The organism is Desulfuromonas thiophila (assembly GCF_900101955.1).
GTDB lineage: Bacteria > Desulfobacterota > Desulfuromonadia > Desulfuromonadales > Desulfuromonadaceae > Pseudodesulfuromonas > Pseudodesulfuromonas thiophila.
This window is the reverse complement of sequence record NZ_FNAQ01000001.1, coordinates 228,509-284,950: the sequence shown is the minus strand read 5'-3', so window position 1 is coordinate 284,950 and position 56,442 is coordinate 228,509. Positions and strand designations below refer to the sequence as shown.

Below are 56,442 nucleotides of genomic sequence, written 5' to 3'. Positions count from 1 at the left end.
TGAGTTCTTCGTTACGCTCCTTCGGCACCCGCTGGAAGGTCGGGTTCTCGGCCAGAAAACGCTGCTGCGCCCGTGCTAGTTCAGCCCGCACCAGCGCCGCGGGCAGACGGCGCTGATCGCGCCGCAGGGAAAAACAGACGTATTCGTCGCGCCACCAGTCGGTATTGCCGGCAAACTCGCTGCACTGGAAGTCATCCAGGGTCACCCAGCCCAGCGCCTGCTCTTCACCGCTGTGTTCGATGGAACGAAAAGCGAATTGCTGCAATTGCTCACCGATCCAGGCGGCCCGTTCGGTCGGACTGGTGGCTGCTGCCGGGAAATCGCCGACAACATCGAAGGGACAAAGACTCACGGTATTGGAAAGCAGACCCATGGCTGCCAACCTCCTGTCGCAATGAGTAATCAGACACAAAAAAAACCGGGACAGGCCGGAAACAGATCGACCGTCAGACCGTTGGGAAACCGCCTGCAGAGCCCAAGGATGGGCGACCAAAATCAACTACTCACATGTAACAGCTTGATTTTGTTAGAAAAACAGAAATCGCAGTTTCGATTTGCATCGTTGGAAAGTAAAAAAAGCGCGTGAAAGCGCGCCCTGTCAGGCAGCCGGCCAGCCGCCTGGGGAGCCCCCAGCGCTGCACCATAGCAGGGGGCACAGTATGTTCTTCGTTCGCCGGTCAGTCGTCGCTGAAACCGATAGCCGAGACCGGGCAGGCCGGGATGCAGAGACCGTCGAAATCACAGCGTTCGGCCAGCAATACGGCGCGGCCGTTACGCAATTCGATGGCATCTGCGGGGCAAACCGCAACACAGTTGCCACAGCCGGTACAGCGCTCGGCGTCAATCACAATGGTCATGGCAGCCTCCTGACATAGACAGCGGGATGGCGCAAGACGGGGCGTCGCGAGGCGCGGCACCGTCCAAGGGCCGGTAAGCATACACCGGAGCGGGGGCGGGCCGTCAAGGCCTGATACGTGCCACCGGTTGGCGGCGGTGCTGTTCCTCGCGGCCATGTTGCAACGCCAGCCAGAAAAACCCGGTCGGGAAGAACAGCAACAGAAACAAACCCGGCGCACTGAGCTGGCGCCAGGCCAGCAACAGGGGCACCAGGCTGTAAAGTCCCAGTCCCAATGGCAGCCAGGCCCGCCCCGGCCCGGCCGGCAGCAACCGTTGCCAGTCGGCCGCGCTGCCCTGCTTGGGCGTGCGGACAAACTCGCCGCCACGGCGCACCAGCCCGGTGAGCGCCGCCCAGGCCAACCGCGGTGCCAGCCCAAGGGTCAGCAGCGGAATCAACGGCACGAAAGGCAGCAGCGACCACTGCCGCCGCTGCCAGGCGTGGCAGAAGAAATAGGTCAGAATAGCGCCGGTGGCCAGTAAAAACAGTGTCAGATCAAGCGGCCAGAAGCGGTAGCCATCGGCCTGCAACCGCCACAGCACCGCCGGCAGCACCGTCAGGGCGACCAGCGTGCCGCACAACCAGCCAAGATTGGCCAGCAGATGAGCGGTGGCCTCGATCTTCACCGGGCGGGGCAGCGTTGCCCGCCAGATCCGCGGCAGGATTTTACGCGCCGTCTGCAACGAGCCCTTGGCCCAGCGCTGCTGCTGGCTGCAGAAGGCCGCCAGACTGTCCGGCAGTTCCGACGGCACCGCCAGCGCATCGACATAGACGAAACGCCAGCCGCGCAACTGAGCGCGATAGCTCAGATCAAGATCCTCCGTCACCGTGTCGGCCTGCCAGCCACCGGCATCCTCAATGGCCTGCCGCCGCCAGATACCGGCCGTGCCATTGAAGTTGAAGAAAAGACCGCGGCGATAGCGCACCTGGTGCTCAATGCCAAAATGCGGCCCCAGCAGCAGGGCCTGCAAACGGGTCAGCCAACTGGCTTCACTGTTGAGGAACGCCCAGCGGGCCTGCACCAGCGCCACGGCCGGATCGGCGAACCAGGGCAGCAGCCGGCGTAAAAAATCCGCCGGTGGCACAAAATCGGCGTCGAACAGGGCAATCAGCTCACCCTGGGCCGAGGTCAGACCGGCCGCCAGGGCGCCGGCCTTGTAGCCCTGTCGCCGCGTGCGCCGCAGGATCTCGAACGGCAGGCCCCGCTCACGCCAGAAAGCGACCCGGGCCGCCACCAGCGCGGTGGTCTCGTCCGTTGAATCGTCCAGCACCTGAATCTGCAGCCGCTCCGGTGGCCAGTCGAGGGCCGCCACGGCATCGAGCAGACGCTCGACCACACAGGGCTCGTTATACAGCGGCAACTGCACCGTCACCAGCGGCAAGGATCCATGCCACTGGGGCACTACCTGCGGATGACGCAGCAGCTGGCGCCAGCGCCACAGCAGCCAGAGACGATGCAGACCATAAAGGGTCAAGGCCAGCAGGGCAGCAAGATGCAGCCCGGCACCAATCAAAATCACAGAGTTCATCATGGCCGCCTGCTATAGCACGGCGCCGCGGCGAAATCCAGATGGAATGAAAACTATCAGGATGGCCGATCAAAAACCAAAGACGGTATCGGAATAAGCGATTGGCAAAATCACCATCCCACATGCTATGTTCCCGTCGTTTACGCACCCGGCCAGCACCCGCCTTCTGCCACAGAATTCATGCTGCGGACCTCCGCTCCGCTGCCGGGAGCCTTTCAATCCACGGGAAGAACTGAAGGAGAGACCCCATGAAGCAATCACCCCATCGAATGGCCCGCCTGCTGTCGCTGACGCTTCTGTTGCTGCTGTGCGCCAGCAGCAGCCTCTGGGCCGGCGCCTGGACTCAGCCCAAGGGCAAGCTCTACACCCGCCTGGCCTACAGTGAATACGAAGCCAACCGTTATTTTTATCAGGACGGCACCACCAAAGCCTTTGCCCCGAATGATGTTTTCAAAAACCAGCGGCGCGACTTCGATTATGATGAACAGACCTGGTCGTTCTACAGCGAATACGGCCTGCTGGAGGATCTGACCCTGATCGGCTCCTTCGATTACAAGGAAACCGAATGGACCTATCAGGAACGCGGCCGCAAACTGGTGAACGGTGTCATGACCACCTTCAGCAACGGTGTCGACAAAACCGCCAAAACCAGCGGCCTGGCCGATATCAATGTCGGCCTGCGTTATCGCCTGCTGGCCTTGGACGCTGGTGCCCTGTCACTGCAGGCCCTGTATAAAAGCGGTGAGGCCTACGATGAAAAAGATCAGGATCTGGCAACGGATATCCAACTCGGCGACGGGCAGGACGACATTGACGTGCGGCTGCAGTTCGGCCATTCCCTCTATCCGCTGCTGCCGGGCTACTTCAATGTCGAGGCCGGCTACCGCTGGCGCACCCAGCAATACGCCGATGAATTCGTCTATCTGCTGGAGGCCGGCTTTGACCTGAGCCGCGCTCTTTATGTCCGCACCAAGCTTGATGGCAATGCCCATGTCGGCAACGGTGACTCCGGTCCCACCGGCAAATTCACCGAGGTCGATTCCAACCCCTACGAAACCGATCTGGGCAAGCTGGAAATCACCCTGGGCTACAAACTGCTGCCACAGCTGATGCTCGAAGCCAGCTACTTCAACGAACTCTACGGCGCCAGCACCACCAAGGGTGAAACCTGGTCGCTGGCCCTGGCCGCCAGCCTGTTCTGAGCCCGGCCCGGCCACAACAGGCCCCGAAAGACCGCAACAGGCGCACCGTTTTTGCCGGTGCGCCTGTTTGCTCTTCCACAGGACAATGACCCTTCCCATGCCAACAACCGCCCCGCGCATCGCACTGATCATTCCGGCCCACAACGAGGCCGAATCCCTGCCAACCGTTCTGCGCCGCGTTCCGTCCTGCATCAGCCAGGTTTTGGTAGTCGATAACGGCTCGACCGATGACACTGGCGTCCTGGCCCGTGCTGGCGGTGCCAGGGTGGTGCGCGAGGAACGGCTCGGCTATGGCTCGGCCTGTCTGGCCGGCATCGCCGCCCTGCAGGGCGAGCCGCCAGAGCTTGTCGCCTTCGCCGATGCCGATGGCAGCGACAACCACCCCCAGCTGCAGCTGCTGGCACAGACCCTGGCCGAAGAGAATCTCGATCTGGTGCTGGCCCAGCGGGTGCCAAAGAACCGCGCCGCCCTGAGTCTGCAGCAACGCTTCGGCAATGGCCTGGCCACCTGGCTTATCAGCCTGCTGTGGGGTGGCAACTACCAGGATCTCGGCCCCATGCGTCTGATCCGCTGGTCGGCCCTGCAAGACCTGCAGATGCGCGATGCCGGTTACGGCTGGACCATCGAGATGCAGATCAAGGCCTTGCAACAGGGTCTGCGCATACGTGAAATCCCCCTGCTGTATCTACCGCGCCTGGCCGGTCAGTCCAAAATCAGCCGCACCCTGCGCGGCGTGGTGCGCGCCGGCAGCACGATCCTGTGGATCGTCGCGCGCGAGGCCTGGCACGACCGGCGTCAGATCGGCTGGCGCCTGTACCGCCGCAGCAGGGCCGCCATCAGCGCCAGCATCAACGCCATGGCCGGCGCGCTGAAGATGTAAGCCGCCAGCCGCGTGCTTTCCTGCCACTGGCCGTGAAGGGCATAGCCGGTCACCACCTGGTAACCCAGCAGGCCCGACCAGCCCAGCACGAAGGAAGCCAGCCGTACCGGCGGCGGGGCCAGCGGCGCCAGCACCAGCGGATAGAGCAGGTACCAGGGATGCAGGGTGGGCGTCAGCAGGGCGAAGGCCAGCAGCAGAACCGCCGCGGCCTGCCCCAGCGCGACGGCCGGCTGGCCGGCAGCCTGTCGCAGCCACAACAGCAGCCCCGCCAGGATCAGCAGCAGCAGGGTCGCCAGCAGCAGCCGGGCCGTCAGCCCATCAGCCAGCAGCGCGCGCAACAGACGAAAAGGCAGAGCGGCAAATTCCCAGTGGCGGGCATACTGGCCAAGGGTCTGCAGGCCATTGCCCAGTTCCGGCCAGAACAGGCCAGCCGGCAGCAGTACAGCGCCAGCGGCCACCAGCCCAAACAGCCAGCGCCGGCCCGGCGCCAGCGCTACCAGCAGCAGAGGCGCCAGCAGCAGAGGCACCAGCTTGATTCCCCCCGCCAGGGCCAGGGCCAGACCGCTACCCGCCACGGCGCCCGGCGCCGCCCGGCCCGGGGCGGGCAGCAACAACCACAGGGCCAGCAGCAGCAGCGGCAATGCGGCCAGGTCCAGGTGGGCCGAAGCCGCTCCTTCAATCACCGCCAGCGGATGCCAGCCATACAGGGCCGCCAGCGCCGCCGGCTGGCCGACACGGCGCAGCAGCGCCATCAGCAGCCCCAGGGTTGCGATGTCGCAAGCCAACAGCAACAGCTTCCAGCCCAGCAGGGAACCGCCGGCCAGCGCGAACAACAACTGGGCCACGGGCGGATAAAGGGTCACCAGCTGGGGATGATTGATCAGCGGCTGCCACTGGGCGGCCAGCGGCGAGGACGGCACGGCCAGCGCCGGCGGCAGGGCATAGGGGTTGACACCTGCAACCAGTTGCAGGCCATCCCACAGATAGCGGTACAAATCATCGGACAGCTGGGGCGGGCGCGGCACGAACAGCAGCCGCAGCAACACCGCCGTCAGCAGAATCACTAACGGCCAGCAGCGCCAGCGGGCGCGCGGCAAGGCGGCCAGAAAACCGGCCAATGCCAGCACGGCCACTGCGCTGGCAGCGGTCATTTCCACCAGCGCCAGGCGCAGATCGTTCTGGCGCGCCAGCATCAGAAAGGAAACCATGATGACCAGCATCAGCAACAGCAATGCCATATCGGTCCCCAGTCCAGCAGCATTCCCGGCCTGGCCGGGGCGAAGTTTCTGTTGTCGTGTTCTGTCCATGCTGTCCCTGTTGCTTCTGCCTCTGACGGCTGGCGCCGCCGAGGGGACGAGCTTCCAACTGCAGCGCCTTGATGTCAGCACCGCTCTCGAACGTGCCGACCTGATCCGGCTCGATGCCCGCCCCCGCAGCCACTGGCAGCAGGGCCATCTGCCCAATGCCTTGTCCTTCAGTTGGGAGGACTATAGCAGAACCGACCCAGACGGCGTCAAATACCGCGTCTGGCCACCAGCCGAGCTGGCGGCGGCATTGGGTGCCTGCGGCATCGACGAGCACAGCGCCCTGCTGCTCTACGGCGATGGCGACAGCAGCTGGGGCGGCGAAGGCTGGCTGGCCTGGCTGCTGGCCTGGCTCGGCCACCAGGGGCCGGTCTATCTGCTTGATGGCGGCATCCAGGCCTGGCAAGCCGCCGGCGCGCCGCTGAGCCAGGAGATTGCGCAACCCGCCGCGACAAAAACCTATCAGGTCACGCTCAACCGCGCCCTGAACTGCAGCGCCAGCGATATTAAGCAGCGCGGGACCACCTGGCAGTTGGTGGACACCCGCAGCTATTTCACCGAATGGCTGCCCGGCCACCTGCCCGGCGCCGTTCATCTGCACTGGGAAAAGTTCTTCCAGGGCGCCGACCGCCGACCGCTTGACGCTTCTCAGCTGCGCCAGCTGCTGCGCGCCCAGGGTATTGATCCGCACCAGCCGGTTGTGTACTACTGCACCGGCGGCATCCGCTCGGGTTATGCCTGGATGGTGCACCAGCTCGCCGGCTTGCCCGCCGCCATCAACTTCGAAGGAGGAACCGAGGAATGGGCTGCCCGCAATCACTGACCTGGAGCGATCCAACGCAAACGCGCCAAGACCTTGATCACCTGCTGGACCATGTCACCAGCGGCTGCAGCGAATGCGGTGCCTGCGTGCGCAACTGCGCCTTTCTACAGCACTATGGCAATCCGGCCCAGCTGGCCCGTCAGCTGCAGCAGGACGAAGAACCGGCGTTGGCAGCGACCCTGGCCTTTTCCTGCAGCCTGTGCGGCCTGTGCGACACCCTGTGCCCCGAACGCCTGAGCCTCAGCGCCCTGTTTCTGCAACTGCGCCGAGTGGTCGTGATCGACCAGCCGCAGATTCTACGGCGCTTTCGGGGCCTGCGCAGTTATGAAAACCTCGGCACCTCGAAACGGTTCACCTGGCATGCCCTGCCCGATGGCTGTCAGACGGTTTTCTTCCCCGGTTGCGCCCTGGCCGGCAACCGGCCGGCTACCGTCTGGCAGTTGTATCAGCAGCTGCGCCGCCAGCAGCCGACCCTCGGCCTGGTCCTCGACTGCTGCACCAAGCCCTCCCACGACCTGGGCGATCAGCAACGCTTTCATCAGCGGTTCGGACAGCTGCGTGATCTGCTGCTGGCCGGTGGCGTCACAACGGTTCTGACCGCCTGCCCCAACTGCTACGAGGTGTTCCGCCGCTATGGCAACAGGCTGCAATGCCATTCGGTCTACGAGGAATTGGCCCGTCAGCCGGCCTTACTGCCCGGCCCACCAGCCACAGCGACACCCGCACGGACGGTGACCATCCATGATCCCTGCGTCAACCGCCAGGCCCTGCCGGTACAGCAGGCGGTACGCCAGCTGCTGCAGCAGCGCGGGCTGAAAATCGAGGAAATGCGCAACAGCGGCCGCACCACCCTCTGCTGCGGCGAGGGCGGTTGTGTGATGGCCAGCGCACCACAGCTGGCCCTGAAGTGGCGCGACCGTCGCGCCGAACAGGCCCAGGGCCGACCCCTGGTAACCTACTGCGCCGGCTGCATGGAGTTTCTGCGACCCGTCAGCAACTGCTGCCATGTGCTCGATGTGCTACTGCAACCAGCGGCAGCCCTCGACGGCAACCTTAAACCCGTACCTTCCCTGTTGCGCTACAAAAACCGGCTGAGCCTGAAGCGCCGCGCCAGGCAACAGATTCAGGCCCCCCATGCCCAGGAGCGTCCCATGTCTGACCCTGCCGCCCGCCCCGCCGCCACCGGCCGGCAAAAACTCGTCCGTCTGGCCGTGCTGGCCCTGTTGATCGGCACCATCGTGGCCCTGCGCGCCAGCGGTCTGCTCGACCAGTTCGATCCCCAACAGCTGCGGCACAGCATCGCCGGTTATGGCCTGTGGGCTCCGCTGATCTTCATGCTGCTCTACAGCCTGGCACCGGTGTTCTTTTTGCCGGGCCTGCCCCTGACCCTGCTGGGCGGCATCCTGTTCGGACCGATCTGGGGCGTCGTCTACACCCTGAGCGGCGCCACCGCCGGCGCCAGTCTGGCCTTTCTGGTGGCGCGCTACCTCGGGCGCGACTGGATCGCCACCAAGCTGACCGGCGAACGCTGGCAGAAACTGGATGCCGATGTCGCCCGCCAGGGCTGGAAGATGGTCGCCTTTACCCGGTTGATTCCGCTGTTCCCCTTCAACCTGCTCAACTACGCCTTTGGTCTGACCAATATCCGTTTCAGCCATTATGTGCTGACCTCGGCGATCTGCATGGCCCCCGCCACGGTGGCCTATATCGCCCTGTCAAGCTCGCTCACCGATCTGCTGCGCGGCACCCTGACCACCGAACTGCTGGTCGGGCTGGTGTTGCTGGTGTTGCTGGCCCTGTTGCCCCTGGGCTGGAAGAAATGGCAGGCGCGGCGCCAGTCCAGGCCATGATCGCGCTGGACCGGGCGACACGGCTGGTCGGGCTGCTGCTTGGTGCCGGACTGTTCTTCAGCCCAGCCCTGGCCGCGACCAGCGCACCGCTCCAGCTGCAACTGCACAGCAAAAACCCGACCACCTGGCAATCACAGCCCCAGGGCGGCCAGGCCGACCTGTGGCTTGATCTGGCCAAAGGCGACTTCCGCCTCAGCGCCACCAGCCTGCAACCCCACCAGCATTATGGCCTGATCTGCCACAACAACCAGGGCCGCGCCAGCCGCGGCTACTGGTTGGCCAGCGGCCGCAGCGATGCTGCGGGCAACCTGCAGCTCAACGGCCGCTGGCACCTGTGGCAGGCCAAGGTCTGGCTGGTGCTGGCCGACGACTTGACCGGCCAGCCCGGTGATCAGCAGCCTGACGGACTGCGGCGCTGGCGACCGCAGGACTACCTGTTTGAAAGCCGTCAGCTACCGCTGGCGGCTCTGCCAGTGCCGCGCTGAGCCGCTGGCCGATTCTTGCTTTGACCCGGCTGCGGCGGGCGGCCTATACTGCCGCTTCCACCGCCTAACCGGGAGCCGCACGTGACCCTATCAAGCCCGCCCGACCTCAAGGATCTGCTGGAAAAAATCAACAGTTACGGCAAGGAAAGCATCGAGGACATCCTCCATGTGCTGGCGCAATCGGTCAGCCTGCTGACCGGCCTGAGCCGTTGCCGCATCTATCTGGAAGACCTGACCAAGGGCCGGCTGGTCTGCGCCCAGGCCAGTGGCCGTCACAGTCAGGAACTGCTGGCCATGAGCTTCCCCATCAGCACCGGCGGATTCCTGATCTCGCATGTCTACAGCAGTCAGGAGGAGATCCTGCAGGAGGACATGGGCGCGCTGGAAGCGGTCGAGTCGCGGGACATCGCCCGCCGTTTTCATATCCGCGCCAGCTGGCTGCTGCCGCTGGTACATGCCGGCCGCTCCATCGGCGTGCTCTGCGTCGACAGTGGCCGCGTCGGCCAGCTACCGCCGCAAGACCGCCAGCAGCAGCTTAAAACCCTGCTGCAACAGGTTATCCCGACCCTCGACATCGCCCGTAAATACCACCAGCAATTGCTGCTGGCGCGCCGCATCGATGAAGGCAAGAACCGCGAGGCGGCCCTGTACATGATGAAATCAGCTGTCCATCTGGTGGAGAACCTGACCCTGGCGTCGGTGCTGGTGCCCTCACCGCTGTCCGCCGGCAACCGGGCCCAGGGGCTGCAGATTCTGGCGTCCTATTCCGAGCAACCCAAGGCCAAGAAGGTTTACGAAGACGAGCAGCTCATCAGCCTGAGCCAGGGGGAATCGCTGCTGTCGCGCTACATCGCCGACGACGGCACCATCATCGACGAACGCTTTCTCGAACCGCTGTACTTTTCCAATCTGGCCGCCGAACCGCTGCAGAAACGTTACCTGACCGAGGAACTGGGGCTCAAATCGCTCTATGCCGTACCGCGCTATGCCCCCCACAGCCGCCGTATTCACTGCGTGGTCAATTACTACAGCGACAAGGATCACAATTTCACCGAGTTCGAGCGCGGTCTGCTTGACGCCCACGCCGAAATGGCCGAGCGGGTCATCCGCGAGATCGGCGGCGAGCACATGGAGATTCAGGTGCTGGCCGAGATCAACGATCTGCTGCAGGAACGCTTCGACGGCCTGCAACCCTTCCTTAATCGCGTGCTGTCGAAGGCCACTGAACTGATCGGGGCCGATACCGGCAGTATCGCGCTGGTGCGTGAACAGGAGGACGGCATCTGGCTGATGGTGGAAGACAGCGACGGCACCATCATCGGCGCCAAGAGCAAGGAATGGCTGAAGAAAAACATTCCACCGATCCGCGTCGGTGGCCATGAACTGCCACCGGAACAGCGCAGCCTGACCGGTCTGGCAGCCTTCAGCGGGCAGGCCAAGCTGGTGGCCAACACCGACGAGGTGGGGCCGCAGGATTTCTATCGGCCGATCACCAGCCATGTAAAAAGTGAACTGGCCGTCCCCATCCTCAGCGACGACAAGGTGGTCGCTGTCATCTGTCTGGACAGCTTCCGGCCCCATTACTTCACCGACGAGCATCGCCGCATCCTGCGCATCATCGAACGGATGATCGCCCGCTACTTGGTCGACCTGCAGCAGATCGCCGCCCTCACCGACGAGGTCCGCCAGCTGCGCCGCGACGTAACCTACAAAGACCCGAAGATTTCCTCCTACAAACTCGGCAACATCATTGGCAATTCGCGCAAGGCCGGCGAGGTGGTCAGCTTTATCCAGACGGTCACACCGCTGGTATTCAACCGGCTGCTGTCCTGGCTGCGCAACAGTGCCGAAGACAATGCCCTGGGACTACCCTCCATCTTCATCACCGGCGAAACCGGCAGCGGCAAGGAATTTGTTTTCAACAACATCTATTCGCGCCTTAACGAGATGTACCAGACCCAGCTGCGCAACGGCCGCGAGCTGCCGGTCAAAAAAACCAATATCGCCGCCTACAGCGGTGATCTGACCTATTCGGAGCTGTTCGGCCATAAACGTGGCGCCTTTACCGGGGCCCATACCGACCGCAAGGGCATTCTCGAAGAAGCCCACGGCGGCGTGGTCTTCCTTGACGAGATCGGTGACGCCGATCCCAAAACCCAGGTCCAGCTGCTGCGTTTTCTCGACAACGGCAGCTTCGTCCGCCTGGGGGAAAACCAGACCCGCTTCGCCCGTGTGCTGCTCATCGCCGCCACCAACAAGGATCTGCCACAGCTCATCGCCCGCGGTCTGTTCCGCGAGGATCTCTATCACCGGCTGTCGGAACTGACCCTGGAGATTCCGTCCCTCAATGAACGGCGCGAGGACATTCCCGACCTGAGTACCCACTTTCTCGGCAAACTCTACCGCGCCTACAAGCATCCGGACGACCGCGAGGACGAACCGCCCCAGCTCAGCAGCAGCGCCCAGCAGCTACTGAAGGAACATCATTACAGCGGCAATATGCGCGAACTGCGTTCGATCCTGCTGCGCGCCCTGTTCTTCAGTCGCGGCAAGATGATCGGCGCCGACAATATCCGTCGCGCCCTGGCCACCCGCCCCGATCCTGTCGACACCAGCGAACCACACGGCGCCCTTAACCGCCAGCTGGCCCAACAGCTGTTCGACCGCATCGTCAACGGCGAGGAAAACTTCTGGACCGCCGCCTACGAACCCTACAGCCGCAATCGGCTGGCCCGTGACACCATCACCGACATCATCGACTTGGCGCGCCAGCGCGGCGCCCGCACCATGCCCCGCATCGCCGCCCTGCTGAAGGCCTGCGACCCGGCCAGCGAAGACGCCGAACAGCGCAAGCTGTTCTACCGCTTCAAGAATTTCCTCTACAAAACCATCCGCATCTGAGCCGCCGATGACCGCCCTTGATCCTACCCGTTTGGTGCTGGTGCTGGTCGAACCCCAGCAGCCCGGCAATATCGGCGCCGCCTGCCGCGCCATGGCCAATTTCGGCGTCCAGCAGCTGCGGCTGGTCAACCCGTGCAACCACCTTGCGCCCGAGGCCGTCAAGTTCGCCGTCAGCGCCAGCCCCCTGCTCGGCCAGGCCGAGCGGTTCAGCGACCTACCTGCCGCCCTGGCCGATCTGCATTTCAGTGTGGCCCTGACCCGCCGCCTTGGGCGGTTGCGCGGTCAGCCCGAAGAGCTGCCGCGCCTGCCCGGCAAGCTGGCCAGGCTGCCCAGCGCCAGCCGCATTGCCCTGGTCTTCGGCCGCGAAGACATGGGCCTGACCACCGCCGAGCTCATGGCCTGCAGCTCTGCCGCCACCATTGCCACGCCGGGCGACAAGGGTTCTCTCAATCTGGCCCAGGCCGTGGTCGTCACCCTGTACGAACTGACCCGCTCTGGCCCTGCCGTGGTCGATACGCCAGCCGCGGCGCTGGCGCTGCCCAATCATCAGCAGATCGAAAGCCTCATGCGACCCGTGGAAGAATTGATCGACCGCATCGGTTACAGCAATCCCAGCCGGCCCGAGGTGATCCCGGCCGCACTGCGCCGCCTGCTGGCGCGGGCACTGCCCGACCCGGCAGAGATCAACCTGCTGCGCGGGCTGGTGGAGCAGCTGTCACAGAGCGTGCAGGACTGGCCGGGCAAACGGCGCGGCTGATTGCTGCTGGCCATCACTCCACCCCAAAGCTCTGCCGGAGCAGCCTGGGAAGTAGCAACCATGCCAACGAGTTGGTGCCTCTGTTTGTCCGTGGCTTTGGTGCGAGCACTTTGCCGAACTGCTCAGTGGCACCGATAACAACTTTGCTGCCTATTCTCCTGATGGGATCACCAGTGGCTTCGATAGCCGCTATGTGACTATACGGATCTCTTCAAGGTGTACAAACAGGTCACCGCACCGCCCTCTGACCCGCTGGGCCATAAAAAAAGACAGGCTTCTGTGGGGAAGCCCGTCTTTTTTTATGGCTGAACCGGTTGGCAGCAGCACCACTGCCGGGGTGTTGTTACACCCCCATCACAGATAGGTGCGGGCGCCAACGTAACGTTTGCGGTAATAGCTGTCATCCAGGCGGGAAACCGCCACCGGTTTGCCGCGCCGGGGCGCATGGATAAAACGGCCGTCGCCGACATAGATACCAACATGGGAAATGCGGCTGCCGCTGATGGCGAAAAACACCAGATCGCCCGGTCGCAGCTGGGCGCGAGGGACAGGGCGGCCGACGCGGTATTGCTCACCGGAACTGCGCGGCAACTCCAGTCCATTAAGGCGGTAAGCCGTCAAGGTCAGACCACTGCAATCAAAACCATTTTTTTCCGACATGCCGCCATAACGGTAGGGCGTACCGAGAAAGCGCTGGGCCGTGACCACCAGTTCATGCCGCAGACCCAGGACCGGCTCCGGCTGCCGCAACAGCGGTGCCGTCTGCGGTGCCACGACATAGAAATCGGCGATCAGATCCTGGCGCTGCAGACGCTCGGCTTCAGCCCGGGCGGTAGCCGCCGAAGGATAGTCGCCAAAACGCACCCGGTACAGACCGGCGTCGGTTTCAACCGCCTGGGCATCGCAGCCAGCATCGGACAACTGCTGCGCCAGCCGTTCGGCGTTGTCCTGCCGGGAGAAGGCGCCGACCTGAATGCTGTAACCCAGCAACTGCACCGCCGGCGGTTCGACAATCGCAGCCGCTGAGGCCTCGTCCACCGCCACCTCAGCCGGCACTGCGGCTGCGGCCTCCGTTAGCACAACCAGCGCCTGCGACGGTTCAGACGCTACCGCAGCGGTAGCCGCCTTTTTTCCGTTGCTGTCAGCGACCGGCGTGGTCGGCAGGACCACCCCTGCTGTTTTTTCCGCCATGGGAATCGGCGCCATACAGCCAACCAGCCCGCTGGACAGACCAACAAGCAGCAGCAGGATTTGGGCAACATTCCTCATCGGCATACCTTCCTTGATAATGGCATTTGGCAAGAACCGCCTAGTGGTAAAGACTTACGATTTACGCCACGAAACTGTTATAGTCGGGAAGTGCCAAACCCTCTGATGCCGTTTTCGGCCCCATGAACTCAGATGCGGATACTGCCCGATGACCAGATCGCTTATTCTTCTGCCGCTCCTGCTGGCCGGATTCCACTGCCCGCCATTCCTGACAACCGCCGGTGCTGCCGCGCACAGCGACATCCGCATCGCTGTGCTGGCCCTGCGCGGCGAAGAGGCTGCACTGCAAAGCTGGCAAGCCACGGCGGATTATCTCAACCGCAAGATTCCCAGCCAACAGTTCCGCATTGTGCCCTACGATTTCACCGCGATTGTGCCGGCGGCGCGCCAGCACGCCTACCATTTCGTTATCACCAACCCGTCGATCTATATCGAGCTGGAAGAACTGTGCGGTGCCAGCCGAATCGCCACCTTGCGGCGCCAGGTGGCTGGCCAGAGCCAGACACGCTTTGGCGGTGTCATCTTCTGCCGGTCAGAGCGCACCGACCTGCAGACCCTGACGAACCTGAAAAACCGTCGGTTCATGGCGGCCGGCGAAAACTCCCTCGGCGGCTGGCGCATGGCCTGGTATGAACTGAAGGCGGCCGGCATTGAGCCGGCAGAGCATTTCGCCCAGCTGCGTTTCGGCGGCAGCCACGATGCCGTGGTGGCAGCCGTCGCCCAGGGTGCGGTTGATGCCGGGACCGTCCGCACAGGCATCCTCGAAGATCTGGCGGCAACCGGAGTCATCCGGCTAACAGATTTCCGTATTCTGCAGCCCCGCCAGCATGAGGGTTTCGATCTGCTGCACAGCACTGACCTCTACCCGGAATGGCCCATTGCGGTTCTGCCACAGACCGACCCTTCTCTGGCGCAGCAGGTTACCATCGCCCTGCTGGAGATGGCCGATAACGACCCGGCCGCACAGGCTGCCGCCAGTGTCGGCTGGACCATTCCGCAGGACTATACCAGATTACATGAACTCTTCAAAGCGCTTCGACTTGGGCCCTACCGGGACTACGGCAGCTTCACCTTCGCTGCGGTGCTCCGTCAATATGGCTGGGCGCTGCTCGGCGCCACGACGGCTATCGTCGTGCTGCTGCTGTACACCGCTTTCGTGCTGCGACTTCATGGCCGGCTTAGACGCACCCACGCTGAGCTGGCCCAGGCCCACCAGCAGCTCAAGGCGGCCCAGTTTCAACTGCTCCAACAGGAAAAGCTGGCCGCCATCGGCCAGCTGGCGGCTGGCATTGCCCACGAAATCAACAATCCGGCGGGTTTTGTGCTCAGCAATCTCGGCACCCTGGCCCGCTATGCCGAACGCATCGTCAGCTACCTCCACCATGTCGATGAGCGCTGCCGGCAGCTGCCCGAAGCCTTGGCCCAGCCCTGTGCGGCCGAGCGAGAAAAACTCAAGATTGCCGAACTGCTGGCGGATCTGCCCGAACTGATCGCCGAATCCAGGTCTGGCATGGAACGCATCCGCCGGATTGTTGCCGATCTGCGAAAATCCTGCGCCGACGACGCCTCCCGTCGTGGCCTAATCGACCTCAACGACTGCCTGCGCCACTGCCTGGCACAGCTCAAGGATCAGCTCGCCGGCCTGGAGATCGAGCAGGAGCTGGCAGAGCTGCCGGCGCTTGCCTGCGCTCCTCAACAGATCGAACAGCTCCTGACCCATTTGCTGCAGAACGCCGCCCAGGCCATGGCCGGTCGGGGCCGGCTCGGCCTGCGCAGCTGGATGGAGGACGGTGTGCTCCATCTCTGCGTCAGCGATACGGGGCCGGGCATTCCGTCCGAACTGCTCGGTAAAATCTTCGAACCTTTTTTCACCACCCGCGAGGTTGGCCAGGGTACGGGTCTGGGCCTGAACCTGTGCTACGAGATTGCCCGAAGTCATGGCGGGCAGATCCGTGTCACCAGTCAACCGGGACAGGGCAGCAGTTTCACCCTGAGCCTGCCGCTGGACCAGGCTTCGGACGTGGCGGCATCATCCTGAGGCTCCGGCAATGGCCGCACCGGCCCTACAAGACACGCAATAGGGCCTCGACCTGCTGGCGGTCGGCGGCACGCCAGGGACCAACACAGGCGAAACAGAGCTGCTCGGGCCGCAACACCTGTGCAGCCGCGGTCACGATGGCTTCTGCCGTCAGCTGCTGCCACAGCTGGCGCTCTTGCTGCAGGGTACGCAACTGGCCGCTGAACAGGCCCCAGCCATAGCGACCGGCCAGTTCCTCGACACTATCGCGACTGAAATCGAGCTGGTGCAGCGCGGTGCGAATCAGGTGCTGCACCTCGGCGGCGCTGGCCGGCTGGCAGGCCCGCACAACCTCCCGCCGCAGGGTCTCCACCACCCGCACCAGCTTGTCCGGCTCACTGGTCAGATCGATGGTCAGGCAGCCACAGGCCGGATATTCCTCCAAACTGGCGTCAACATGATAGGTCAGGCCCGCATCTTCGCGCAGGCTTGACATCAGTCGGCTCACGCCCCCCTCGGCCAGCAGACGGCGCAGGGCACGCAGGGCCGGGCTGGCGGGATCGCGATAGCCGCCGGTACGCCAGGCCAGCTGCACACTCAGCTGCGCGTCGTTATCGGCCACCCAGGCAAAGCGCGGTCCGATAACCGGCGGGGGCAGAGGGAAATCGCGCGCCGGCAGCGGCGCCGGTTGCCAGTCGCCAAAGGCCCTGTCGACCGCCGGCAACACCTCGGCCAGGGTCAGGGGCCCGGCCAGGACGATCAGCAGATTGCCCGGCACATAATAGCGCTGGTACCAGGCGCGAACCTGTTCGACCGTAAAGGAGCGAATACTTTCGGGATAACCGATAACCGGTTGTCCCAGGGCATGATCGCCCCACAACAGTCGACCGATATGGTTGTCAATACAGACATCCTCACCATCGGCGTTATAGTCACCCAGGGCCTCTTCCAGAATGATGGCCTTTTCCGTTTCCAACTGCTGAAAACGCGGGGTGCGCAACAGCAAGGCGAAAAGTTCAAGGGCTTCGGCCGTCGCCGCCGGATGGACGCGGGCAAAGAAGCTGGTCGACTCGACATCGGTAGCGGCATTGACACTGCTGCCACAACGCTCGAAGGCCTGCTCAATGAGGGGGCCGGAGGCATAGCGACTGTTGCCGCGAAACAGCATGTGCTCGACCACATGCGACAGGCCGGCCTGGGCACGCGTTTCATCGCGACTGCCCACGCCAACATAGCAGACCAGTTCGACACTGTGCAGATGGGGAGCGGGCACCAGCACCAGTCGCACACCATTGGCCAGGCTGTGCTGCAGATAATCCTCGCCGATCGAATCCGCCATAGATTTTCCTGTTTTTCCTGTGAAAAAGGCGACCCACTGACGGGCCGCCCTTGCTATACGCTGTTCTTCTGTCGCCTGGCGGGCACACTGCCACGCCAGGCAATGCCGGATCAGCTCCGCAGCAGACGGGCCGCTTCCAGCGCGTGGTAGGTGATGATCAGGTCGGCGCCGGCACGCTTCATGCCCAGCAGGGTTTCCAGCATCACCCGGTCGTGATCAATCCAGCCCTGTCGCGCCGCCGCCTTGAGCATGGAATACTCTCCCGACACGTTGTAGGCCACCAGCGGCAGATCGCTGCGCTCGCGGATGTCGCGCAGGATATCGAGATAGGCCAGAGCCGGCTTGACCATCAGGAAGTCGGCATTTTCGGCCACATCAAGGGCCGCCTCGCGGAAAGCCTCGCGACGGTTGGCCGGGTCCATCTGGTAGCTGCGCCGGTCGCCGAACTGCGGCGTCGAATCGGCCGCGTCACGGAACGGGCCATAGTAAGCGCTGGCATACTTGACGGCGTAGCTCATAATGGGAATATGGCTGAAATGATTGGCGTCGAGCGCCTCGCGCAACGCGGCGATGCGACCATCCATCATATCGCTGGGAGCGACGATATCGGCACCGGCACGGGCATGGGACAGCGCCTCGGCCGCCAGCAGCCTGAGGGTGGCATCGTTATCAACATCGCCGTCGCAAATGACGCCGCAATGGCCGTGATCCGTGTACTCGCACAGGCAGACATCGGTAATGACGGTCAGCTGGGGCAACTCGGCCTTGAGGGCACGGATGGTGCGCTGGATAATACCCGCATCGCTGTAGGCATCCTGGCCCAGCGGATCCTTGTGCTCGGGAATACCGAACAGGATCACCGCACCAATACCCAGTTCCTGCGCCTGGCGCGCCTCGGCTACCAGATGCTCGATAGACTGCTGGTAAATACCGGGCATGGACGGAATTTCCTTGCGGATATTGTCACCGAAGGCGCTGAACAGCGGATAGATCAGATCTTCCGGCCGCAGATGGGTTTCGCGCACCATCCGGCGCAGGCTGTCGCTGCGGCGGGTGCGGCGGGCGCGGTACTGGGGAAAGTTCATCAGCATCTCTCCTGGGTTGGCAAAGAAACGAAATGGCGCTGCAACGCGGCCACCAGGCCTTCAAGGGTATAGGGCTCGGCTTCGGCCTGCACAGCCAGGCCGAAACGCTGCGCCGTGGCCGTGGTAACCGGGCCGATGCTGGCGCAGCACAGATCACGGCAGACCGCAGCGGCGGTCTCGCTCCCGAGCAGGGCAACAAACTGTTCGACACTGGAAGAAGAGGCGAAGGTGACGGCGTCAAGGTGCGGCAGCAGCGCCAGCAGTTCATCGCGCCGTTCCAGATCCGGCAGGGTGCGATAGGCCACCGGATCCTCCAGCATGGCACCGGCGGCACGCAACCCCTCGGGCAGCACCGGCCGCACCTGCTCGGCCCGCGGATAGAGCACCCGCCAGCCGGCCACGCCCTGTTGCTGCAGCAATGCCAGCAGGCTCTCGGCCCGGAAATCGGCCTGCGGCTGGCACACTGGCCAGCCAAGCCGCTGCAGCGCCGCCGCGGTTTTGGGCCCGACGGCGAACAACCGCACCGTGCTGGGCCAGACAAAGGCCGGCGCGCCATCCGGTTGCAACAGCTGCCGCACGGCCGCCACGCCATTGACCGAGGTCAGCAGCACGGCATCGTAGTCTGCCAGGGCAGCAAGGGCCTGCCACAAGGGCTGCGGGTCGACCGGCGCGGCAATGCGGATCAACGGCAACGCCAGCGCCTCGGCGCCGGCCTGCTGCAGCAATCGGACAAATTCCTGTGCCTGCTGGCGTGGCCGGGTGACCAGAACCCGCCGGCCATGCAAGGCCGTGCTCAACGCTTCAGTGTTCATCCAGCGTCCGCAAGGGTTCATCGGCCAGGCCAACCTCCAGTTCGAACAGCTGCTGCAGCGCATCAACATAGGGCTGGGCCTGATCCTGCTTCTGCGCCTCTCTGAGCCTCTGGGTCGGCCCGTGCAGCAGCTTGTTGACCAGCGCCGCGCTCATGGCCTCAATGGCGCGGCGCTGGCGCTCATCCAGTTCCTTGAGATTGCTGAAGGTGCGTTCCAGTTCGGCCTGCCGCAGCTCCTCGACCTTGCGCCGCAAGGCCGCAATGGTCGGCACCACCTGCAGACCCTGCAGCCAGCTGCTGAACTGGCCGATCTCGTGCTCGATAATCTGCTCGGCCTGTTCGGCTTCCTTGTGCCGTTCCTTCAGGTTGGCGTTGACCACGCCCTGCAAATCATCGACATCGTAGAGGTAAACGTTATTAAGGTCATTGACCCGCGGATCGATATCACGCGGCACGGCAATATCTATAAAAAACATCGGCCGGTTCTTGCGCTGGCGCAGGGCCTGCTGCACCTGTTGCGGATGAATGACAAAGCTGGTGGCGCCGGTGGACGACAGCACAATGTCCACCTGGTGCAGGTGGTCGGGAAAGTTATCGAACAGCACCGCCTGGCCGGAGAACTCGCGCGCCAACGCCTCAGCGCGGGCGAAGGTGCGGTTGGTCACCAGCACCCGGTCGACCCCGTTGTTGACGAAATGGCGGGCCGCCAGTTCACACATTTCACCGGCACCAATGAGCAGCACCTTCTTGCCTTCGATGCTGCCGAAGATCTTGCGGGCCAGCTCCACTGCGGCAAAGGACACCGACACGGCGTTGCCGGCGATGTTGGTCTCGGTACGCACCCGCTTGGCCACGGAAAAGGCCTTGTGGAAGAAACGGTTAAGAATCAGGCCGACGGTTTTGTGCTCGACGGCGTTCTGGTAGGCGGTCTTGATCTGGCCGAGAATCTGCGGCTCGCCAATCACCATGGAATCGAGGCTGGCGGCCACGCGAAAGGCATGGCGGATGGCAGACGGGCCCTGATGGGCATAGAGATGGCCATTGAGCTCGCTGGCAGGCAGCTGATGGTACCCGGCCAGAAAATCGCGCAGCGCGGCACTGCCAGCTGCCGCGTCGGGCCCGCTGGCGTAGAGTTCCACCCGGTTACAGGTCGAAACAATCAGCACCTCGCGCAACGGCGCCAGGGCCGCCAGTTGGTGCAGGGCCTGCGCCAGACGTTCCGGTGCAAAGGCGACCTTCTCACGCAGGGCGACCGGCGCGGTTTTATGGCTTAAACCGACAACAAAAATATCCATCCTTCATCCCGTGACGGCAGGTGCAGCCCACAAGAGGCCGGGGGCGCGATCAACCAGCCATGGAGCTGTAGCTGTGCAGCCCCGGCAGCAGCAGGTTGACACCCAGGAAGGTAAACAGCACAAAAAGAAATCCGATAATTGCGAAAATGGCGGCGCGCCGGCCACGCCAGCCCACCGTCAGGCGACCATGCAGCAGGGCGGCATAAAGAAACCAGGTGATCAGGGCCCAGGCTTCCTTCGGATCCCAACTCCAGTAGGTGCCCCAGGCCGATTCAGCCCAGACGGCCCCGGAAATGATGCCCATGGTCATCAACGGAAAACCGAAGGTCAGGCAGCGGTAATTGAGGGAATCAAGGGTTTCCAGCGACGGCAGCCGGTAATAAAGGGCAGAAAACTTCTTGCTCTTGAGCATGCGCTCCTGCACCAGGTAAAATACGCCGGCCACAAAGGCAACGGTGAACACCGCATTACCGAGAAAGGCCAAGCCAACATGGATCGGCAGCCAGAAGCTGTCGAGAGCCGGGTTGAGCGGCTGGGTCTGCATCGGGATCAGGCTGCCGAACAGCATCAGCACCAGGATGAAGGTGCAGGTGGTAACCGCCAGCACATCCATGCGCAGCCGCCAGTTCACCAGGGTGAAGACGCCGGCCAGCGTCCAGGCAAAGAAAGACAAGGATTCGTGCAGATTGGTCACCGGCGTGTAGCCAGCCTCAAGGTAGCGTACCAGCAGGGTCAAGCTATGAACGGTGAAGGCCAGCAGCAGGGCCGTCATGCTCCAGCTGCTGCGTTCGGGGCGGTTACGCACGGCACTGACCAGCGCCAACAGAGTCGCCACCAGGTACAGCAGCAGGGCGACCTTGTACAGCAGGATGTTCATGGTTCCCCCTTTTTTGCAGCGAATCGGCCACCATGGGCACAGGGTCGCCATACTAGGCGGGCCGCAAAAGACCTGTCAACAGCTTTCCCTGTGTGACAGCTGACTCGCCATCACTACAGACCGAACAGCTCCGCTTCCACCAGTTCGCAGAGCATCTGCAAATGAAACAGCAGCACCTCGCGTCCCCGACTGCGGCTGTCGGCCTGCAGACTGATGACCAGTTCGGCGCCACCCAACTGCCAGGCGCCTTCTTCCGCCAACGACAGCACCAGCGTACGGCAGCCCAGCTCGCGAGCCGTCTGCTGCGCCGCCAGCAGGGCCGGCTCCGCGGCGCAGTCCAGCAACAGCAGACAGTCTTCGGGTCGAGCCAGAATCTGCACCTGGCTGGCAGACAGCTGATCGAACTGCTCAGCCTCGCTCAGCGCCGCGACCAGGCTGCCATCAAACCCCAGCCCCAAAGCCGGTAGCGCCGGTCGCTCGACATCGAGTTGATGGGCAAAGCCAACCACTAGCAGGCGGGCCAGATCCTGCAGGGCGGCACTGGCCACCACCAGCAGCCGGCCGCCAGCGGTAAAGGTTTCCGCCACCAGCCGCGCGGCGTTCTCCAGGGTCTCCGCATGCAGGGCCAGACTGCGTTCGAGCAGGCTGTTGTGCTGCTGCAAGGCTTCAATCAGTTTTTCGCTCATCGCGACATCCTCCCGCCGCGGCCGATACGACCGCCGTGGTGTGGCTTGAGTTTGGTCTTGCTTTTTCAGCCTGCTGTTTTATCATGGCCGGGTTAAAAACGTCTCGGTTTCCCGTTCCGTTTTCACCCGTTTCATCCGTGCCGGGCCGCTGCCAGCCAGTACCGACACCGACCCCCGCTCAACAGGAGGAAAACAGCTTATGGCCAGTGACAAGGTATTCCAGTTTACCGATGCCAATTTCGACACCGAGGTGCTGCAGTCGTCTCTGCCGGTTCTGGTGGACTTCTGGGCCACCTGGTGCGCACCCTGCAAGGCCATTCTGCCGGTCATTGACGAACTGGCCGGCCAGTTTGATGGCCAGGTCAAGATCGGCAAGGTCAACGTTGATGAGAATCCCGACACCCCGGGCAAATTCGGTGTGCGTGGCATCCCGACCCTGATTCTGTTCAAGGACGGCAAGGTGGTTGACCAGCTGGTCGGCGCCGTCCCCAAGTCGCAGCTGGAGAACTTCATCAAGAAAGCGCTCTAGGCCCGACACCCGTCACGTCACAACCACGATCCCGCACCACAAGAAAAACCCGGCTCCGGCCGGGTTTTTTCTTTATGCGCTCCTTGACAGGCCGTTTTAAACCCCGTCATAACGCCTTGGCGCACCCCGCCAGACTACTGGCCCCTGCTATCTTCCGCAAGCAGCTGGTGCAACAAACGAAACAGTTGACGGTAGCTGGCCTTGTCAACCGGCCCTGAGCAGCCACGAGCCAGTTGTTCCAGTTCGGCCAGTCCGGACATGCTGACCTGACCGGTCAGCTCCGCCAGCACCGCCGCGCGCTCGGCCTCGCCGGCGCACAGCCGCTCGCGCAGCCGTTCAAGGCGATGGAAATGGGCCGCCTGATGCTGGTGCTGTTGTTCCTGACCCGCCAGCAGCTGACGCGCCTGCTCCTGCTGCCGGGGATCCTCGCGCAACAGACCCGCCAGATACTTGATCTGACGCTTGCGGGCACCGTGGGCGTCAAGCGCTCGCGCCTGGGTCAGGGCCTGGCGCAACTCTGGCGAAAAATCCGCCTTCTGCAGCCAGGCGGCCGGCACCGTCACCAGCTGCAGGGCCAAGGCCTCAATAGCCTGGGCCGCCCGTTTGCGGCCCGACTTGCTCTGAATGCTGTCATCAGCAAAACGCATCAGTTCTCCCGTCGGCTGTCAAGCAGCAGGGTCACCGGTCCATCGTTGACCAGTTCCACCTGCATGTCGGCCTGAAAGATACCGGTAGCCACCGCCACGGCCTGCTCACGCAGCCGCGCCGCCAGCGCCAGATAGAGTTGCTCGGCCTGATCCGGCGGCGCCGCCGCCGAAAAGCCCGGCCTTCGGCCCTTGCGACAATCAGCCAGCAGGGTGAACTGCGACACCAGCAACACGGCGCCGCCAACCTCCTCCAGCGACCGGTTCATCTTGCCGGCCTCATCCTCGAACAACCGCAGCAATCGAATCCGGTCCGCCAGATAAACCACGTCGTCGACGGTGTCGCCCTGCGCCACACCGACCAGGACCAGCAAACCCGGCCCGATCGCCGCTACCGTTCGCTCCGCCACGGTCACACTGGCGCGTTGCACCCGCTGCAGTACCACCTTCATGCCAATTGCCGCTGCCAGTGGGCCACCAGGGCCGGCACCTGATGCACCGAGGCAACCACGGCATCGGCCTGCGGCGGTCGCCGCGCGTGGGATGCCACCAGAATGGTCCGCATGCCCAGGCGTCCCGCCGGCGTCAGGTTGTCGGCACTGTCCTCGACCATCAGAGCCTCCGTCGCCGCCACCTGTGTCCGCCGCAGCACCGCCTGATAGGGCGGCAGCTGGGGCTTGGGGCAATAGTCGCTGACCCGGATATCGAACAGTGCCTCGAAGCAGTCACGCACCCCCAGACAGCCCAGCACCCGCTCGGCATGTTCAGCGGTGCCATTGGTGAAGACGAACTTGCGCTGCGGCATTGCATCGAGTTGCCGGCGCAACTGCGGATCGGGCCGTAGGCGACTGGTCACATCGATATCGTGCACATAGTGCAGATAATCCTCCGGATCGGTACCGTGTTCCTCCATCAGGCCACGCAGAGTCACACCATACTGGCGCCAGTAGTGGCACCGCAACGCATCGACGGATTCGGCCGGAATGCCAACCACCTCATGCATATAACGGTTGATGCGCACGTCGATCAGGCCGAACAGATTACAGGCGGCGCTGTAGAGGGTATTGTCAAGATCGAAAAAGACCGCTTTCACGTCAGCAGCTCCGCCGGCACAAAGGTGCCGCGGCAGACCTCGACAGCCGGCCCGGTCATGATCACCGGCCCCTCTTCGCTGTAATACAGCTCCAGCTCTCCGCCCGTCAGCTGGTTGCGAATCCGCCGGCCGGTGCGACCACTGAGAAAACCGGCCACCGTCACCGCCGAGGCGCCGGTGCCACAGGCCAGGGTCTCGCCGGCACCGCGTTCCCAGGTGCGCTGGCGCACGGCCTCGGGCGAGAGCACCTGAACAAACTCAACATTGATGCGTTCGGGAAACCAGGCATGGGTCTCAATCTGCGGCCCCCACAGCGCCAGCGGCACCGCGGCAACATCGGGCACGAAAATGACGCAATGGGGATTGCCCATGGACAGGCAGTACGCCTCGAAGGCCTGATCGGCCAGTTCCAGTCGCACGCCCAGCGCCTGCTCATCGGACGGACCGGTCATCGGCAGGGCACTGCGCTGCAAGCGTGGCGCGCCCATGTCGACGGACACCTGAACCACCCGATCGGCGGCATCGGTGCGCAGCTGCAACTGGCGCAGGCCAGCCGCCGTTTCGATGGTCAGTTCGCGCCGCTGAACCCGCCGCGCCTCGTAGAGGTACTTGGCGACACAGCGAATACCGTTGCCACACATCTGCGCTTCGCTGCCGTCGGCATTGAACACACGCATGCGGGCATCGGCAATTTGGGACGGCAGAATCAGAATCAGACCATCGCCGCCAATGCCGAAGTGACGGTCGCTGACCCGCGCCGCCAGCCGTTCGGGCTGTTCAATCTGCTGGTCAAAACCATCAATATAGACATAGTCGTTGCCAATCCCCTGCATCTTGACAAACCGCATGCTCGCTCCTTTCGCCACCGCCACTGGCCCTAGAAAAACAGCTCCGGCGGGCCGGCCTCCGCCAACGACTCCGGCGATTCCAAGTTTTCCTGCGCCAGCGCGCCGTCATCTATCAGCCGGGTGCCAGCCACACGGTCATGCCAGCCCTGGCCATCGGTCCGCCACAGCAGCGCCGCGTAAGGCAGCCCCAGCGGCACCAGCATCAGCAACGCCGCGAGCCGCCGCAGCAGGGCCTGCCCCAGCCGTACGGGAGCCGCATCCTGACCGCACAGCCGCAGCTGCAGCAGCTGCTGACCCGGCGTCTGGCCATAAGCATAATGAAACAGTGGCGCATAAACCAGCAGAATCAGGCCAGCCAGCAGCGCCAGAGGCTGCCACAGACTCAGCGGCACCGGTCCGGCGCCCAGCGTCAGGGCCAGCCAGCAGGCCGCCAGCCACAACAACACTTGCAACAGACCATCAATCAGCGCCGCCAGTAACCGCCGCAAGGCCAGCGCCAGCCGCTCCAACAGAGAGAGCCCTTCGTCCGGCGCTTCCGGCAACAACGGCTGCTCCAGCGCCCGCCATAACAGGCTACTGTCTGACAGGCTGCTTTCCGCCACACGGCGCTTTTCCGGCCGGACGGGCACCGCCGGCGGCTGCTCGGCGGCAACCACTGGCGGCTGTGGCTGCGGGGTAGCGGTCGGCGGATCAACGGGCGGCTGCCGAGGGGTAAACGGGAGGGAAGCGAAGGTGGCGCGAGCCTCGGCAACGGCGGGCTCGGGCTGAGGCACCAGCAGGTCGCCAACCACCGGCCAAGGCTCCACCTCGGTAGACGGCAAAGACTCCGGCGGCAGCGGCGCCAGGGCGGTCACGGCCTCAATCGCCGGATCAGACCAGATCGCCGGCAGGGGTGGCAAGGCAAAGGAGGCGCCGCATTTCTTGCAGTGGCTGAGATGATCAAAGCTGTGATAGCCACAATGTGAGCAACGCATAGGCGCTCGCTTCTCCGGTCAGACGGATTCCGGCACGCCCTCGGCCAGATCCCCGTAATGAAACTGCAGGATCGCCGCTAGGGCCATGCCGGCGGTTTCGGTCCGCAGGATGCGCGGTCCCAGGGCGACCGGGATAAAACCGGCGGCGCTGGCGAGGGCCAGATCGGCCGCCGACAGACCACCCTCCGGCCCGATCAGCACAGCCATGGAGGCCGGCGCAGCGACGGGCAATGCCGCCGCCAGAGGCCGGTCGGATTCTTCCCAGGGCACCAGCCGCAACGCGGCATCACAGCCCGACAAGGCCTCGGCCAGCGAACAGGGCACACCGACCGACGGCACATGTGTCCGCCCGCTCTGCCGGGCGGCCTCCTCGGCGATACGCTGCCAGCGCTGGCGCTTGCGTTCCCCCTGGGCACGGGCCGCCGCCTGGCACCGCTCGCTGATCAACGGCACAAAGGCACCAACCCCCAGTTCGGTGTTTTTCTGCACGATCCAGTCAAATTTATCGCCCGCCGGCAGGGCCTGCAACAACACCAGCGACAGCGCCGTTTCTGCCTGATAGCCCAACCGCACCAGCCGCACCCGCGCCTGGTGTCGCTGCGCCGTCAACAGTTCGGCCTCGGCCCAGCGTCCCTGGCCATCGCCAAGCTGCAGCCGGCTGCCCGGCGCAAGACGCAGGACGGTGGTCAGATGGTGGGCCACCTCAGCCGGCAAGGCCAGCTCGGGTTCGACCAGGGTTTCAGGCAGGCTGGGCAGCAGGAAGCGACGCATGGGAGAAAATCAGCCCGGCCGGGCATAAATCAGACAAAGCCATTCGTTTTTCTGGTGGATCTGCGGTGGCTCGGGGAAAAAGGGCTCGAAGCCGGCAACAACCAGCGCCTGTTTTTCTGCCAGAATGCCCGACAGAATCAGTGTGCCGGCTGGCGCCAGCCGGTTGACCAGTTCGGCGGCCAGACGAACATTCTCCTCCGCCAGAATATTGGCCACCACCAGATCGAACCCAGCCGGCAGCGCCTCCAGGGGCGCAGCGGTTACCTCGACCCGATCCTGCACGCCGTTGATAACGGCATTGTCCCGCGCCGTGGCGCAAGCCTGGGGATCAATATCGCAAGCCAGCACCCTTTCAGCGCCCAGGGCCGCCGCCGCAATGGCCAGAATCCCCGAGCCGGTTCCAACATCGAGCAGGGACCGGGGCACCGGCTGAAGTTCGAAGCGGTCGGCCAGGGCCTCAAGACACAGAAAGGTGGTTTCATGGCTGCCAGTACCAAAAGCCATGCCCGGATCAAGGGTGATCAACGCATCCTCCGGCCCCGCCGTTACCGCCTCCCAACTCGGCCGCACCAGCAAACGCCGACCGATGCGCAGGGTCGTAAAGTGCTGCTTCCAGCCATGCGCCCAGTCCTGGCCATCGATCAGCCGCGCGTCCGGCGCCAGTGCGGCCAACGGTGGCAGCAGCGCACCATAATCAGCCAGCAACGCGGCCAGGCGCTCGAACAGCACCTCCGCCGGCTGTTGCGGAAAAAAAGCCCGCAACTGCAGAGGCCCCTCTTCGACCGCATCGGGATCGGGCACGACAAAGGTGTCGAGCTTACGCTCGCTCACCAGCACACCGGCACAGCCCAGGCTATCGAGCAGGCCACAAAGCAGATCGGCCTGAGCGGCCGTTGCTGTCAGAGATATTTCAAGCCATTTTTCAGTCATTTCGCCTGTGTAGCAAAGCTGCTGGCGAAACGCAATAAAAATCCTTGACAGGCCGGCAAGCTCAGGTTTTAATCTTGTCCTTATTTAATGAATTGATAAACCATATCTGGTATTGAAAAGAAAAAGTCCGCCAGCCATGTCGCCGGCAAAAAATTCATGAAAATGTCTGTTGCAATCTGCCAAAACCCTGCTATACCGTGTCACAATAAACACCAATTCATGAAATAGCCATTGAAAGAGGTGCCGCCGACCGCATGAACCCTACCAGTGACAAAACGGTTTTTCTGCTGTCCGATGCCACGGGCGAAACGGCGGAAAAGATGATTTCCGCCGCCCTGACACAGTTCCGCCGGCAAGGCACCCGTATCCGCCGCATCAGCCATGTGCGCAGCAAGGGTCAGGTTTATGAAGCCCTCGACGCCGCCGCTCAATGCCGCGCCCTGGTGATCTATACCATTGTCAACCGTGAGCTGTCACGACTGGTACATGATGAATGCGAAGCTCTCGGCCTGACCAGCGTTGACATTATCACGCCGCTGCTGATGCGCTGCTCGGAATTCTTCGGCATGTCGCCGACGGAAATCCCCGGCCTGCTGCACAATGTGGACGAAGCCTATTTTCGCCGCATTGACGCGGTTGAATTCACTGTCCGCAACGATGATGGCCAGGAAACCCGTTTTCTCAACAAGGCCGATATCGTGCTGGTCGGCGTGTCGCGCACCAGCAAAACGCCGCTGTCGATGTACCTGGCCCACCAAGGCTACAAGGTGGCCAATATTCCACTGGTCAGCGGCATTGAGCCACCGCCGGAGCTGCTACATCTGGAACACAGCCGCGTAGCCGGCCTGGTCATCCAGCCGGAGCGGTTGGTGGAACTGCGGGCCGCGCGGCTGAAAAATCTGGGGCAGGACCCCCGCCGGGCCTACGCCGATTTCGAGCAGGTTGAAACAGAACTCAAGGTCGCGCGCCAGTTCTTCCGGCGCCAGAAATGGCCTATCATCGATGTGACCGGCAAGGCGGTAGAGGAAACAGCCAACGAGGTGCTGGTCAAACTCAAATTCAAGTAACGCCGACCGCAGTGGTCGGCCACAGCCAAGGAGAACCCTGTGATGAAAGTGCTTGTCGTTGAAGACGAGAAAAAGGTTGCCAGCTTCATCAAGCGCGGGCTGGAAGAGGAAGGCTTCACCGTCGAAATCGCCAACAACGGCGAGGAAGGTCTGGAGCAGGCGCAGAACAACCGCTACGACCTGATCCTGATGGACGTGATGCTGCCCAAAATGGACGGCCTGGCCGTCATCCGCGAGCTGCGCGAAAAGGAGATCAACACACCGATCCTGTGCCTGACGGCCAAGGACAGCGTCGACGACATCGTTGCCGGACTCGACAGCGGCAGCGACGACTATCTGACCAAACCCTTCGCCTTCGCCGAGCTGCTGGCCCGCGCCAAGGCGCTGGTGCGCCGCGGCGTGAAGGATCGCGGCGCCGAGATCTTCTTCGCCGATCTGCGGCTTGATCCGGTTACCCACAAGGTCTGGCGCGGTGAAAAGGAGATCGACCTGACCGCCAAGGAATACGGGCTGCTCGAATACTTCATGCGCAATCCCAACCAGGTGCTTACCCGCACCATGATCGCCGAACATGTCTGGGACTATACCTTCGATTCCTTCACCAACATCATCGATGTGTATGTCAACTATCTGCGCAAAAAGATCGACAAGGATTTCGGCAAGAAACTGATCCACACCATCCGCGGCGTCGGTTATGTGCTGAAGGAGGAATAACATGAGCCGCAGCGCCACGCTGGCCTTGGGCAGCTGGCTGCTGCTGGCGCTGCTGGCAGCCCTGCTCGCTGGTGCCGCCCTGTTCTCCGGGCCGGCCGCCGCGCTGTCACCAAGCGCGCGCTGGCTGGTTCTGCTGCTGGCTACGGCTTTGTTGGGCAGCGCCCTCTGGGCGCTGCTGCACCAGCTGCGCGCATTGCTGGCCACATTCGAGCAACTGCGTCGTCACTGCGGCCGACTGAATCTGGCCAGCCTCGATCAGCGCCTGCAACTCAACCATCGCGCCAGCGAGGTACAGAGCCTGGCAGCGGAGTACAACGCCACGCTGGAGCGGCTCGACCAGGCCGTCCGCCGCCTGCGCCAGTTCTCCGGCGACGCGTCCCACGAACTGCGCACACCCTTGACCATTCTGCGCGGCGAAACCGAGGTGGCGCTGCGCTGGGCCAAGACACCAGAAGAGTTCCGCGACGCCCTGCAATCGAACATGGAAGAAATCGATCGCATGGGCCGCATCATCGAGGATCTGCTGACGCTGGCCAAAAGCGAATCGGGCCAGCGGCCGCTGGCCATCAGCGAGCTGAGCCTGAGCGACCTGCTGCAGGAACTCTACCTGCAGGGCCGCAAGATTGCCGAGGACAAGCAGATCCAGGTCAGCCTGCACCACCACACGCCTGAAGAAATCCGCATTCGCGCCGACGGTCTGCGCCTGCGCCAGCTGTTTCTCAACCTGGTCAGCAATGCCCTGCGCTACACGCCTGCAGGCGGCCACGTCGATATCGCCGTCACACGCCACAACGAACGGGTCGTCATCGCCATCCGCGATACCGGCATCGGCATCGCCGCCGAACATCTGCCACACATCTTCGAACGTTTCTACCGCACGGACGAAGCCCGCAACCGCAGCGAGGGCGGTACGGGGCTGGGGCTGGCCATCGTCAAATGGATCGTCGAGGCTCACCAGGGAACCATTGAGGTCGAATCGCAGCCGGGCCAGGGCAGTACCTTCCGCGTTACCCTGCCGATCGCCGGTCCCGCCGACAACGGCAGCACTGCCTAAAAACACAGAAGGGCGGGCGGCAATGCAACAGCAGCCGCCTGCTGCCTTCCCTCTGGTATTTCCCCAGGCGCCTGCTTATGGTGAGATGAGATGCGGAGGACACCGACCGTCAGCCCCACTTCATCCAACCTTCCACAGCCCGAGGAGAAAACTGCATGAAAACTCTGGCCCGCCTGCTTCTGCTGTGCCTGCTGCCTTCTTTGTCCCTGGCAGCGGCACCGGATTTCGTTGCCCTGACCGAGAAGCTCAAACCCGCCGTGGTCAACATCAGCACCACCAAGGAGGTTCCGCCCCTGCAGAACCGGCTGCGCGGCTTTGGCAGCCCGCATGGCGATCTGTTCGACAATTTCTTTGAGCATTTCTTCCGCGGCCAGCCTCTGCCGGGCCAGAAGAAAAAATCCCTCGGCTCCGGCTTCATTATTTCAACCGATGGCTACATTCTTACCAATGCCCATGTGGTCGACCGGGCCGAGGAAATCAAGGTTCAGCTTGACGGCCACAAAACCTTCGACGCCACAGTCAAGGGTGTCGACAGCAAACTCGATCTGGCCCTGCTCAAGATCGAGACCAGCGAAACCTTGCCAACGGTGACCCTGGGCAACAGCGACGAACTCAAAATCGGCGAATGGGTCATGGCCATCGGCAACCCCTTCGGTCTGGAGCAGACCGTCACCGTCGGCATCGTTTCGGCCAAGGGCCGGGTTATCGGCGCCGGCCCCTACGACAACTTCATCCAGACCGATGCCTCCATCAATCCCGGCAACTCCGGCGGACCACTGTTCAACACCCAGGGTGAGGTCATCGGCATCAACACCGCCATCGTCGCCGGCGGCCAGGGTATCGGCTTTGCCATTCCCATCAACGCGGCCAAAGCCATTGTGCCCCAGCTTAAGGAAACCGGCCATGTCACCCGGGGCTGGCTTGGCGTCACCATTCAGCAGGTTTCTGACGAACTGGCCACCAGCTTCGGCCTGGAACAGGCCCAGGGCGCCCTGGTCTCTTCGGTCGCCAAGAATTCTCCGGCAGACAAAGCCGGTCTGCAGCGTGGCGATATCATTCTGGAGTTCAATAATCAAACCATTGACAGCATGAATGATCTGCCCCGCTTGGTGGCGGCGGTGCCGGTGGGTGACAAGGCTGAACTGACCCTGTTCCGCAAAGGGAAAAAGAAAACCGTGTCAGTCAAGGTTGGCGCGCTGGAAGAGGACGGAACACAACCAACGCAACAACTCAGCGGGCATCCGCTGGGGCTGCACACCAGTCCCTTGACGGAGGAACTGCGCCAGCATTACGACCTGCAAACCAGCCAGGGAGTTCTGGTCACCGCCGTCGATCCGGCGGGGCCGGCAGCCCGGGCCGGCCTGCAGCCGGGCGATGTCATCATCGAGTATAACGGCATCGAAATCCGCTCCAATGCCGATCTGGAACAGGCGGCGCGCTCGGCGCGTGACCAACTGCATCGCCTGCTGATCCAGCGCGGCCAGGGCCTGTTTTTTGTCGCCCTGCGCCTGACACCCTGAGTCTTAAGCTCCCCCACCTGCTCCGCCCCCGGTCGGCCACCAGGCCGGCCGGGGCGTCACGCCAGCAATTCGCTTGTCGGACGCTGTGTATTTGCACAGTGTTTTCGGCGAAATCCCTGTGTTAGCCTGCCGCCCATGCGAATAAAACTCAAACACCAGATTCTGCTGGCGCCGGCAGCGGTTCTGCTCCTGATGGGGCTGCTGTTGTTATTCCTGCAGTACACCTACTGGGATCTGTCAGTCAAACGGCGTCAGGCCAGCGATCTGGGCAAGGTCTTCATCGCCTTGGCAGAAGCGGATCTGGCGGCCAAGCGCATCCAGACCCTGTCGTTGGCGCTGCGCCGCAACTTCGTACTCAACGCGCCACGCCTAGAGGAGATGGACGTGCTTTATGGCCATCTGTCCAGCGCCATCGAACGCACCCTGGAGAGCCTGGAGGTTTCGGCGGAAGACGCCTCCCTGTTGCGCCGTTCAGTGCAGAATCTCGATCCGGAAAAGGGCATCGACACCGAACGCTTCATCGCTGCGCTGGAGGAGTTGCGACCTCAGCTGATCACCCTGATCGAAAACGCCCGCAGCCAACGCGGCAAGCTCAAAAGCCTGCAAACCCGCAACATGGATGAGCTGGTGGCGCGCACCACCCTGGTGTCACTGGTGGTCATGAGCACCGCCATCATGCTGGGCATTCTGCTGTCGCTGTTCTTCTCACGCCGCATCCTGCGCCGCATCCAGCTGATTTCCAGCGGGGCCAGCAACCTGGTGGAAGGCAGGCCGACCCTGACCCGCACGCCGGAAACCATCAGCGACGAACTCGACGATTTAACCGTGTCACTGCACAAGATGGCGGAAAAACACATCCGCGTGGTGGGGGCCGAAAAGCTACTGCAGGGCGCCGAGGACGAGCGCCGCCGCATCGCCCGCGATCTGCACGATCAGACCCTGTCGGATCTGTCCGCCATTCTGCGCGAGGTGCAGGAACTCAAGCGCGAAGGCTGCAACGAGCGCGCCGAGCGCCTTGAGCGCAATCTGCAGAATACCATCAACAATCTGCGCGAGGTCATGAACGATCTGCACCCGCAGACCCTCGACGTGCTGGGCTTGACTGCGGCGCTGCAGTCACACCTGGAAAGCCATCAGCATCATGGCGAGGTCGAGGCGCACTTTTACGCCTCGCAGGCGGCCGAGCGCCTGAAACTGCCGAAAAACCAGCAACTGCAGCTCTACCGCATCGCTGTCGAGGTGGTACACAATGTTTATAAACATGCCGCCGCCAGCCGGCTGGAACTGAGCCTCGACTGTACCGACGGTCAACTGATCCTGGCGGTGGAGGACAATGGTCGCGGTTTCACGCCGGACAGCGAGCGACGCGGCCGCGGCCTGTACAATATCGAAGAACGGGCGCGAGTGATCGGTGCCCTCTACAGCTTCAAACCGTCGCGCTTCTCCAGTGGCACCCGCTTTGAACTCCATTTGCCGCTGACGGCCACCACGCCTGTCGCCTGAGCCGCGCGACGGCCCCTTTCCCGGAGATGCCCATGCCCGATTTGTCCGTCATCATTGCCGAAGACAATCCGAAGGATTTCGAGTTTCTCGAACAGCTGCTGCTCAGCTCCGACATGGCGCGTTTCCAGATTGAGCGCGCCGCCGATGGTCAGACAGCACTGGAACTGGCGCTCAAAAGTCGCCAGCCGCTGGTGATCAGCGATATCCAGATGCCCGAACTCAACGGCATCGACTTCGCCCGTGCCCTGTGGGACGAAAAACCCCAGGCCCGCATCGTTTTCTGGAGCCAGTTCAAGGACGAGATGTATGTGCGCGCCCTTCTGAAGATCGTGCCGCCGGAAACCGTTTACGGCTACATCCTCAAATCCAACACGCGCGAGCGCATCGCCGCCGCCATCACCACCGTGCTGCTGGATGAACAGTGCTGGATCGATCCGGAGGTGCGCAAGGTACAGGGTCGTACCGGCCACAGTCAAACCGCCCTGTCGGACATTGAGTTCGAGGCCCTCATCGACATCTCCCTCGGCCTGACCGACAACCTCATTGCCCAGCGCCGCTACCTGTCACGCCGTGGCGTGCAGAGCCGGCTCAACTCGCTGTACAACAAACTCTGTATCGACCAGGAACAGTTCAGCGCCGAAAAGGTGGGCGAAGGCTTCAACCCGCGCAACCGCGCCGTTGCCGTTGCGCTGCAGCGTGGCCTGATCAATGCCTTCGAGCTGGAACACGAGGAAAAAGAATTGCAGCAGTGGCTGAGCCAATTCAAGAAGCGCCACAAGATCGACAGTGGCGACTGACGCACCAGGGCCAAATCGGAGCCAACCCGCCCCTGGCACAACACCTCAGATCGGCCGGGTCAGTACCGGCCACTGCGGCCCGTTGGGCACCCGGAGCGCAAAATCGCAAAAATCGACCTTTAAAAGCATCTGGAAGCGGTTATACTTCCCCTTTGTTAACCGTCGGCATCCCGCTGGCGGAAATTTTAATGACACGGGAGGGTACAACCATGAAACGAGGATCTGCTGTTCTGGCCGTTCTGCTGTGGAGCACACTGGCGTTGGCTGCCAGTGCCAGCGCCCAATCCCAGGGGCGTATCAGTGACGCCACCCAGGAATGTATCAACTGCCACAGCCTGATCACGCCGGGCATCGTAGCCGACTGGCAAAAAAGCCGTCATGCCCAGGTGACGCCGGCCGAGGGCCTGGCCAAACCAGCCCAGCAACGACGCATCTCGGTCGCCAAGGTGGCGCCGGAACTCGCTGATATTGTAATCGGCTGTGCCGAGTGCCACGGCATGAACAGTGCCGCCCATCCGCAGGACAGCTTCGAGCATAACGGTTTTACCATCCACAGCGTGGTATCGCCGCCCGACTGTGCCACCTGTCATCCCACCGAAACAACCGACTTTGCTGACAACCTGATGGCGCAAGCCTACGCCAACCTCATGAACAACCCGGTGTACGCCATGATGGTTAACAATACCAACGGGTTGGCCGAGTTCACCGACAGCGGTTTTCATCATCTGCCGGCCGATGATACCAGCAACGCCGACTCCTGCCTGGCCTGTCATGGGACCGATGTGAAGGTCACCGGCACGGTAACACGCGACACCGCCATGGGGGAAATGACCTTCCCGGTTCTGAGCAACTGGCCCAACGCCGGTGTCGGCCGGCTCAACCCCGATGGCAGCACCGGCGCCTGCTCCTCGTGCCATACCCGCCACCAGTTCTCTATTGAAATGGCGCGTAAACCCTACACCTGTGCCGAATGTCACAAAGGGCCGGATGTGCCGGCCTACAAGGTGTACGAGGTCAGTGTGCACGGCAACATTCAGAAGTCGATGGACAAATCCTGGAATTACAGCGCCGTGCCCTGGACCGTCGGCAAAGACTTCACCGCCCCGACCTGTGCCGCCTGCCACGCCAGCGAACTGGTCGATGAAAACGGTGAAACCCTGGCCAAACGTTCGCACCGCATGAATGACCGGCTGCCCTGGCGGATCTTCGGTCTGCCCTATGCCCACCCGCATCCGATCAAGGCCGACACCACCGCCATCGTCAACAAGGGTGGCCTGAACCTGCCGACGGAACTGACCGGCGAACCGGTCAGCGCCTTCCTGATCAGCAACGAGGAAATGGCCGAACGCCAGCGGCGCATGGAGCGGGTCTGCGCCGGCTGCCACAGCCAACAGTGGATCGATGGCCACTTCGACCGTCTCGACCGGTCCATCGAAACCAGCAACAGCATGACCCTGCAGGCCACCAAGATCCTCAGCAGCGCCTGGCAGGAAGGCCTGGCCCAGGGGCTGCCGCAGGGGGCCAATCCTTTTGACGAGGCCATCGAGATGAAGTGGATTGAGCAGTGGCTGTTCTTTGGCAACTCGGTGCGCTTTGCAACCGCCATGGGCGGTGTCGATTACGGCGTTTTCGCCGACGGTCGCTGGACTCAGGCCAAGAACCTGCAGGAAATGGCCGATTACCTGAAGTTCCTGCGCGCCAGCCAGCCGCAGGCTGAGCAGAAGAAATAACCCCAGCGCGCCGGGCTGCGACCAGCAGACCCACAGCCCGGCGTAATCCCATTAAAATCAAACAACGCCCCTGTCTTGCGGCAGGGGCGTTGCTGTTTCAGCGCAACCGGTCTCTCAGCAGCGACAGTGAATGGCGAAGGCGGCAAAATCCGGCCGCGGCGCCGGCCGCGCCCACAGGTAGCCCTGTGCCTGGGTGGCACCGGCTTCGAGCAGAAAATCACGCTGGGCCGCGTTCTCCACGCCTTCAGCCACGACCCGCAGTCCCAGCGCCCGGGCCATGCCAATCACCGCGCGGGTAATGGCAACGCTGTTATCATCGCTTGGCAGATCATCGACAAAGCTTTTGTCCAGCTTCAGGGTGGTGATGGGCAGCCGCTTGAGATAGGCCAGGGAGGAATAACCGGTACCGAAATCGTCAATGGCCAGGGTCACACCCCAACCGCGCAGGGTCTGCAACTCTTGCAGCACCTGATGGTCGATCTGCATCAGGGAGGTTTCGGTAATTTCCAGACACAGGCAGCCTGGTGGCAGGCCACTTTCCTGCAGAGCTGCGGCGACGCTGGCGCACAACCGGTTATGACGCAGCTGGGCGGCAGCCACGTTGACCGCCACCCGACCGCAGTAAATTCCTTCAAGGCGCCAACGCTGCACCTGGTGACAGGCCTTGCGCAACACCTGCTCACCCAGTTCGGCAATCAGATGGCAGGCCTCGGCCACGGGAATGAATTCTGCCGGCGCGATCATCCCCTTGCGCGGATGGCACCAGCGCGCCAGGGCTTCGAGAGACACCAGCGCGCCAGTGACCAGATCGACCTTGGGCTGAAAATAAACGGTCAGTTCGTCCTGATTGAGCCCACGGCGCAGGTCGGCCTCCAAGCGAATGCGGCTCAGGGCCAGGCGGGCCATTTCCTCATTGTAAAAGCAATGCTGCTGGCCGCCGTCGCGCTTGCTGCGATACATGGCCAGATCGGCATTCTTGATCAATTCCTCGCAACTGTCGCCGGCTTCCGGCCAAGTCGCCACCCCGATGCTGGCACTCAGATGCAAGGCATGACCCTCGACAACAAAGGGCGCAGCAAAGGTCAGCCGCACCTTGTCGAGCACAGCCAGCAGATCGTCGAGACAGGCAAAATCCTCCAGCAGCACCAGAAATTCGTCACCGCCCAGGCGCGCCACCGTATCCTCGGCCCGCAGCTGACGCCGTAACCGGTCCGCCACCAGCACCAGCAGGGCATCGCCGGCGCCATGGCCAAGGCTGTCGTTAATATCCTTGAAACGATTGAGATCCAGCATGACCACCGCCAGCATCTGGCGGTGGCGACGGGCCCGCATCAGCGCCTGTTCAAGGCGGTCGAGATAAAGACGGCGGTTGGGCAAGCCGGTCAGTTGATCGTGATAAGCCTGGTGCTCCAAGGCCTGTTCGGCACGGTGACGCTTGGTAATGTCGGAAGCCACCACGGCGGTGCCACAGATACGCCCGAGGGCATCGCGCACCGGGTAGATGGTTCGGTCGAGCACCCGGCCATCGGGCAACTGGCGCAAGGCACCCTCAGGCTGGCCCGTTTGCAACACCCGCAGCGACGGGCAGTTGGCGCAGATATCGGGGCAGTCCCAGAACAGCTCATGGCACTTGCGGCCCCGGTAGTGCTCGGGATCAACGGCATAGCTGTTCAGAGCTGCAGCGTTCATCAACTGCACCCGGAGCTCGGGATCAAGCAGAATCAGGTTGTCGTTGAGGCTGTTGACCACCTCCTTGAAACGCTGCTCACTCTGGCGCAGCTGCTGGCGCAGGCGGTAATCGTCACTGATGTCATGAAAACTCAGTACCAGCCCGCAGGGGACACCATCGGCATCGCGCAGCGGCGCCAGCGTGCCCGCCACGGCCCGCAACCGACCCTGGCGATCCTGCAACTGACAGTGTTCCTCCAATGCCAGGGCTGCACCGTCCCGCACCACCTGTGCCAGCGGCAGTTCCAACCGCTGGCCACTCAGAGCGTGACGCAGGGGGAAAATCTGCCGCAGCACCGCGCCGATGGCCTCTTGGGGAGAAAAACCGGTCAGCTGCTCGGCGCCAGGATTCAGCCCGATGACCCGCTGCTGCAAATCCGTGGCGATTACGCCGTTGCCGATGGAATTGAGGATATTGCGCAGCCCGGCAGCATCCTGCCGGGTCGGCGGTCGATGTTGCAGGCGCCGCCACAACCGGCGCGCAAGGCGTCCGTGCTCCATGCCAGACCGCCCGGCGCCAGCCTACCAGCCGATCCGGGCCGGCGCCTGCGGCCGACGCGCACCGGCAGCCGGTGACTGGCCGCGCCGTTTGTGGCAATCCTGCTTAAGCTTGAAACGATGCAACAGCGCCAGCAGCTGAGCGGCCTGGGAGGCCAGCTGCTCAGCCGAGGCCGCGCCCTGCTCGGCATTGGCAGTATTCTGCTGCGTAACATCGTCGATCTGACCGATGCCGACATTGATCTGGGCGATCCCGTGGGCCTGTTCACTGCTGGCGGCGGAGATCTCGGCTATCAGATCGGAAACCTTGGTAACACGGTTAACAATTTCACCCAGGGCTTCGGCCGTCTGTTCGGCGATCTGGGCACCGTTCTCGGCCTTCTGCACCGAGCCCTCGATGAGCTCGGCCGTTTCCCGGGCCGCCTTCGCGCTGCGTGCCGCCAGATTGCGCACCTCTTCAGCCACCACGGCGAAACCCTTACCGTGCTGGCCGGCGCGAGCGGCCTCGACAGCGGCATTAAGAGCCAGCAGGTTGGTCTGGAAGGCGATCTCGTCGATGACCTTGATGATCTTGGAGATATTCTGGCCGGCGGCATTGATTTCCGCCATGGCCCTGACCATCTGCTCCATCGAGCCGTTGCCACGGTTGGCCGCCTCGCTGGCTTCACCGGACAGGCTGGCCGCCTGCCGGGCGTTATCGGCGTTGTGATCCGTACGATTGGCCAGCTCACTCATGGAGGCGGCAATCTGCTGCAGCGAACTGGCCGATTCCGTTGCCCCCTGCGACAGGGACTGGCTGGCATCGGACACCTGGGTGGCGCCAGCGGAGATCTGTTCACCGGCCAGCTGAATCTCGCACATCATCTTGTTGAGATCCTGCTCCATGGTGTGCAGGGCGCCGCGAATCTGGTCGGCCTCGTCACTGGGATGAATATCGAAGGTCAGATCGCCCTGCGCCAGCTTCTGCAGGGCATCGACCACCTCGTGTTCCAGACTGTCGGCAAAGGCATCCAGCGACCGCGCCATCACGCCGATCTCGTCCTTGCGATCCAGATTAAGGCGGCAACTGGTATGGCCCTTGGCCAACTCCTGCAACATCTCCACCACCTGGGCAATGGGGCCGGACAATCCACGGGCAAACCAGATCACAATCAAGGTTGAGATCAGAATGGTGAACCCGACGATGCCAATGGCACCATACAGCATGGTATGGGTTTCCTTGCGAACGTCATCAATATACAGGCCGCTGCCGATGATCCAGTCCCAGGCGGCAACGCGCTTGACGTAGGAAACCTTCTCCACCGGCTGGTCATGGCCCGGCTTGGCCCAGCGGTAATGGACAAAATCACCGCTGCCACTGCGGGTGACGTTGACCATTTCGACAAACAGCTTGACACCATCCGGATCAGCGAAGCCGCTGAGATCCTTGCCATCGAGATCGGGCTTGAACGGATGCATGATCATGCGTGGCCCGGCATCGTTGATCCAGAAATAATCGTTGCTGCCGTAACGCAACGCCTTGACCGCCGCAATGGCCTGCTGGCGAGCCTGCGCATCGGTCAACTCACCACTGGCGGCCCGGGCGACAAAGTGCTCCACCATGCTGCTGGCGGTTTCCACCTGTGAACGGATTTTATCGCTGCGCTCGCGCAGCAGATTTTCGCTGGTTTTCCAGTAGAGCCCGCCGAACACCACACACATGACGGGAACCGCCAGTGCAAAGAGAAAATAAACCTTGTTTGCAATTTTCAGATCCTTAAATCGCATGTCCGCCTCCTTGACCCCCACACCGGCCAGCCGGATCGCCAGCCACCGTTTTCCCGCCGTCTTCCTATACCTTATCCCGCTTTTGCCACGCCCGCAGCACAATCAAATCTGTTTATATGTTTTCATGTATATATCGGAGAGAGACGACCATATCTCTTCATGACAACCCATATCCGGTCAAATTAAAACAGTGTTTAAGTCGAACGCTTCCTTCTATAGCACAAGAGGAAGAGAAAAAACAAAAAAAACTGTTCTCCTCACAGCCTGGACAGCCGCCAGCGACGGTTTGCCGCCAGCTGCCAGCAGCGCTATACTGCGGCAATGACCAGGCATCTCCCGTCTCCCCGCAGACAAAGGCAGACATGAAAGGATACCCCCATGACCTACCAGGAACGTAAAGGCCAGCTGGTCAAGGCACTGGCCGATTTCTTTGAACAGGATTATCGCCGCATCGGCCATGCCATCGAGGTCTTGCAGGAAGCGGAAAAGCTGCTGACCGAGCATCCCGGCGCCGACGCCGAGGTGCTGCTGGCCAGTGCCTTGCTGCACGATGTCGGCATCAAGCCATCGGAGGAGCGCCTGGGTTACAATAACGGCCAGACCCAGGAGGAGCTGGGGCCACCGGTGGCCAGCCGCATCCTGCAGCATTGCGGATTCACCAGCTGCAAGATTCCGCTGGTGGCGGCCATCATCGGCAATCATCATTCGCCCTCGCGCATCGCCGCGGTTGAGCTGGAGATTCTCAAACAGGCCGACCGCGTGGTCAACCGGCGGTCAGCCTGACCATGCCGGCACCGAACCCTCCGTTGACAACGCGGGCGCGCTCGGCCCACCAGCTGCTCGACGCCATTATCGGCCAGTGGCGGAATGAATGTGCCTCTCAGGGCAGCCGCCTGTATTGCCATCCCGGCTGCGCCGGCTGTTGCAGCCTGCAGGTACAGGCCAGCTGGGCCGAAGCCCTGCTGCTGGCCGAGGCCCTGACCGAAACCGAACAGCGACAACTGCGCGGCTACGTCCGCCGCCTGCTGGCGCTGACGCGCCAGCAGCGCGACTATAAACAGCTGCTGGCCCAGGTGCGGCAGCAACTCGGCAGCTGTCCTTTTCTGGCCGCCGACGGCCGCTGCGCCCATTATTCCCGGCGACCGCTGGCCTGCCGCGCCCTCTACGCCACCCGCGAGCCGCACTATTGCACCCTGGATTTCAGCCGTCTCTCCAGCGCCGAAAAACAGACCTTCCTGGCCAGCCTTGACCGTCGTCTGGTCGACTTCCCCACCCATTACGCCGCCGCTCCGCGCCAGTTCGCCGCCAGCCTCGAACAGCAGCTGCTGCAGCATCAGCAGCAATGGACGGGTCACCGTCTGCTCGGCAACCTGCCACTGCTGGTCTGTCTGGCCGGCCGACCCCGCCTGCGCGCCGCCCTGCAGCAACACGCGACCGGCTGGCTCGGGCGATTGCAGCGCCGCTGGCCCCTGCTGCTGGCGGCCAACAGCAACTCAGCCGATGCCGATTCTCTGCCCCGCCAGCATTTTTCTCCTTGACAGGCAAAACCGGGCGGCCTAGATTTTCCAGCGATTGAGACTCAGTCTCATTGACAGTCCATCTGTGGAGGCGCCATGTCGCAACAGCTTTTCGAACAGCTTCTGGAGGAACACTGCCTCAAGGCTACGGCTCAGCGGCGCGACATCTACGCCGAGATTCTGGCCATGGACGAGCACTTCGATGTCGACACCCTGCTGTTTCGCCTTAAGGACCAGGGTAAAAAAATCTCCAAGGCCACCATCTACCGCACCCTGCAACTGCTGCTGGAATACGGTCTGATCAAGAAAACACCGCTGTCACCTGACGGCGCCGAGGCGCTCTACGGCGCCTGCCCGGAAGGCTGCCCCAGCGATAATCTGGTCTGTGTCGAATGCGGCAAGGTGGTGCGCTTCAACAAGGACGATGTCTGCCGGTTGTGCCACCAGATCGCCGGCCAGCACGGCTTTGTCGCCTCGTCGCACTGCCTCAACATCTTCGCCCTCTGTCCGGCCTGTCAGCAACTGCAGGCCACCGCCCTGGAAGGAGAACCCAGCCATGCACAAGCGTGATGTGATCGTCATCGGTGGTTCCGCAGCCGGCATCATGGCCGCCACCACGGTCAAGCGACGTCACCCGGAAAAACGCGTCACCATGATCCGCAACGTCAGCAAAACCCCGGTTCCCTGCGGCATTCCCTACATCTACGGCACCTTAAAAGCCGTTGAGAAAAATATCATTCCCGACGACAAGCTGCTGGCCATGGGCATCGAGATCATCGCCGATCAGGTTGAAACGGTGCAGCGCGCCGACAAGAGTGTCCACCTGGCCCAGCACGAAACCCTGCAGTACGACAAACTGATTCTGGCGACCGGCTCCAAGCCGTTGGTGCCACCTCTGCCGGGAGTAGAGCTGGATAACGTCTTCACCGTGGCGAAGAATCCCTTCTTTCTGCAAAAGATCTTCACCGCGCTGCAGCAGGCACGCAATGTGGTGATCATCGGCGGGGGTTTCATCGGTGCGGAAATGGCCGAACAGATCGCTACCCTGCAGCAGGAAATGGCAGCTGAAACCAGCATCGCACTGGTGGAGATGCTGCCCACCTGTCTGATGCTGGCCTGCGAGCAGGAATTCGGTACCGAAGCCGAAAACGAGCTGCGCAAACTCGGCGTGGCGGTGCATACCAGCAGCCAGGTTCAGCAGCTGGGCGATGATGGGCAGGGCCGGGTACGGACTGTCGCTTTGGCCGACGGGCGTGAATTGCCAGCTGATCTAGTCATTCTCGGCATCGGCGCCCTGCCCAATATCGAACTGGCCGAGCAAATGGGACTTAAGGCCGACGTGCGGCTGGGCGTGGCGGTCAACGATCAGATGGCGACGGCCGACCCGGATATCTATGCTGCCGGCGATTGTGCCAGCAAAGCGTCCTTCTTCCGGGACGAACCGTCTTGCATCCGGCTGGCCTCGGTGGCGGCCACCGAGGGCATGATCGCCGCCAGCAACCTCTACGGCCGCGGCATCCGGCGCAGCAAGGGCGCTGTCGGCGCCTTCGCCACCAAGATCGGTGAACGCAGCATCGGCGCGGCCGGCTATACCAGTCGCGCCGCCGCTGCCGAAGGCCTTGATGTGGTCATCGGCGAAGCCGTGGCACCCAACCGTCATCCCGGCGGCCTGCCCGGCTGCATCCCCGACACCCGCGTCAAGTTGCTGTTCCGGCGTGACAGCGGCGTGATTATTGGCGGGCATGTGTGCGGCGGAGAGGCCACCGCCGATATGGCCAACGTCATCGCCGTAGCCATTCAAGCGCGCCTGACGGCAGAGGATCTGGCCACCATGCAATACGCCACCCATCCGCTACTGACCGCCTCGCCGCTGAGCTACCACATCATGCTGGCGGCGGAATTCGCCGCCACCCAGCTGGCCGATTGAACCGCCAGACGCTTCCAGGCTCAGAGCGGCCAGCCCCTCTCCCGGTGCCGCGCTGATCCGTCCCCGTCCTGCCCCTTGCCTGACGGGGTCTTTCTACAGAACCGCCCTGCCCGCTGAGCGCCGCAAATAAGCGGTTGCAGCCGGGCGGGGCTTTTTTCTACAATGTGCGCTTGGATTGCGCCGGCCGCCGGCCGGCCCGGAAAACCCGCTACCGGCTTCAACCCCGCCCTGCCAAAGGAGAATCGTCCTTATGCCCATGTCTGCCGACTTTAAACGCCGCCTGTTCCCCCACCTGCCTGCCATTGCCGCGCATTACGGCACGCCGTTTCACATCTACGACGAGCAGGGCATCCGCCAGACCGGGGAAGAACTGAAACGGGTCTTCGCCGGCATCGCGGGTTTTCGCGAATACTTCGCCGTCAAGGCACTGCCCAACAAGCGTATCCTGCAATTGATGAAAGAGATGGGCTTCGGCTTCGATTGCAGTTCGATTCCCGAACTGATCATGAGCCGTGAACTCGGCGCCACCACCGAGGACATCATGTTCACCTCCAACAATACCAGCCAGGAGGAATTCGCCTTTGCCGAAGCCGATGGCGGCTGCATCCTCAATCTCGACGACATCTCACTTATCGACAAGGTACCCAACTTCCCCAAACTGATCTGCTTCCGCTACAACCCCGGACCGCGTCGCACCGGCAACATCATCATCGGCAATCCGGTGGAAGCCAAATACGGCATCACCCACGAGCAGGTGGTCGAGGCCTACCGCAAGGCGCAACAACGCGGCGCCAAACGCTTCGGCCTGCACACCATGGTCGCCTCCAACGAGCTCGACTACACCTACATGGTGGAAACAGCGCGCATGGTGCTGAGCCTGGCGCAGCTGCTGAAGCAGGAACTGGCCATCGAGCTCGAATTCGTCAATATCGGCGGTGGCTTCGGCATTCCCTACCGACCGGAGCAGCAACCGCTCAACATGAACGCCATGGCACAGGAAATTACGGCCCAGTTTGATGCCTTCAAGGCCGAGCAGGGTTTTGTGCCGCGCATGTACATGGAAAGTGGCCGTTTCATGACCGGCCCCCACGGCTGCCTGGTGACCCAGGCCATCAACTTCAAACACACCTACCGCGACTATGTCGGGGTCGATGCCTGCATGTCGTCGCTGATGCGGCCGGCGCTCTATGATGCCTACCACCATATCGACGTACTCGGCAAGGAAGAGGCGCCACGTGACCAGGTTTACGACGTGGTCGGCTCGCTGTGTGAAAACAACGACAAATTCGCCGTGCAGCGGGCGCTGCCGAAGATTGACGAGGGCGATCTGCTCGTCATTCATGATTCCGGTGCCCACGGCCACGCCATGGGCTTCCAGTACAACGGCCGCCTGCGGCCACAGGAGCTGCTGCTGCGCTGCGATGGCAGTGTGGAGCTGATCCGCCGGGCGGAAACGGTAGCGGACTATTTCGCCACCCAGACCTTCACGCCGGATGGTTTCAGGCCCCAGGCATAAGCGCAGGAGAACCGCGATGCCCCTGTTTGAAGTGCATTATCAGCAGGCCGATACCATTGGCGAAGAACTCGTCGAGGCGACCAGCCCGGAAGAAGCCTGGCGCCTGTTTGTCGCGCAACAGCGGCAACAGCCGCCGGAAAAGGAACCCAAGCAGGTGCTGTGCGTCCTGCGCCACTAGATTCGCCGCTTTTGGCCTCACTGTCGGCCGGTTCCCCTGGGAACCGGCCGTTTGTCTGGAAATCTCATGGTTCTGCATCCACTTTGCACCCAGATCAGCCGGCTGTTCGACCGGGTTGAACACAGCTTCGAGGCGGCCGGCGGCCAGCGTCGTATCGGCAGCCTGCTGATCCTGCTGTTTCTCGGCGGCCTGACCGGTATCGAGCTTGCGCGTTGGGGGCTGCTGCCCAGCGCCATTATCCGGCTGACGCCGACCAACCATCTGGCCGCCATCGAGTTGGTCTTCACCGTGCTGCTGGTGTTCGAGGTGATCAGTCTGCTGCTGAGTCTGGTCTATTCGGTGTCGATCTCCGTCGGCAAGCAGGTGGAGATCCTCTCGCTGGTGATGCTGCGCAACATTTTCAAGGAGGTCTCGACCCTGCACGAGCCGGTGATGTGGGACGAGATTTCCGGCCTGGTGCTGAACATCGCCAGTCTGGCGCTGGGCGCGCTGCTGATCTTTGTGATTCTGAGCTACTACTACCGCAATGTGCCGGAGGTGCTGATCAACAGCGACGAGCGCGACACGGCCGCCTTCGTCGTCGCCAAAAAGCTCATTGCCTTGCTGATGATGGTCGCCTTTGCCGCTATCTTTGCCTGGAACTGGTGGCACAGCCTGTTCCACGGCGCTCCCAACCAGACCTTCGAAACCCTCTACACCCTGCTGATTTTTTGCGATATTCTCATCATGCTGCTGTCAATGCGCTACGGTTCCAGCTACCGGGTGGCCTTTCGCAACAGCGGCTTCGCCGTGGCCACGCTGCTGATCCGCGTCGCCCTGATCACGCCGCCGCCCTATTCGGCCCTGCTCGGCGTCGGCAGCGCCCTGCTGGTGCTGGCCATCCGGCTGGCCTACAACAGCTATCAGCCCTCGCGCTACCAGCAACAACGCGAACAGCGCCGCCGGCCGGCCAGTTCGCCGGTGGCCGCCCTCAAGGAGTGATCCATGTTCCGTAACCTGCCAGATACCCGTGGTTTCTTCGGCCCCTATGGCGGCCAGGAAATCCCGCCCCAGCTCAAGGCCATCATGGACGCAATCGACCAGGCCTACCAGCGCATCCGCACCGAACCGGCCTTTATCGAGGAACTGCGCGACCTGCAACGCCATTACGTCGGCCGGCCCAGTCCGGTCTATTTCTGTCGCCGCCTCAGTCAGCAGGCTGGCGGCGCCGAAATCTACCTCAAGCGCGAGGATCTCAACCATACCGGCGCCCACAAGATCAACCACTGTCTGGGCGAGGCGCTGCTGGCCCGCAGCATGGCAAAAACCAAGGTGCTGGCCGAAACTGGCGCCGGTCAGCACGGCGTCGCGCTGGCGGCGGCCTGTGCCCTGGTCGGCATCCCCTGTGAAATCCATATGGGCGAAATCGACGTGGCCAAGCAGGCACCCAACGTCACTCGCATGAAGCTGATGGGCGCCCGCGTCATCCCGGTCAGCCGCGGCACCCGCACCCTCAAGGATGCCGTCGACAGTGCCTTCGAGGAATATCTGCGTGATCCGCAAAACTTCTTCTACGCCATCGGCTCGGTGGTGGGGCCCCATCCCTTCCCACAGATGGTGCGCGATTTTCAGCGAATTGTCGGCGAGGAGGCGCGCGAGCAATTCCAGCAGCAAACCGGCGCCCTGCCCGACCTGCTGGTGGCCTGTGTCGGTGGCGGCAGCAATGCCATCGGTCTGTTCAGCGCCTTTCTGGAAGACAGTGAGGTCGAAATGGTCGGTGTCGAGCCAGCCGGGCGCGGCCTTGACACGCCCGATCATGCCGCGACCCTCAGCCGTGGCACCCCCGGCGTGCTGCACGGCATGCGCTGTTATCTGCTGCAGGACGCCCAGGGCGAGCCCCTGCCGGTTTATTCCATTGCCTCGGGACTGGACTATCCCGGTGTCGGGCCGCAGCACTCCTACCTGAAGGATCTGGGCCGGGTACGCTACGAAAGCATCACCGATGACGCCTGTCTGGCCGCCTTTCAGCAGCTGGCACGCTGCGAGGGGATCATTCCGGCGCTGGAGAGTGCCCATGCCCTGGCCTACGCCCTGCTGGTGGCGCCCCAGCGGCCGGGTCAGCGCATTCTGGTCAATCTCAGCGGGCGCGGTGACAAGGACATCGACTTCGTCGCCAAACACCTGCAGCTGTAGATGAATCCGCTGGCGCGTCTGTGGCTGTGGCTGTGGTGGCGCTGCGCCGGCCGCCGTGTCGTGCTGACCGGCGGCTGCCGTCAGTGTGGCCAGTGCTGCCAGCAGATCCAGATTCAGCAGGGGCGTAGCTGGTTACGCTCCCGGCGCCAGTTCCGCACGCTGGTGCGGCGTCAGCCGGAATATGATCGTTTTGTGATCAGCGGTCGCGACGGCAGCGGCTGCCTGCTGTTTTGCTGTCGCTGTCTGCAGCCCAATGGCCGCTGCGGCGATTATGCCAACCGGCCGGACATCTGCCGCCAGTTTCCGGACCGCCGACTGCCCCAGACTGGTGCCCGCCTGCCGGCCTCCTGCGGTTACCAGTTACAGCTGGCGCGACCGTTTACCGCCCATCTGGCCCGCAGTCTCAGCCGGCCATCCCCCCAGCCAGCCAAGGAGCGCTCATGAATCCCGCCTGTCTGCCAGATCTGCTGCACCATATCGGCCGCACCCCGCTGATCCGTCTTGCCCGTTTCGAGGTTGCCGGTGGTGCCAGCCTGTGGGGCAAGCTGGAAAGCGCCAATCCCGGTGGCAGCGTCAAGGATCGCATCGCCCTGGCCATGATCACAGCAGCTGAACGGGGTGGTCAGTTGCAACCCGGCATGACCCTGGTGGAACCGACCAGCGGCAATACCGGCATCGGTCTGGCGCTGGTGTGCGCTGCGCGCGGCTACCCTCTGATTCTGACCATGCCCGAAAGCATGAGTCTGGAACGGCGGCGCCTGCTGCAGGCCTATGGTGCCCAGCTGCGCCTGACGGCGGCGGCCGAGGGTATGACTGGCGCCATCCACCTGGCCCGGCAGCTGGTTCGGCAGCCGGGCCATCTGATGCTCGATCAATTCAACAATATCGCCAACCCGGCCAGCCACGAAACCACCACGGGACCGGAACTGTACGCCGCCCTCGACGGCGCCATCGACGCCTTTGTCGCCGGTGTCGGCACCGGCGGCACCCTCACGGGCGTCGGCCGTCACCTGCGCTCGCGCCTGCCTGCCGTGCAGCTGGTCGCGGTGGAGCCGGCAGCCAGCGCTGTTCTGTCGGGCCAGCCGGCGGCACCTCATCGCATTCAGGGCATCGGTGCCGGCTTCGTGCCACCGCTGCTGGATACTCAACTGATCGACCGGATTGTCCCCGTCACCGACGCTGACGCCATCGCCACCTGTGTCGCGTTGACCCGCAGTGGTATCCCCTGCGGCATTTCCGCCGGCGCCAATGTCTGGGCAGCGGCCCGCGTTGCCGCAGCGTTGCCGACCCGGGCCCAGGTCGTTACCATTCTGTGTGACAACGCCGAACGCTACCTTTCCACCGGCATCTACGACGGCTGATGCGCTGCGTTCTTGCCTACCGAAAAGACCGCGCCAAGCGCCTTCCGCGCCGGCCGATCGCGCTGCTGATCCTGATCGGCCTGCTGCTGGCCGGGCTGCTGCCGCTTCGCACCCAGGCATTGGCCAATGATCCGCTGATCGGGCGGGTAAGCTGGATTTATGATGGTGACAGTCTCAAGGTGGCCGGCATCGGCAAGGTACGACTGGTAGGCATTGATGCGCCGGAGCACAACGGCAAAGGGCGCGACCGGGCCTTCCTGCAACTGGGCAGCGGATCGCCGGCCAGGCTGCGGCAGGTGGCGGAGGACAATCGCCGCCAGCTGATTCGTCAGGTCAAGGGACGCCAGGTGCGGCTGGAAGTGGAAAACCCGTCCTATGACCGCTATGGCCGTTTGCTGGCCTATGTCTGGCTGGACAATGGCACATTGCTCAACGCCCAGCTACTGCGCGAGGGTCGGGCGCGGGTCTACCGCCGCTTCGCCTTCGCCCGCAAGACCGAGTTCCTGCAGCTGGAGGAACAGGCTCGCCGCCACAGGCGCGGCCTGTGGCAAAAGCCATGAATCCGGCTACCGCTCTGGCCGACAGTCCACCACTGCGGGCCCTGCGACAACTGTTCAGTGCTGCCGATCAGCCACACCTGCTGCTGGTTGGTGGCAGTGTGCGTGATCTGCTGCTGGGGCGATCCGCCGCCGATACCGATCTGTTGACCGACCTGCCCGGTGAGCGACTGCGCCAGCTGGGATTCTCCCTGGTACAGGGCAAAACCACGGCTCCCATCTGGTTCCGTTATCTGCCGCCGTTCGGCGCCATCGAAATCAGTCCCCTGCCGCAACTGGATCAGGCAAGCGTGACAGCGGATCTGGCCCGGCGCGATTTCACCATCAATGCCCTGGCCCTGGATCTGACGGGCCAGCTCATCGACCCGCTGACCGGCCGGCAGGATCTGGCCTGCCGGCTGTTGCGCCCCTGCAGCGCCAACAGCTTTAGCGCTGACCCCCTGCGCCTGTTCCGCGCCCTGCGCTTTGCCGCTGCCGGCTGGCAACTGCATCGCGACTGTGGTCGCGCCGCGCGTCTGCACGACTGGCAGCAAGCGCTGCAGCCCATCGCCGTCGAGCGCTTCAGCCGTGAGCTGGTCAAGGCCCTGGCCACACCACATCCTGAACGTTTTTTTCTGCTGATGCTCCAGTTCAATCTTGGCCGTCACTGGCTGCCGCAGCTGTGGCGCTTCGACCGGATTCCGGCCGGGCCACCCGAGAACCATCCCGAAGGCAGCCTGCTTCGCCATGCGGTGCTGGTCTTGCGCCGTTGTGCCGGCACCCATAGCGACCCCCTGTGGCGCTTCTGCGCTTTTTTCCACGACCTCGGCAAGCTGGCCACACCAGCCACCGACTTGCCCCGCCACACAGGTCACCACCAGGCCGGCGTGTCACTGGCTCATCACCTGGTTCGACAGCTACGCCTGCCACGCCGCTGGGGCCAGGCCCTGGCCGCCATCAGCCAGCTGCACAGCGCCTTTAACCGCTGGCCACAGTTGACTGCTGACGCACGCCTGCAGCTGGCTCACCAGGCCCTCAAGGCCGATGTCACCGCGCTGCTGCCCGCCATTGCCCTGGCCGACAAGCCCGATAGCGCGCTGCCGGCCGACTGGCCCCGTGCCCTGCAGTGCGCCCAGCTGTCACTGCTTGAACTGGGCATCAGCCCAGACCAGCTGGCTCAGCAGGCTCCTGCCGCTCGCGCCAGCTGGATCGCGCAGCAGCGGCTTCACTGGTTTACCCGGGGCTGAGGCGACCCAACAAAAAGGCGACAGCGGTTTCTACCCGCAGAATCCGCCGGCCCAGATGTACCGCCGTGAAACCCTGCGCCTGCAGGGCTTCGATCTCGTAGGGAATAAAACCACCTTCTGGCCCGATGGCCAGGGTCAGAAAGCCGTTCTGCGCTGCCGGACAGGGCGCTGCGGCCGCCGGATGAGCCACCAGCCTTGTCCCCGCGCCACACCAGTCGTGCAGCTCATCCTCGACAAAGGGCTTAAAGCGTGACCGCAGCAGAATCTGCGGCAGACGGGTATCCACTCCCTGCTCCAGCCCCAGCAGTAACTGCTGGCGCAGGGCAGCGGGCTGCAGCAGCGGGCTGCTCCAGTAACTTTTATCCACCCGCCAGCTATTGACCAGGACCAGCTGTTTGACCCCCAGAGCGGCCACACTCTGCAACACCCGCCCCAGCACCTTGGGCCGAGGCAGGGCCAGTACCAACCGAACTGGCAGCTCGTCCGGCGGCTGACCAGACCAACGCAGGGATAAAACGGCCTGCCGGGCATCCAGCTGCTCAATCAGGCCCTCACCCAACGGGCCATTCAACAGACCGACCCGCAGGCAATCTCCGGTCTGGCTGCCGAGCACCTGACGCAGATGCTGCAACCGACGGCCGCCGATACAGGCCCGGTCAGCGCCGCACAAATCCTCCTCCTGCAACAACAGCAGATTCATCGCCCCGCCCCGGCCATGCCCGTCTCATGGCAAAGTAGTTCACTGTCACAGACCAGACATCGACCCTGATAGCGCCAGGCCACCGCATCGCACAACAGACGACCAGCCTGCGATTGCACCGCCGTCGGCAGCTGCTGCGCCAGGCGCCAGAGCACCTCCGTTGGTCGTTCGCAGGCGGTTTCCTCCCCCACCAGCACCAGAATGCGGGCACGCTGCAACAGAGGATGCTGCAACAGTTGCTGCTTCATCTCATGCCATTGGCGCGGCTTTCCTGGCGCTCTCACCTGTACCACCACGGCTGCATGAAATGCCAGTTCAGCCGGGCAATCCAGCTGACAAACAAAGGGCAGCTCATTGGCCAGCAAAACGCCGAGATGGCGCCAGAGAAAACGTCCCAGATGCTGATTTTCCGTTGGTGGCGGCCCGACCAATGTTGCCGGCAGCAAGGGGCGTGGACGCAGCCAAACCTGATCAATGGTAATCAGCGGACAGGAGCCGCCAGCCACATAGAAGCCGCTGTGATTGGCGAACCGGCCTTCATCGATGTGTCGGCGGCCGTCAACCCAGCCACTGATAATCACTTCAGAATCGGCCGGCACACGCATACCACCGGGCAGTTTAAGCAGGCGCGGCGCTGCCCCCGTCAGCCACTGTGCCAGAGCGAGCGTACCACCACCTTCGGCCAGCGGAAAAACCGCTGCCAGCAACTGGGCCGGGGCGGTCCCCCAACAGATGGTAACAGGCATGGGCTGACCAGCACGGTTATAACGCTCAAGACAGCGGGCGGTCTGACTGCCGGGATTAAGATGCAGACTCAGATGTTGATCATCAAGCTGGCGCAACCGGTAAACGCCACCGTTGAGCTGGTCATCATGGGGCGCCAGCGGGCAGTAAAGGCACGCCAGAGACAAATAGGGACCGCTATCCTGTGGCCAGTAGTGCAACTGCGGCAGAACTGCAAGGCTGGTCGCGCTGCTGTAGCCAGCCAATGCAGCCGAACAGCCGCTGGCCGTTTCCAGTGGCCGCGTTGCCAGGTCACGCGAGAAGGCCTGCCAGCTTTGGCCGCTGGCGCGGAGATTGTCCGCCAGCAGCTGGCCAGATGGCCTGCGACACAGACGCATTAGCCGTTCTTCGTCGGCCAGTAAATTAAAAAGGATCTCAGCCGGGCTGTCATCCACCTGTTCAAACAGCAGCAACGGAACCCGGCGACCCGCTGCGCGGGCTTGCAAATGCAGCTGACGTACCTGCGCCGCAACCTGCAAATAACCGCTAACCGGCCGGGTCTGGCGCACCAGGGGCTCGTCCACTGCACACAGAGTCTGGAGGGTTTGACGTAGATCCGAAAACATAAAAAAACCCCGGTGATTAGCCGGGGTTTGGTGTAACAGGCTGCTGTGCGCGGTTAAAACAGGGCCTGACGGGCCAGGGCCATGACGCCACTGGGCACTATGCCGAGAAAAAGCACCCCGATCACCGACAGCACGAGACAGAGTGTTGCCCCGGGCTTGAGTTGTACCCAGGAGAAGTCCTCCTCGGGCTCACGGAAGTACATGTATACCATGACCCGCAGGTAGTAATACAAGGAAACCGCCGAGTTGAGCACACCCAGAATCGCCAGCCAGACATATCCGGCATTCAGCGCACCGGCAAAGATGTAGAATTTACCGGTGAATCCTGCCGACGGCGGAATGCCCATCAACGAGAACAGGCAAATGGTCAGCAATACCGCCAGCACCGGCCGTTTGTAGCCAAAACCGGCAAATCCCTGCAGGGTCAGATTCTCCTCGCCCTGCTTGCCAGCCAGCACCAGCACGGCAAAGGCGCCAATATTCATAAAGGCATAGGCCAGCATGTAGAACAGCACCGCCGAAACGCCGATCTCATTGGCAGCCACCAAACCCACCAGAGCATATCCGGCATGGGCCACAGACGAATAAGCCAGCATGCGCTTGAGGTTGGTCTGACTGATGGCCACGAAGTTCCCCATCACCATGGTCAGTACCGCCAACACCCACAGCATGCCAACCCAGGAATCCTGCATGGTACCGAGTCCCACCAGAAAAACGCGCATGAAGGCAGCAAATGCAGCAGCCTTGGGGCCGGCGCTCATAAAGGCGGTAATGGGAGTCGGTGAGCCCTCATAAACGTCTGGCGTCCACATGTGAAACGGCGCAATGGCTATCTTGAACAGAAAGCCGGTCGCCATCAGCAACATGCCACCAACAGCCAGCGGATTGGACAATTCGGTGCGATGATGAGAGAAAAACACGCCAATATCAGCCACGTTGGTCGTGCCAGTAACGCCATAGATCAGCGCCATGCCATACAGCAGAAAACCCGTCGAAAAAGCCCCCAACAAAAAGTATTTCAGGCCCGCCTCGTTGGAGCGCAACTGGCCGCGGAAAAACCCGGCCAGCACATAAAGCGACACCGACAGAACCTCAAGGCCAAGGAAAATGGTCATCAGGTCGGTACCCGAGGCCATCAGCATCGCGCCTACGGTGCTGAACAGAACCAAGGGGTAATACTCACCCACCGGATAACCCTCCCGATGGAGGTAGGAATCCGACATCAAAATGGTCATGGCGGCGGCCAGGACAAACACCAGATTGAAGAAGATGGCGTAGTTATCCAGCGCAGCATGGCCAGCAAAACCGAATTGGGCCGCATTCCAGCCCTTGATACTGATCCAGGCTGTCGCGGCCAGTGCCAGCAAACTCAGCCAGCAAGGCAGCGCGGTCGCTCCCCGTTTCATGAAGGCGTTGAGCAGCAGCAATGCCATTGCACTGCAAGCCAGCACCAGTGAAGGCATAATGGCAGCAAAATTGACATTCTGCATTGCCGTTTGCACCAGATTTTCCATGAATTGCTCCTTTAGAAGCGGTTGAACAGGTTCGTGATCCTTGACTCAGCCGCCATCAATGCTGCTGGGCCTGCTCCGGCGCGGCAGATGGCAAGACGACCTCTGGAACAGCCGCCACCGCTTCTCCGGTCACCTGCTCGATCAGCTGATTGACTGCCGGCGTCATCTTTTCAAGGAAGGTGTTGGGCGCCACACCAATCCAGAACACGCAGACCACCAGCGGCAGGATGACACAGAGTTCACGCACGGACAGATCCTTCAGTACCTGGTTTTCCGGCTTATCAAGTTTGCCATACATCACCCGCTGGAACATCCACAGCATATAAACAGCGGCCAGAATGACACCTGATGTGGCGAAGACCGCAAACCAGCGCAGATCGCTCTCAAAGGCACCCATCAAAATCAGAAACTCTCCCACGAAACCGTTCGTGGCTGGCAGGCCGATAGAGGACAGCGTGACGATCATGAAGATCGTGGCAAAAACAGGCATCTGTTTCGACAGCCCGCCAAAATCACTGATCAAACGGGTATGACGGCGCTCATAGATGAATCCGACGATAAGGAACAGGGCCCCGGTCGAGATGCCATGGTTGATCATCTGCAGTATGGCACCATTAATTCCGATGGTATTGAGAGCGAACAGGCCAAGCATGACAAAACCCAGGTGTGACACGGAAGAATAAGCCACCAGCTTCTTGACATCCTTCTGCATCATCGCCACCAGGGCACCATAGATAATGCCGATCACGCTCAGCAATGCCAACATTGGCAGAAACTGCTGCAGGGCATCCGGGAACAGCGGCATGGCAAAACGCAGATAACCGTAGGTCCCCATTTTCAGCATCACGGCGGCCAGAATCACCGAACCAGCCGTCGGAGCTTCGGTGTGAGCATCCGGCAACCAGGTATGTACCGGAAACATGGGCACCTTGATGGCGAAACTGAAGGCAAAGGCCAGGAACAGCCATTTCTGCAGCGCCGGATCAATGCCAAGACGATAAAAATCAGCAATGCTGAAACCATCCACGCACACACCGGTTCCGATGGCGTGGTAGTACAGGAAGATAATCGCCACCAGCATCAGCAAAGAACCAACAGCTGTATAGATGAAGAACTTGACCGCGGCGTAGATGCGGTTGGCCCCGCCCCAGATACCGATCAGGAAATACATCGGTATCAGCATCAGCTCCCAGAAGATGTAAAACAGGAACAGATCGAGCGAGATAAAGGCTCCAAGCATAGCTGTTTCGAGCAGGAGCAGCAGTGCCATGTAGCCCTTGACATTCTTTTTGATTGCCTGCCAAGTCGACAACACCGCGATGGGCATGATGAAGGTGGTAAGAATAACCAGCCACAGGCTGATACCATCGACACCGATGCTGTAGTTCATCCGGAAATAGTCCCCGACACTGATCCAGCGCACAAACTCGGTGTAGTGCATGGCGGCGGAGGTCTTGAACACCGGATCCAGCGCCAGCGGCAGGCTGATCACGAAGGTGATCAACGTTACCACCAGGGTCACGGTCTTGAGCAGACCGTCCTGGCCTTTGGGCAGCATCAGCACAACCAACATGCCCAGCAGCGGGAAAAATGTCATCAGACTTAAAAGATGTTCAGACATTTGGAATCGCTCCTTGTATGGAAAATCCTGCTGTCAGCTGTAATCAGTGGAACACGCAGACGGCAATGATGGCCACCAGACCCATCACCATGGCCATGGCATAGCTGTGGGTGTAGCCAGTCTGGGTATGGCGCAACACTCGCCCCGCACCACGCACCAGCCAGGCAACGCCGTTGACGAGGCCATCGACGATGCGGACATCGAAGAAGGTCCACAGCCGCGTACCCAGATTCTTTGTCGGATTGACAAACAGCAGGTCATACAATTCGTCAACATACCATTTATTATAGATTGCCCGATGCAGCCCGGCAAAAGCCCCGGCAATGCGGCCCGGCAGTTCCGGCCGGCGGCAGTAAAGAAACCAGGCCAGCAGGATGCCACACAGGGCGATACCAACAGACAGGCCCATCAGACCGAACTCCGCGCTGGCACTGCCATGGGCATGCAGATGGTGCAGATGCTGGGTATGACCAAACACCGGCGAGAGAAAGGCCTCAATCTTGTTGGGCAGATGACCCAGCAAATTGCCCAACACATGAGGAATCCCGATCAGACCGCCGAAGGTGGCCAGCAGGGCCAGAATCATCAGCGGCAGAGTGATCACCAGCGGCGACTCAGGGATATGATCCTTG

53 protein-coding genes (2 of these 53 only partly in view) are annotated in these 56,442 nt (G+C 62.5%); 28 read left to right on the top strand and 25 right to left on the bottom strand.

Features of this window, described 5'->3' with window-relative positions; all coding sequences use genetic code 11:
• The 3 genes from rdgC to BLR80_RS01245 all read right to left on the bottom strand — a co-directional run.
• On the bottom strand, window positions 1-373 hold the 5' portion of the coding sequence (rdgC, locus tag BLR80_RS01255) for a recombination-associated protein RdgC (protein ID WP_092075451.1). It extends 818 nt beyond the left edge of the window; only the first 373 of its 1,191 coding nucleotides appear in the window; its start codon is at window positions 371-373; its stop codon lies beyond the left edge, outside the window.
• 304 nt (window positions 374-677) lie between these two features.
• Entirely contained in the window at window positions 678-857 is a 180-nt protein-coding gene (locus BLR80_RS01250; protein WP_092075449.1) for a ferredoxin family protein, read from the bottom strand.
• A 103-nt stretch (window positions 858-960) separates the two neighbouring features.
• The gene (locus BLR80_RS01245) at window positions 961-2,424 is read right to left on the bottom strand and encodes a glycosyltransferase (protein ID WP_245691273.1); all 1,464 of its coding nucleotides are present in this window, start codon (window positions 2,422-2,424) and stop codon (window positions 961-963) included.
• 248 nt (window positions 2,425-2,672) lie between these two features.
• On the opposite strand from BLR80_RS01245, the gene BLR80_RS01240 reads away from it, so the two are divergent.
• Together BLR80_RS01240 and BLR80_RS01235 are read left to right on the top strand one after the other, a co-directional pair.
• Window positions 2,673-3,626 (top strand): hypothetical protein, encoded by a 954-nt coding sequence (locus tag BLR80_RS01240; RefSeq protein WP_143012059.1) that lies wholly within the window; start codon window positions 2,673-2,675, stop codon window positions 3,624-3,626.
• Between the two features lie 97 nt (window positions 3,627-3,723).
• On the top strand, window positions 3,724-4,506 hold the full coding sequence (locus tag BLR80_RS01235) for a glycosyltransferase family 2 protein (RefSeq protein ID WP_092075443.1): 783 nt from the start codon (window positions 3,724-3,726) through the stop codon (window positions 4,504-4,506).
• Here the strand turns inward: BLR80_RS01235 and BLR80_RS01230 are convergent.
• Window positions 4,422-5,744, bottom strand: a complete 1,323-nt coding sequence (locus BLR80_RS01230) for a hypothetical protein (protein WP_143012058.1) — start codon at window positions 5,742-5,744, stop codon at window positions 4,422-4,424. The two genes, BLR80_RS01235 and BLR80_RS01230, sit on opposite strands and share 85 nt — an antisense overlap.
• On the opposite strand from BLR80_RS01230, the gene BLR80_RS01225 reads away from it, so the two are divergent.
• From BLR80_RS01225 to BLR80_RS01205, 5 genes are all read left to right on the top strand, one after another.
• Window positions 5,713-6,633 carry a sulfurtransferase gene (locus tag BLR80_RS01225; protein WP_092075438.1) on the top strand — a complete coding sequence of 307 codons (921 nt, stop codon included), beginning with the start codon at window positions 5,713-5,715 and terminating at the stop codon, window positions 6,631-6,633. The two genes, BLR80_RS01230 and BLR80_RS01225, sit on opposite strands and share 32 nt — an antisense overlap.
• Window positions 6,612-8,483 carry a VTT domain-containing protein gene (locus BLR80_RS01220; protein ID WP_092075436.1) on the top strand — a complete coding sequence of 624 codons (1,872 nt, stop codon included), beginning with the start codon at window positions 6,612-6,614 and terminating at the stop codon, window positions 8,481-8,483. Before BLR80_RS01225 ends, BLR80_RS01220 begins: the two co-directional genes overlap by 22 nt.
• Complete coding sequence (locus BLR80_RS01215; RefSeq protein WP_143012057.1) at window positions 8,480-8,968, top strand: hypothetical protein; 489 nt, start codon at window positions 8,480-8,482, stop codon at window positions 8,966-8,968. The genes BLR80_RS01220 and BLR80_RS01215 overlap by 4 nt, the downstream gene beginning before the upstream one ends.
• 81 nt (window positions 8,969-9,049) lie before the next feature.
• Window positions 9,050-11,869, top strand: coding sequence for a GPMC system transcriptional regulator (locus BLR80_RS01210; RefSeq protein ID WP_092075432.1), 2,820 nt, complete (start codon window positions 9,050-9,052; stop codon window positions 11,867-11,869).
• Between the two features lie 7 nt (window positions 11,870-11,876).
• Window positions 11,877-12,626: an RNA methyltransferase gene (locus tag BLR80_RS01205; RefSeq protein WP_092075430.1), complete on the top strand. Its 750-nt coding sequence runs from the start codon at window positions 11,877-11,879 to the stop codon at window positions 12,624-12,626.
• A 354-nt stretch (window positions 12,627-12,980) separates the two neighbouring features.
• Here the strand turns inward: BLR80_RS01205 and BLR80_RS01200 are convergent, their stop codons facing one another.
• Window positions 12,981-13,895, bottom strand: coding sequence for an NlpC/P60 family protein (locus tag BLR80_RS01200; RefSeq protein ID WP_245691271.1), 915 nt, complete (start codon window positions 13,893-13,895; stop codon window positions 12,981-12,983).
• A gap of 148 nt (window positions 13,896-14,043) precedes the next feature.
• Between BLR80_RS01200 and BLR80_RS01195 the strand changes: the two genes are divergently transcribed.
• Window positions 14,044-15,933, top strand: coding sequence for a sensor histidine kinase (locus tag BLR80_RS01195; protein ID WP_092075428.1), 1,890 nt, complete (start codon window positions 14,044-14,046; stop codon window positions 15,931-15,933).
• 25 nt (window positions 15,934-15,958) lie between these two features.
• Here BLR80_RS01195 and BLR80_RS01190 read toward each other — a convergent pair whose 3' ends face one another.
• The 6 genes from BLR80_RS01190 to BLR80_RS01165 form a co-directional block, all read right to left on the bottom strand.
• A complete protein-coding gene (locus BLR80_RS01190) occupies window positions 15,959-17,251 on the bottom strand; it encodes a M16 family metallopeptidase (RefSeq protein ID WP_092075426.1) in 1,293 nt (430 codons plus the stop codon).
• Window positions 17,252-17,361: 110 nt separating this feature from the next.
• Entirely contained in the window at window positions 17,362-18,336 is a 975-nt protein-coding gene (hemB, locus tag BLR80_RS01185) for a porphobilinogen synthase (protein ID WP_092075424.1), read from the bottom strand.
• Window positions 18,336-19,148: a uroporphyrinogen-III synthase gene (locus tag BLR80_RS01180; protein ID WP_171906269.1), complete on the bottom strand. Its 813-nt coding sequence runs from the start codon at window positions 19,146-19,148 to the stop codon at window positions 18,336-18,338. Before BLR80_RS01180 ends, hemB begins: the two co-directional genes overlap by 1 nt.
• A complete protein-coding gene (gene hemA / locus BLR80_RS01175; protein ID WP_092075420.1) occupies window positions 19,138-20,442 on the bottom strand; it encodes a glutamyl-tRNA reductase in 1,305 nt (434 codons plus the stop codon). The genes BLR80_RS01180 and hemA overlap by 11 nt, the downstream gene beginning before the upstream one ends.
• Before the next feature lie 49 nt (window positions 20,443-20,491).
• Complete coding sequence (gene ccsB, locus BLR80_RS01170) at window positions 20,492-21,319, bottom strand: c-type cytochrome biogenesis protein CcsB (protein ID WP_092075418.1); 828 nt, start codon at window positions 21,317-21,319, stop codon at window positions 20,492-20,494.
• A gap of 113 nt (window positions 21,320-21,432) precedes the next feature.
• Complete coding sequence (locus BLR80_RS01165) at window positions 21,433-22,005, bottom strand: phosphoheptose isomerase family protein (RefSeq protein ID WP_092075416.1); 573 nt, start codon at window positions 22,003-22,005, stop codon at window positions 21,433-21,435.
• A 199-nt stretch (window positions 22,006-22,204) separates the two neighbouring features.
• Between BLR80_RS01165 and trxA the strand changes: the two genes are divergently transcribed.
• Window positions 22,205-22,534 carry a thioredoxin gene (trxA, locus tag BLR80_RS01160; protein ID WP_092075414.1) on the top strand — a complete coding sequence of 110 codons (330 nt, stop codon included), beginning with the start codon at window positions 22,205-22,207 and terminating at the stop codon, window positions 22,532-22,534.
• A gap of 134 nt (window positions 22,535-22,668) precedes the next feature.
• Here trxA and yjgA read toward each other — a convergent pair whose 3' ends face one another.
• Genes yjgA through prmA form a run of 7 tightly spaced genes read right to left on the bottom strand, consistent with a single transcriptional unit; the run spans window position 22,669 to window position 27,794 of the window.
• Entirely contained in the window at window positions 22,669-23,181 is a 513-nt protein-coding gene (gene yjgA, locus BLR80_RS01155) for a ribosome biogenesis factor YjgA (protein WP_092075412.1), read from the bottom strand.
• Window positions 23,181-23,630, bottom strand: a complete 450-nt coding sequence (dtd, locus tag BLR80_RS01150; RefSeq protein ID WP_092075410.1) for a D-aminoacyl-tRNA deacylase — start codon at window positions 23,628-23,630, stop codon at window positions 23,181-23,183. Before dtd ends, yjgA begins: the two co-directional genes overlap by 1 nt.
• Window positions 23,627-24,271: a pyrimidine 5'-nucleotidase gene (locus tag BLR80_RS01145; RefSeq protein ID WP_092075408.1), complete on the bottom strand. Its 645-nt coding sequence runs from the start codon at window positions 24,269-24,271 to the stop codon at window positions 23,627-23,629. Before BLR80_RS01145 ends, dtd begins: the two co-directional genes overlap by 4 nt.
• Entirely contained in the window at window positions 24,268-25,119 is an 852-nt protein-coding gene (gene dapF, locus BLR80_RS01140) for a diaminopimelate epimerase (protein WP_092075406.1), read from the bottom strand. The genes BLR80_RS01145 and dapF overlap by 4 nt, the downstream gene beginning before the upstream one ends.
• 29 nt (window positions 25,120-25,148) lie before the next feature.
• Window positions 25,149-26,093, bottom strand: coding sequence for an RDD family protein (locus BLR80_RS01135; protein ID WP_092075404.1), 945 nt, complete (start codon window positions 26,091-26,093; stop codon window positions 25,149-25,151).
• Window positions 26,094-26,111: 18 nt separating this feature from the next.
• Entirely contained in the window at window positions 26,112-26,864 is a 753-nt protein-coding gene (locus tag BLR80_RS01130; RefSeq protein WP_092075402.1) for a 16S rRNA (uracil(1498)-N(3))-methyltransferase, read from the bottom strand.
• 9 nt (window positions 26,865-26,873) lie between these two features.
• Complete coding sequence (gene prmA, locus BLR80_RS01125) at window positions 26,874-27,794, bottom strand: 50S ribosomal protein L11 methyltransferase (RefSeq protein WP_092075400.1); 921 nt, start codon at window positions 27,792-27,794, stop codon at window positions 26,874-26,876.
• Window positions 27,795-28,048: 254 nt separating this feature from the next.
• Here prmA and BLR80_RS01120 point away from each other — a divergent pair, with 254 nt between their 5' ends.
• From BLR80_RS01120 to BLR80_RS01090, 7 genes are all read left to right on the top strand, one after another.
• Window positions 28,049-28,861, top strand: coding sequence for a pyruvate, water dikinase regulatory protein (locus BLR80_RS01120; protein WP_092075398.1), 813 nt, complete (start codon window positions 28,049-28,051; stop codon window positions 28,859-28,861).
• Window positions 28,862-28,903: 42 nt separating this feature from the next.
• A complete protein-coding gene (locus tag BLR80_RS01115) occupies window positions 28,904-29,575 on the top strand; it encodes a response regulator (RefSeq protein WP_092075396.1) in 672 nt (223 codons plus the stop codon).
• Between the two features lies 1 nt (window position 29,576).
• Window positions 29,577-30,629, top strand: coding sequence for a sensor histidine kinase (locus BLR80_RS01110; RefSeq protein WP_092075394.1), 1,053 nt, complete (start codon window positions 29,577-29,579; stop codon window positions 30,627-30,629).
• A 155-nt stretch (window positions 30,630-30,784) separates the two neighbouring features.
• Window positions 30,785-32,149 carry a DegQ family serine endoprotease gene (locus BLR80_RS01105; protein ID WP_092075392.1) on the top strand — a complete coding sequence of 455 codons (1,365 nt, stop codon included), beginning with the start codon at window positions 30,785-30,787 and terminating at the stop codon, window positions 32,147-32,149.
• A 135-nt stretch (window positions 32,150-32,284) separates the two neighbouring features.
• Window positions 32,285-33,652: an ATP-binding protein gene (locus BLR80_RS01100; protein WP_092075390.1), complete on the top strand. Its 1,368-nt coding sequence runs from the start codon at window positions 32,285-32,287 to the stop codon at window positions 33,650-33,652.
• A 32-nt stretch (window positions 33,653-33,684) separates the two neighbouring features.
• A complete protein-coding gene (locus tag BLR80_RS01095; protein ID WP_092075388.1) occupies window positions 33,685-34,449 on the top strand; it encodes a response regulator transcription factor in 765 nt (254 codons plus the stop codon).
• Between the two features lie 209 nt (window positions 34,450-34,658).
• Window positions 34,659-36,179 carry a multiheme c-type cytochrome gene (locus BLR80_RS01090; protein WP_092075386.1) on the top strand — a complete coding sequence of 507 codons (1,521 nt, stop codon included), beginning with the start codon at window positions 34,659-34,661 and terminating at the stop codon, window positions 36,177-36,179.
• A 114-nt stretch (window positions 36,180-36,293) separates the two neighbouring features.
• Here BLR80_RS01090 and BLR80_RS01085 read toward each other — a convergent pair whose 3' ends face one another.
• Window positions 36,294-38,408, bottom strand: coding sequence for a putative bifunctional diguanylate cyclase/phosphodiesterase (locus BLR80_RS01085; protein WP_092075384.1), 2,115 nt, complete (start codon window positions 38,406-38,408; stop codon window positions 36,294-36,296).
• Between the two features lie 21 nt (window positions 38,409-38,429).
• Entirely contained in the window at window positions 38,430-40,172 is a 1,743-nt protein-coding gene (locus BLR80_RS01080; RefSeq protein ID WP_092075383.1) for a methyl-accepting chemotaxis protein, read from the bottom strand.
• A 378-nt stretch (window positions 40,173-40,550) separates the two neighbouring features.
• Between BLR80_RS01080 and BLR80_RS01075 the strand changes: the two genes are divergently transcribed.
• The 12 genes from BLR80_RS01075 (at window position 40,551) to BLR80_RS01025 (ending at window position 50,626) form a co-directional block, all read left to right on the top strand.
• Window positions 40,551-40,955 (top strand): HD domain-containing protein, encoded by a 405-nt coding sequence (locus tag BLR80_RS01075; protein ID WP_092075381.1) that lies wholly within the window; start codon window positions 40,551-40,553, stop codon window positions 40,953-40,955.
• A 2-nt stretch (window positions 40,956-40,957) separates the two neighbouring features.
• Window positions 40,958-41,710 (top strand): YkgJ family cysteine cluster protein, encoded by a 753-nt coding sequence (locus BLR80_RS01070; RefSeq protein ID WP_092075379.1) that lies wholly within the window; start codon window positions 40,958-40,960, stop codon window positions 41,708-41,710.
• A 75-nt stretch (window positions 41,711-41,785) separates the two neighbouring features.
• Complete coding sequence (locus tag BLR80_RS01065; RefSeq protein WP_092075377.1) at window positions 41,786-42,259, top strand: Fur family transcriptional regulator; 474 nt, start codon at window positions 41,786-41,788, stop codon at window positions 42,257-42,259.
• A complete protein-coding gene (locus tag BLR80_RS01060; RefSeq protein WP_092075375.1) occupies window positions 42,246-43,616 on the top strand; it encodes an FAD-dependent oxidoreductase in 1,371 nt (456 codons plus the stop codon). Before BLR80_RS01065 ends, BLR80_RS01060 begins: the two co-directional genes overlap by 14 nt.
• Before the next feature lie 250 nt (window positions 43,617-43,866).
• Complete coding sequence (lysA, locus tag BLR80_RS01055; protein WP_092075372.1) at window positions 43,867-45,132, top strand: diaminopimelate decarboxylase; 1,266 nt, start codon at window positions 43,867-43,869, stop codon at window positions 45,130-45,132.
• A 16-nt stretch (window positions 45,133-45,148) separates the two neighbouring features.
• On the top strand, window positions 45,149-45,310 hold the full coding sequence (locus BLR80_RS12850) for a hypothetical protein (protein WP_171906268.1): 162 nt from the start codon (window positions 45,149-45,151) through the stop codon (window positions 45,308-45,310).
• A 66-nt stretch (window positions 45,311-45,376) separates the two neighbouring features.
• Window positions 45,377-46,291, top strand: a complete 915-nt coding sequence (locus BLR80_RS01050) for a hypothetical protein (protein ID WP_092075370.1) — start codon at window positions 45,377-45,379, stop codon at window positions 46,289-46,291.
• Between the two features lie 3 nt (window positions 46,292-46,294).
• Entirely contained in the window at window positions 46,295-47,482 is a 1,188-nt protein-coding gene (gene trpB / locus BLR80_RS01045) for a tryptophan synthase subunit beta (RefSeq protein WP_092075368.1), read from the top strand.
• Window positions 47,483-47,926, top strand: coding sequence for a YkgJ family cysteine cluster protein (locus BLR80_RS01040; protein ID WP_092075366.1), 444 nt, complete (start codon window positions 47,483-47,485; stop codon window positions 47,924-47,926). It abuts the gene before it with no gap.
• On the top strand, window positions 47,923-48,843 hold the full coding sequence (gene cysK, locus BLR80_RS01035; protein WP_092075364.1) for a cysteine synthase A: 921 nt from the start codon (window positions 47,923-47,925) through the stop codon (window positions 48,841-48,843). Before BLR80_RS01040 ends, cysK begins: the two co-directional genes overlap by 4 nt.
• Complete coding sequence (locus BLR80_RS01030) at window positions 48,843-49,403, top strand: thermonuclease family protein (protein WP_092075362.1); 561 nt, start codon at window positions 48,843-48,845, stop codon at window positions 49,401-49,403. Before cysK ends, BLR80_RS01030 begins: the two co-directional genes overlap by 1 nt.
• A complete protein-coding gene (locus tag BLR80_RS01025) occupies window positions 49,388-50,626 on the top strand; it encodes a tRNA nucleotidyltransferase/poly(A) polymerase-related protein (protein WP_143012056.1) in 1,239 nt (412 codons plus the stop codon). Before BLR80_RS01030 ends, BLR80_RS01025 begins: the two co-directional genes overlap by 16 nt.
• Here BLR80_RS01025 and BLR80_RS01020 read toward each other — a convergent pair.
• The 5 genes in view from BLR80_RS01020 to nuoL are tightly spaced (at most 55 nt apart) and all read right to left on the bottom strand, a layout consistent with a single transcriptional unit that may run on beyond the window.
• Window positions 50,613-51,326 carry a 16S rRNA (uracil(1498)-N(3))-methyltransferase gene (locus tag BLR80_RS01020; RefSeq protein ID WP_092075359.1) on the bottom strand — a complete coding sequence of 238 codons (714 nt, stop codon included), beginning with the start codon at window positions 51,324-51,326 and terminating at the stop codon, window positions 50,613-50,615. The two genes, BLR80_RS01025 and BLR80_RS01020, sit on opposite strands and share 14 nt — an antisense overlap.
• Window positions 51,323-52,675 (bottom strand): UbiD family decarboxylase, encoded by a 1,353-nt coding sequence (locus tag BLR80_RS01015; RefSeq protein WP_092075358.1) that lies wholly within the window; start codon window positions 52,673-52,675, stop codon window positions 51,323-51,325. The genes BLR80_RS01020 and BLR80_RS01015 overlap by 4 nt, the downstream gene beginning before the upstream one ends.
• A gap of 53 nt (window positions 52,676-52,728) precedes the next feature.
• Window positions 52,729-54,189 carry an NADH-quinone oxidoreductase subunit N gene (locus BLR80_RS01010; RefSeq protein WP_092075357.1) on the bottom strand — a complete coding sequence of 487 codons (1,461 nt, stop codon included), beginning with the start codon at window positions 54,187-54,189 and terminating at the stop codon, window positions 52,729-52,731.
• A 55-nt stretch (window positions 54,190-54,244) separates the two neighbouring features.
• Window positions 54,245-55,810 carry an NADH-quinone oxidoreductase subunit M gene (locus BLR80_RS01005; RefSeq protein ID WP_092075356.1) on the bottom strand — a complete coding sequence of 522 codons (1,566 nt, stop codon included), beginning with the start codon at window positions 55,808-55,810 and terminating at the stop codon, window positions 54,245-54,247.
• Between the two features lie 43 nt (window positions 55,811-55,853).
• Window positions 55,854-56,442, bottom strand: partial view of an NADH-quinone oxidoreductase subunit L gene (gene nuoL, locus BLR80_RS01000; protein WP_092075355.1) — the 3' portion only. It continues 1,391 nt past the right edge of the window; the window shows 589 of its 1,980 coding nt (coding positions 1,392-1,980); its start codon lies beyond the right edge, outside the window — the gene reads right to left on this strand; it ends in the stop codon at window positions 55,854-55,856.

What these genes read in the sequence shown, in the direction of transcription:
- BLR80_RS01250 (WP_092075449.1), bottom strand. Translation starts at nt 857, where the DNA reads ATGACCATTGTGATTGACGCCGAGCGCTGTACCGGCTGTGGCAACTGT.
- BLR80_RS01245 (WP_245691273.1), bottom strand. Translation starts at nt 2,424, where the DNA reads ATGAACTCTGTGATTTTGATTGGTGCCGGGCTGCATCTTGCTGCCCTG.
- BLR80_RS01240 (WP_143012059.1), top strand. Translation starts at nt 2,673, where the DNA reads ATGAAGCAATCACCCCATCGAATGGCCCGCCTGCTGTCGCTGACGCTT.
- BLR80_RS01235 (WP_092075443.1), top strand. Translation starts at nt 3,724, where the DNA reads ATGCCAACAACCGCCCCGCGCATCGCACTGATCATTCCGGCCCACAAC.
- BLR80_RS01225 (WP_092075438.1), top strand. Translation starts at nt 5,713, where the DNA reads ATGATGACCAGCATCAGCAACAGCAATGCCATATCGGTCCCCAGTCCA.
- BLR80_RS01230 (WP_143012058.1), bottom strand. Translation starts at nt 5,744, where the DNA reads ATGGCATTGCTGTTGCTGATGCTGGTCATCATGGTTTCCTTTCTGATG.
- BLR80_RS01220 (WP_092075436.1), top strand. Translation starts at nt 6,612, where the DNA reads ATGGGCTGCCCGCAATCACTGACCTGGAGCGATCCAACGCAAACGCGC.
- BLR80_RS01215 (WP_143012057.1), top strand. Translation starts at nt 8,480, where the DNA reads ATGATCGCGCTGGACCGGGCGACACGGCTGGTCGGGCTGCTGCTTGGT.
- BLR80_RS01205 (WP_092075430.1), top strand. Translation starts at nt 11,877, where the DNA reads ATGACCGCCCTTGATCCTACCCGTTTGGTGCTGGTGCTGGTCGAACCC.
- BLR80_RS01200 (WP_245691271.1), bottom strand. Translation starts at nt 13,895, where the DNA reads ATGAGGAATGTTGCCCAAATCCTGCTGCTGCTTGTTGGTCTGTCCAGC.
- BLR80_RS01195 (WP_092075428.1), top strand. Translation starts at nt 14,044, where the DNA reads ATGACCAGATCGCTTATTCTTCTGCCGCTCCTGCTGGCCGGATTCCAC.
- BLR80_RS01190 (WP_092075426.1), bottom strand. Translation starts at nt 17,251, where the DNA reads ATGGCGGATTCGATCGGCGAGGATTATCTGCAGCACAGCCTGGCCAAT.
- hemB (WP_092075424.1), bottom strand. Translation starts at nt 18,336, where the DNA reads ATGAACTTTCCCCAGTACCGCGCCCGCCGCACCCGCCGCAGCGACAGC.
- BLR80_RS01180 (WP_171906269.1), bottom strand. Translation starts at nt 19,148, where the DNA reads ATGAACACTGAAGCGTTGAGCACGGCCTTGCATGGCCGGCGGGTTCTG.
- hemA (WP_092075420.1), bottom strand. Translation starts at nt 20,442, where the DNA reads ATGGATATTTTTGTTGTCGGTTTAAGCCATAAAACCGCGCCGGTCGCC.
- ccsB (WP_092075418.1), bottom strand. Translation starts at nt 21,319, where the DNA reads ATGAACATCCTGCTGTACAAGGTCGCCCTGCTGCTGTACCTGGTGGCG.
- BLR80_RS01165 (WP_092075416.1), bottom strand. Translation starts at nt 22,005, where the DNA reads ATGAGCGAAAAACTGATTGAAGCCTTGCAGCAGCACAACAGCCTGCTC.
- trxA (WP_092075414.1), top strand. Translation starts at nt 22,205, where the DNA reads ATGGCCAGTGACAAGGTATTCCAGTTTACCGATGCCAATTTCGACACC.
- yjgA (WP_092075412.1), bottom strand. Translation starts at nt 23,181, where the DNA reads ATGCGTTTTGCTGATGACAGCATTCAGAGCAAGTCGGGCCGCAAACGG.
- dtd (WP_092075410.1), bottom strand. Translation starts at nt 23,630, where the DNA reads ATGAAGGTGGTACTGCAGCGGGTGCAACGCGCCAGTGTGACCGTGGCG.
- dapF (WP_092075406.1), bottom strand. Translation starts at nt 25,119, where the DNA reads ATGCGGTTTGTCAAGATGCAGGGGATTGGCAACGACTATGTCTATATT.
- BLR80_RS01135 (WP_092075404.1), bottom strand. Translation starts at nt 26,093, where the DNA reads ATGCGTTGCTCACATTGTGGCTATCACAGCTTTGATCATCTCAGCCAC.
- BLR80_RS01130 (WP_092075402.1), bottom strand. Translation starts at nt 26,864, where the DNA reads ATGCGTCGCTTCCTGCTGCCCAGCCTGCCTGAAACCCTGGTCGAACCC.
- prmA (WP_092075400.1), bottom strand. Translation starts at nt 27,794, where the DNA reads ATGACTGAAAAATGGCTTGAAATATCTCTGACAGCAACGGCCGCTCAG.
- BLR80_RS01120 (WP_092075398.1), top strand. Translation starts at nt 28,049, where the DNA reads ATGAACCCTACCAGTGACAAAACGGTTTTTCTGCTGTCCGATGCCACG.
- BLR80_RS01115 (WP_092075396.1), top strand. Translation starts at nt 28,904, where the DNA reads ATGAAAGTGCTTGTCGTTGAAGACGAGAAAAAGGTTGCCAGCTTCATC.
- BLR80_RS01110 (WP_092075394.1), top strand. Translation starts at nt 29,577, where the DNA reads ATGAGCCGCAGCGCCACGCTGGCCTTGGGCAGCTGGCTGCTGCTGGCG.
- BLR80_RS01105 (WP_092075392.1), top strand. Translation starts at nt 30,785, where the DNA reads ATGAAAACTCTGGCCCGCCTGCTTCTGCTGTGCCTGCTGCCTTCTTTG.
- BLR80_RS01100 (WP_092075390.1), top strand. Translation starts at nt 32,285, where the DNA reads ATGCGAATAAAACTCAAACACCAGATTCTGCTGGCGCCGGCAGCGGTT.
- BLR80_RS01095 (WP_092075388.1), top strand. Translation starts at nt 33,685, where the DNA reads ATGCCCGATTTGTCCGTCATCATTGCCGAAGACAATCCGAAGGATTTC.
- BLR80_RS01090 (WP_092075386.1), top strand. Translation starts at nt 34,659, where the DNA reads ATGAAACGAGGATCTGCTGTTCTGGCCGTTCTGCTGTGGAGCACACTG.
- BLR80_RS01085 (WP_092075384.1), bottom strand. Translation starts at nt 38,408, where the DNA reads ATGGAGCACGGACGCCTTGCGCGCCGGTTGTGGCGGCGCCTGCAACAT.
- BLR80_RS01080 (WP_092075383.1), bottom strand. Translation starts at nt 40,172, where the DNA reads ATGCGATTTAAGGATCTGAAAATTGCAAACAAGGTTTATTTTCTCTTT.
- BLR80_RS01075 (WP_092075381.1), top strand. Translation starts at nt 40,551, where the DNA reads ATGACCTACCAGGAACGTAAAGGCCAGCTGGTCAAGGCACTGGCCGAT.
- BLR80_RS01070 (WP_092075379.1), top strand. Translation starts at nt 40,958, where the DNA reads ATGCCGGCACCGAACCCTCCGTTGACAACGCGGGCGCGCTCGGCCCAC.
- BLR80_RS01065 (WP_092075377.1), top strand. Translation starts at nt 41,786, where the DNA reads ATGTCGCAACAGCTTTTCGAACAGCTTCTGGAGGAACACTGCCTCAAG.
- BLR80_RS01060 (WP_092075375.1), top strand. Translation starts at nt 42,246, where the DNA reads ATGCACAAGCGTGATGTGATCGTCATCGGTGGTTCCGCAGCCGGCATC.
- lysA (WP_092075372.1), top strand. Translation starts at nt 43,867, where the DNA reads ATGCCCATGTCTGCCGACTTTAAACGCCGCCTGTTCCCCCACCTGCCT.
- BLR80_RS12850 (WP_171906268.1), top strand. Translation starts at nt 45,149, where the DNA reads ATGCCCCTGTTTGAAGTGCATTATCAGCAGGCCGATACCATTGGCGAA.
- BLR80_RS01050 (WP_092075370.1), top strand. Translation starts at nt 45,377, where the DNA reads ATGGTTCTGCATCCACTTTGCACCCAGATCAGCCGGCTGTTCGACCGG.
- trpB (WP_092075368.1), top strand. Translation starts at nt 46,295, where the DNA reads ATGTTCCGTAACCTGCCAGATACCCGTGGTTTCTTCGGCCCCTATGGC.
- BLR80_RS01040 (WP_092075366.1), top strand. Translation starts at nt 47,483, where the DNA reads ATGAATCCGCTGGCGCGTCTGTGGCTGTGGCTGTGGTGGCGCTGCGCC.
- cysK (WP_092075364.1), top strand. Translation starts at nt 47,923, where the DNA reads ATGAATCCCGCCTGTCTGCCAGATCTGCTGCACCATATCGGCCGCACC.
- BLR80_RS01030 (WP_092075362.1), top strand. Translation starts at nt 48,843, where the DNA reads ATGCGCTGCGTTCTTGCCTACCGAAAAGACCGCGCCAAGCGCCTTCCG.
- BLR80_RS01020 (WP_092075359.1), bottom strand. Translation starts at nt 51,326, where the DNA reads ATGAATCTGCTGTTGTTGCAGGAGGAGGATTTGTGCGGCGCTGACCGG.
- BLR80_RS01015 (WP_092075358.1), bottom strand. Translation starts at nt 52,675, where the DNA reads ATGTTTTCGGATCTACGTCAAACCCTCCAGACTCTGTGTGCAGTGGAC.
- BLR80_RS01010 (WP_092075357.1), bottom strand. Translation starts at nt 54,189, where the DNA reads ATGGAAAATCTGGTGCAAACGGCAATGCAGAATGTCAATTTTGCTGCC.
- BLR80_RS01005 (WP_092075356.1), bottom strand. Translation starts at nt 55,810, where the DNA reads ATGTCTGAACATCTTTTAAGTCTGATGACATTTTTCCCGCTGCTGGGC.